Here is a 54433-nt window from a genome sequence, read left to right as displayed (position 1 = left end):
CCGATGAACAGCGTCCAGAACGTCATCTTGCCGAGCCGCTCGTCCAGCATCTTGCCGGTGAACTTCGGCCACCAGAAGTGGAATCCGGCGAACATTGCGAAGACCACGGTGCCGAAGACGACGTAGTGGAAGTGCGCGACCACGAAGTACGAGTCGGAGACGTGGAAGTCCAGCGGCGGTGAGGCCAGGATCACCCCGGTCAGACCACCGAAGAGGAAGGTGACCAGAAATCCGACGGACCAGAGCATCGGTGTCTCGAAGGACAACGAGCCCTTCCACATCGTTCCGATCCAGTTGAAGAACTTCACCCCGGTGGGCACCGCGATGAGGAACGTCATGAAGGAGAAGAACGGCAGCAACACGCCACCCGTGACATACATGTGGTGCGCCCACACCGTCGCGGACAGGCCGGCGATGGCGATCGTCGCACTGATCAGACCGACGTATCCGAAGATCGGCTTGCGGCTGAACACCGGAATGATCTCGGAGACAATGCCGAAGAACGGCAGAGCGATGATGTACACCTCTGGATGGCCGAAGAACCAGAAGAGGTGTTGCCAGAGCAGTGAGCCGCCGTTGGACGGGTCGAAAACGAGTGCGCCGAATTTCCGGTCCACCTCGAGTGCGAGCAGCGCGGCGGCCAGCACGGGAAAGGCGAGCAGGACCAGGACACCGGTCAGCAGGACGTTCCAGGTGAAGATCGGCATGCGGAACATCGTCATGCCGGGGGCGCGCATGCAGATGATCGTGGTGATGAAGTTGACCGAACCGAGGATGGTGCCGAAGCCCGAGAAGGCCAGACCCATGATCCACAAGTCGGCGCCCACACCCGGTGAGCGGACCGCGTCGTTCAGCGGGGAGTAGGCGAACCAGCCGAAGTCGGCCGCGCCCTGGGGGGTGAGGAAGCCGGATACGGCGATCAGCGAGCCGAAGAGGTACAGCCAGTACGCGAACATGTTCAGCCGTGGGAAGGCCACGTCGGGCGCGCCGATCTGCAGCGGCATGATCCAGTTGGCGAAGCCGGCGAACAGCGGCGTCGCGAACATCAGCAGCATGATCGTGCCGTGCATCGTGAACGCCTGGTTGAACTGCTCGTTCGAGATGATCTGGTCACCCGGACGGGCCAGCTCGGCGCGCATGACGAGCGCCAGGACGCCACCGACGATGAAGAAGGCGAACGAGGTGGTCAGGTACAGCGTGCCGATCGTCTTGTGGTCGGTGGTGGTCAGCCACCTGATGACGACGTTGCCCGGCTGCCGACGCCGTACAGGCAGTTCGTCCTGATAGGCGACATCGGCTTCCGCCGATACTGAGGGACCCCTCGTCGTCACTGCGGCACTCCTTCGGTCGACGGCCGATTGCGGACTCGGCGACCAGGATGGACTCCCCGCGTCGGTACCGCAGGTCATCTCCGTGCGCACTGCACCAGTGGCTGGCAAAGGACACTCCACTGGCCGATGGTTTCGGTACCGGTGTTGACGAGCGCGTGGCACCTTGAGGGCCGCGCTCCGCCTTCAGCCCGTCGCCCAGGCGCGCATCGCCTTTCGCGAGGGGAAATCGGCCACGTTCTTGTCCAGGGGGTCGTCGGTGTACTGATGGATACGCCAGTCCGCTTCGATCCGCGGTGCCGCCGCCTTGCCGTAGTCGGCGATCCAGAGTCCGTCACCGGCGTACGAACTCGTGTCGTGGTGGATCCAGAAGGATCGGTTGCAGTAGAGCAGTACCCGGTGGTGCGGCCTCAGCCTTTTCACCTCATGGATGAAGCGGTCCTTGTCCTCGCTGCTCGCGCGCGTCCCTTCGCCCGTCTGTTCCCAGTCGACGGCGAGGAGGTCTCCCTGCCGCTCCGGTGTCCTGTCGAGGAAGTACTCCGCCTGGCCCTTCGCGTGCCCCGGCCAGAGGAAGTGGTAGCAGCCGACCACGCATTCGGCGTCCCTGACTCGTTTGACCTGGTCCTTCAGTCTCGGATTGACGTAGGAGCGACCCTCTGTCGCCTTGACGAAGACGAAGTCCAGACCGTCCGTCCCGAAGTCCGTCTGATAGGCGCTGACATCGACGCCGTGCAGCACGGCCACCTCCATGTGGGGCATGTTGATTCCGTTCCTCTCCCATGCGTGCCCGCCTGGAGCTCTCCCATCCGCCGTCCGCGTGCTGAACCGATTCGGCATGCCCGGATCGGTCTCTGCGCCCCCTGCTCGGCCGCTCGAGCAGCCGGCTGCCGGACGGGTTGATGCACGGACCCGCCGGACAGGGCGGCTGTCCACGAACGGACCGCGAATGCGGCACCATCCGCGCCGGGCCGTACCGTCAAAAGGATCATGAATCGGGAGGTCGGGGTTGGCGCGGTGCAGAGACCGGGCGGCCTGGTGAGCGAGACTCACGAGCCGGTGCTGCCGCGCCGGGGTGATGATTCACCGATGTTGAACGTCACCGGCGCGGACGATGCCGCAAGCACGGCCCTCTTGCTGACCACGATGCACAGGCTGCACGCGCAGTTGAACGATTTCACCACTGGGCTCCACCTCGCCTACGACTTCGGGAACGAGTCCGGCCTGGTGCCTGGCATCGTGATCGAACAACACGCTGCGGGGCCTGAACTGCGGCTCCACCACACCTTCGGCTTCTTCGCGGAGGGCGATCCGGATGTCAGTGAGCTGCGGTTCTCGGCAGGCGTGACCATCACCTCGGGCGGGTGCACCGTTGAAGCGAGGGTGGAGGTGGACCTCGAACGACCCCTGGGAGAGTTCGGCGCCGATGTCCACACTCTTTATTTTGAGCGGATCGGCCAACTTTCCCTCACGAGGGCCCTGAGCAGTCTGGAGGAGCAGGTCACGACGCTCTGCACCATGCGCGATGTCCCGAAGCGTCTGGGTCTCGAGAGGTGCTGATCGGGGTGCGCTCTCGACGGCACCACAGGAGACGGGCAAGAGGATCAAGCCCGCTCGAGAGGTGCAGCGAGGACTGCTGCTTCGTTGCCGCGTGCTTCGTTGCCGCGTGCTTCGTTGCCGCGCCCGGACCGGTTGCGGGTTTGATCGACCCGCTCGGGGATGGTGTGGGCCATGCCGTGCGGCCCGGGCCCGGTGTGGATCCGATCGCACGGTTCACGGGTGACGTATCACCACGCCATGATCCTGTGAAGGCGCTGCGTCGCGGGACCGTACCCGGGGCGCCGAGGAAGGGCTTCACTCCCCCGTGTTCAGGTGCGGGGCAGCGGGTGCCTGCGGCACGAAAAGTGCGGCACATCTGCGGTCTCCGCGGGTCCGGTGTTCCGAACGCCGCGGCGTGTCCGCCACACTGTCCGACGAACCAGAACCGACGACCGTTCACACATGGCCCGTCCGGCTCGCACGAGTTGCCCCGGCCGGACGAGGACAAGGAGACCTGTCATGCCCCGCACCATGTCCGTATCGGACAGCATCCTGATCAGGGTGGCGCCGTCCACCGCGTACGCGGAGTTGAGCGACCCCACCGCGATGGGACGCTGGAGTCCGGAGAACCGGGGCGCGCGGATACTCGGGGAGCACCGGACGGCACATGTCGGCATGGTCTTCGAGGGGCGCAACAAGCGCGGTCCCTTCCGGTGGACGACCAGGTGCACGGTGACCGCGGCCGACCCTGGCATGCGGTTCGCCTTTCGTGTACACGCCATCGGGATGCGGCGTCCCCGGCTGCCGGGCTCCATCGCGCTGTGGGAGTACCGCTTCGAAGCGGTCGACGGCTTCACTCGCATCACTGAGACCTGGACAGACAACCGGCGGGCATGGCCGGACTTTCTCGCCAACGCCTTCGACCGGATCGCGACACGTGGGCACACCTTCGCGGAATTCCAGCGCGGGAACATCCGGACCACCTTGGAGCGCCTCAAAGCGGCATTGGAGCAGGACGGTTCGGAAGGGGTCGACCGTTTGGGGAACGAGCCGCGTCGGGGGTGACGCTGCGGGAAGCGGGCGTGCGTACAGCTCCCTCGATGTGTGTGGAGGCTTCCGGGACCGATCCGTGTCGTGGCCGCGGAGTCGTGGTCAACGCGTCCGCCTCGAACGCCGGATCGAACGGACGCGGGCGACCGACCCCGGTGTTCAGGCTCCGGCGGGCCTGGCCGCCGTCCAGTGCGCGGGCCGGGTCAGGGAATCCGGGAGTTTCGTGGCGGTGTTGCCCTTCGCCGCGTTCAGCTGCGCCTGGGTGAGGAAGAGAGCGCCCGTCAGGTCGGCGTCGGACAGGTCGGCGTCACGGAAGTCGGCGCCGATGAGCTCAGCCCGGCGCAGGTCGGCGCCGCGGAGGTCGGCAGCGATGAGGTAAGCACCCCGCAGTTCGGCTCCGCGCAGGTCGGCGCCGCGGAGTCCGGCCCCGATCAGGTCGGCGCCTCGTTGGCTCCGCTTCCTTCGCCGGGGGACGGTGGCGCGTTCGAGTTCGCCGGCGCGGAGCAGGAGGGCGGCCACCCTGTCGCGGTGTGCGGACACATCCAGTTCCGCGAGTTCACCGGCGGGCAGACCGGTGAGGCGTTCCGTGGTGCGGAGAGCGTCGCGGAGGTCGGGGTGGAGGGGCTCGGCCGCCGGCAGGGTGAGGGCCTCGGTCACGTACCAGAGCAGTTCGTGAAGCTGCCTCATCACGGGGAAGACCTGGAACATCTGCTGCGCGGTATCCGGGTCCGACCGCCAGTCCCGGCCTCCATAAGTGTCCTGGGAGACCTTCTGACCCGCGCCGAAGCAGTCGTACACGGTGCAGCCGGAGAAACCTTCGGGCCGCAGCCGGGTGTGAATGCCGCAGCGGAAGTCGTCCGCCAGATTGGGGCAGGGGGTCCCCGCGTCCTTGTTGATCGCGAAATCCGCCGACGCGGTCAGCGTCAGCGCGACGCAGCAGAGCCCGAAGCACTTCGCGCAGTCGGCGCGCAGGGCGTCCCCTTCCACGACGGGCGGAGCGGTCGGGTCGTCGCGGTGCACGTGCCTGAGTCCTCCGGTTTGCGGTGTCCGCCAAGCATACGCGTGCGCGAGGAGGCAGCCCGGGCTGTCAGTGGGCGGGTGCACACTGGGCGGCAGTGCGCGACACGGATGTGAGGGAGACAGGACATGAGTGCGCCGCAGGAGGGGGGCTTCGAGCCCGCGACCGGCGACGGGCCCGTGGCGGCCCCCGACGCGTCCGGCGACCGCGCCGGGGAGGTGCTCACCGCCTTCGCCGGGATGCTGCAGATCAGGCGGCTCACCCGCGCGGGGAGCGCGGACCCCGAGAGTGTGCCGGCTCCCTGGGAGCTGCACCGACCGCTACGGGCCGTGGCGTTGGCGCTGGAGGCCGCCCTGATACCTCCCTCGACGGTCGACGCGTCCGGGCAGCGCACCTCTACCGGTTACCGGGTGAGCGAAGGTGAGGCGCCGGGATCGGTACGGGTCGAGTGGGCAGGCCCGCGGGGCGGTGGAGCGGCCCACGACGAGGTGGAGGCGTTGGCCGGCTGTGCCGGGGTGTTGCAGCGGCTTGGCTGGACGGTGCTGTTGTACCGAGGGCCTCGCCGACGACGTTTCCTCGAGGTCGAACCGCGGAGCGCGCCTCGTTCCTGACCGTTCTGCCCAGCGACGGCACCCGCGTTGTCAGACCCTTGAGAGATGCTTGACGGTACGACACCTCTGACGGGGAGAGCTGAGATGCAGAAGGAAGAAATCGCCGCGGCCCAGGCGTACATCCGTTTACTCGCTGCCACGCGCGCCGCGCTCGCGGATCCTGCCGAAGCCCCTCTGTACATGCCGCTGCTCGCCTTCCCGATCGAGGAAGCCGACGAGGCGCTGCGGAGCGCGGGGCTCGCGGGGAACGAGGACAAGCTCTTCGCTCTCGTGAGGCAGCTTCAGCCGAGTCCCACGGGTTGAGGTCGCCTGTCCTCTCCGGCCATGTCGCCCCGTCCCCCGCATCGGGTCGGCCACGGCCAGGTGCTACGACGCGGAGGCGACCACAGCCGGCCGCCGGTCACTGACCGCTGTACAGGAGTGATCCGGGGGTGGTGAGCAGCTCTCCGGTCTCCAGCCAGGTCTTCAGGCCGGAGAGGATCATCGGCCATCCGCCGTACAACTCCTTGTTGGCACCCTCTCGGAGCCCGCCGTGGGTGATGGTCAGCCGACAGGAGTCGCCGATGGGCTCGATCTCCCAGGTGATGCGGGTCGCGCCCTCGTTCCTCACCTCGTCGCTCCAGAGCGCCACCATGCTCTGGACGAGCCTGCGCGGCGGTTCGACCTCCAGATTCCGCCCCTCCCCGAGCGGGCCCGGAGCGCCGGGAGCACCCATCTCGAAGCGTGAGCCCTGGGTCCAGTTCGAAGTGACGCGGGCGCCGAAGTTGTACTTGCTTCTGATATCGGGATCGGTGACCGCTTCCCAGAGACGCTCGGGAGTGGTGCGGATGTAGATCTCGAAGACCTTCTTCATGGGAATCTCCAGTCGGTTCTCGAGGTCGCTGAGCGCGGCCGCCAAGGGCTCGGCGTTCTTGCTCACCCACCGGTCTTGGACGAGCCTGATGGGCATCAGGTTGAGGAAGTGGGGATTTTCCCGCCCCCGTCCGTGGCGAGACGATCAGGCCCGCCGCCTCCGGCAGCTCGAGGTGCTTCGTCACCGCACAGCACGTGATGCCGGAACGGGCCTGCCACGCACTCAGTGTCTGCCTGTCGTCCGGGAACAGCTCGTCGAGTCGGCGCAGGTGCCCGGAAACCCCTTGCCGTCATGTGATGAATTGATTCAAATCGCTAAGAAACCTGACTGACTGCTTGACGAGCAGCAGTGCCCAAACCTAGCGTACGGTCGGATGAAACGATTCACATCCCCGATCCTGAGGGTCGCCGGATGACTCTGCTTACGAGGTGTTCATGTCTGATGTGTCGGCCGTCAAGGCAGCTCTGAAGTCTCAGGTCATCGAGACGCCCTCCTGGGGTTACGGGAATTCCGGGACCCGTTTCAAGGTCTTCGCACAGCCCGGCGTCCCGCGTGACCCGTTCGAGAAACTTGCGGACGCGGCGCAGGTGCATGCCCACACCGGGGTCGCCCCCAAGGTGTCGTTGCACATCCCCTGGGACAGGGTGGAGGATTACGCGGCGCTGACCCGGTACGCCGACGGGCTCGGGCTGCGGATCGGTGCGATCAACTCCAACGTCTTCCAGGACGACGACTTCAAGCTGGGCTCTGTCACCCACCCGGACCCGAAGGTCCGCCGCAAGGCCACCGATCATCTGCTCGAGTGTGTCGACATCATGGACGCCACCGGATCTCCGGATCTCAAGCTGTGGTTCTCGGACGGCACCAACTACCCTGGTCAGGACGACATCGCGGGCCGCCAGGACCGCTTGGCCGAGTCGCTCGCCGAGGTGTACGAGCGGCTCGGCGACGACCAGCGGATGCTGCTGGAGTACAAGCTCTTCGAGCCCGCGTTCTACACGACCGACGTCCCGGACTGGGGCACCTCGTACGCCCACTGCCTCAAGCTCGGTCCGAAGGCCCAGGTCGTCGTCGACACCGGCCATCACGCACCTGGCACCAATATCGAATTCATCGTGGCGTTCCTGCTGCGGGAGGGGAAACTCGGCGCCTTCGACTTCAACTCCCGTTTCTACGCCGACGACGACCTGATGGCAGGGGCCGCCGATCCCTTCCAGTTGTTCCGGATCATGCACGAGGTGGTCAAGAACGGCGGACTCGCGACCGGGACCAACGTCAATTTCATGCTGGACCAGTGCCACAACATCGAGGCCAAGATCCCGGCGGTCATCCGCTCGGTCACCAATGTCCAGGAGGCGACCGCGAAGGCACTGCTCATCGACGCCGAGGCGCTCGCCGAAGCACAGCGCTCGGGTGATGTCCTGGCGTCCAACGGAGTGCTGATGGACGCGTTCAACACGGACGTGCGGCCGCTGCTCGCCGAGGTCCGCGAGGAGCTCGGCCTGGCGCGCGACCCGTTCGCCGCCTACCTCGCCTCCGGCAACCAGGAACGCATCGCAGCCGACCGTGTCGGCGGCGAGCAGGCCGGCTGGGGCGCCTGAGCCCCACTCCCCCGGCCTCGTACGTCCAGCCGCACCTGCCCGTCACCTCTTCCTCGAAGGAACTCTCATGACGTCCGCGACGCACGCCGAAGTCGCCGCGCTCCTGGAGCGCGCCCACCGGACCGGCTCCGACCCCCGCAACACCAACTACGCCGGCGGCAACGCCTCGGCCAAGGCGATGGAGACCGACCCCGTCACCGGTGGCGAGACCGAACTGCTCTGGGTCAAGGGCTCGGGCGGCGACCTCGGCACGCTGACCGAGGCCGGTCTCGCCGTGCTGCGACTGGACCGGGTGCGAGCGCTCAAGGACGTGTACCCGGGGGTGGATCGTGAGGACGAGATGGTCCCCGCGTTCGACTACTGCCTGCACGGCAGGGGCGGTGCGGCCCCGTCGATCGACACCGCGATGCACGCGCTGGTCGAGGCCGCACACGTCGACCACCTGCACCCGGACTCCGGGATCGCGCTGGCGTGCGCGGCCGACGGCGAGAAGCTGACCGCCGAGTGCTTCGGTGACAAGGTCGCATGGGTGGACTGGCGCCGTCCCGGATTCCAGCTGGGGCTCGACATCGCGGCCGTCAAGGAGGCCAGTCCGCATGCGGTCGGTGTCATCCTGGGCGGTCACGGAATCACCGCCTGGGGCAGGACCTCCCAGGAGTGCGAACGCAATGCCCTCTGGATGATCCGTACCGCCGAGAAGTTCCTCGAGGACCACGGCCGGTCGGAGCCCTTCGGCGCTGTTCTCCCGGGCCGGGAGGCCTTGGAGGAGGGTGCGCGCAGGGAGCGGGCAGCCGCCCTCGCCCCGGTGATCCGCGGACTGGCGTCCACGGACCACCCCCAGGTGGGGCACTTCACCGACGCTGCGCCTGTGCTCGACTTCCTGTCGCGCGCCGAGCACCCCCGTCTCGCCGCGCTCGGCACCTCCTGCCCGGACCACTTCCTCCGCACGAAGGTCAGCCCGCTGGTCCTGGATCTTCCTGCCGATGCCCCGCTGGAGGAGGCGGTGAGCCGGCTCGCGGCACTTCACGCGGAGTACCGCGAGGCGTACCGCGCGTACTACGAGCGCCACGCCGCACCCGACTCACCGGCCATGCGGGGGGCCGACCCGGCGATCGTGCTGGTGCCCGGGGTCGGCATGTTCTCCTTCGGCAAGGACAAGCAGACCGCCCGGGTCGCCGGGGAGTTCTACCTCAACGCGGTCAACGTGATGCGGGGCGCCGAGGCCGTCTCCTCGTATGCGCCCATCGAGGAGTTGGAGAAGTTCCGCATCGAGTACTGGGAACTTGAGGAGGCCAAGCTCCGCCGGATGCCGAAGCCCAAGGCGCTGGCCACGCGGGTGGCGCTCGTCACCGGTGCGGGGTCCGGCATCGGCAAGGCCATCGCGCACCGGCTCGTCGCGGAGGGCGCCTGTGTCGTCGTGGCTGACCTGAATTCGGTGAACGCGGAGGCTGTCGCCGAGGAACTCGGCGGCCCGGACAAGGCCGTCGCCGTGACCGTGGATGTGACGTCCGAGGAGCGGATCATCGACGCCTTCGAGGCCGCCGCGCTCGCCTTCGGAGGCGTGGACCTGGTCGTGAACAACGCCGGGATCTCCATCTCCAAGCCGCTGCTGGAGACTTCGGCGCAGGACTGGGACCTCCAGCACGACATCATGGCGCGCGGTTCGTTCCTGGTCTCCCGGGAGGCGGCACGGATGATGCGGGCCCAGGGCCTGGGCGGCGACATCATCTACATCGCTTCCAAGAACGCGGTGTTCGCCGGCCCCGCCAACATCGCGTACTCGGCCACCAAGGCCGACCAAGCGCACCAGGTACGCCTGTTGGCCGCCGAGCTCGGCGAGGACGGAATCCGGGTCAACGGGGTCAACCCGGACGGGGTGGTGCGCGGTTCCGGGATCTTCGCGGCGGGCTGGGGGGCCCAGCGGGCGGCGACCTACGGCATCGAGGAGGAGAAGCTGGGCGAGTTCTACGCCCAGCGCACGATCCTCAAGCGCGAGGTGCTCCCCGAGCATGTCGCCAACGCCGTGTTCGCCCTGACCGGCGGGGACCTCACCCACACCACCGGCCTCCACATTCCCGTCGACGCCGGTGTGGCGGCGGCGTTCCTGCGCTGAGCACGTTTCACCCTGCCGCACCCCGGACGCTGTTACGCGAGCAGCCGGGGCGCGGCCCCGCCCGGATCGGATGAGATTCTCCATGTCTGCGACTTCACGACACGACCCGGTGTTCGCCGCGGTGGACCTGGGCGCCACAAGTGGCCGGGTGATCACCGGCAGGGTCGGCGCCGACGAGCTCGTGCTGACCGAGACGCACCGCTTCGCCAATACGCCGGTCCAGCTGCCCGACGGGCTCCACTGGGACGTACTCGCCCTGTACCAGGGCATGCTGGACGGGCTGCGCTCGGCGGCGGCCAACGGCCCCGTCGCCTCGGTGGGCATCGACACCTGGGCCGTCGACTACGGGCTCCTGGACTCCGACGGGTCGCTCCTCGGCCTCCCGTTCCACTACCGCGACGAGCGCAACGCCACCGCTGCCGAAGAGCTGCTCGCCTGTTGCGACGCACAGGAGCTGTACGGCGTCGGCGGACTGCAGCATCTGCCGTTCAACACGGTCTTCCAGCTGGCCGCCCACCGTTCCACCGCTCAGTGGCCGGCGGCCCGGACGCTGCTGCTGATGCCGGATCTCCTCGTGTACTGGCTGACGGGGTCGGTGGGCGCGGAAGTGACCAACGCCTCGACGACCGGCCTGCTCGACGCGCGTACGGGCTGCTGGTCCGATGCGCTGATGGAACGGCTCGGGCTGGAACGTTCCCTGTTCCCCGCCTTGCGTGAACCGGGCGTGCGAGCGGGCACGCTGCTTCCGCACGTGGCGGGGTTCACCGGGCTGCCGATGGACACGCGGGTGACGACCGTCGCTTCGCACGACACCGCGTCCGCGGTGGCCGCGGTCCCCGCCATCGGACCGGGGGTCGCGTACGTGTCGTGTGGAACGTGGTCCCTGGCCGGTCTCGAACTGGACGCGCCGGTGCTGTCCGAGGAGTCGAGGGCCGCGAACTTCACCAACGAACGCGGTGTGGACGGCACGGTGCGCTATCTCCGCAACATCATGGGGATGTGGCTGCTCGAGGAGTGCCGTCGTACGTGGGAGCGCGCGGGTACGTCGGCGGGCCTCGCGGATCTTCTCGCGGGCGCGGCGCGCGCCCGCCCGTTCGGCTGCGTGATCGACCCGGACGATCCGGTGTTCCTGGCGCCGGGAGACATGCCGTCCCGGATCGACGCCGCACTCATCCGGACGGGGCAGGCACCCCCGGACGGCCCTGGCGGATATGTCAGGTGTGTCCTGGAGAGCCTGGCGCTGGCACATCGCAGGACACTCCGGGAGGCCGCCGAGCTGGCGGGCCGGGAGCTGACACGGATCCACCTGGTCGGCGGCGGCTCGCGTAACGAGCTGTTGTGCCAGTGGACCGCCGACGCGACCGGCCTGCCGGTCACCGCGGGGCCCGCCGAGGCCACCGCGCTGGGGAACGTGCTGCTCCAGGCGCGGGCCCACGGGCTGGTGGGCGGGCTGGCGGACATGCGCGGGCTGGTGGCACGCACACAGGAACTGCGTCACTACACGCCGCGAGGTGATCCCGGGGCATGGGACCGGGCCGCCGACCGGCTGGCCGCAGGCGTATGAGCGACCCCGGCCCTGTCCCCGCCGGCCGGCGGACGGGACCGGGGAGCGTGCGGACGTGTGCGCACAGGGGTGGGTCAGTTCGGGGCCAGGCCCAGTTCCTGCTCACCGAGCGGCTCGAAGTGGCGTGCGACCTCGGCGGCGCCGACATCGGCCAGCTCGGCGGGACTCCACCGCGGAGAACGGTCCTTGTCGATGATGCGTGCGCGCACGCCCTCCAGCAGGTCGTGTCCTGTGAAGGCCCGGCAGGAGACACGGAACTCCTGGTCGAGGGCGGCTTCCAGACTGCCGAGCCCCTTGGCACGGCGTACAGCGGCCAGAGTGACCTTGAGTGCGGTGGGCGAGACGGCGAGAAGTGCGGCGGCGGTCTCCTTCGCGGCGGGCACTCCGCTGTCCGCCAGTCGGTCGATGATCTCCTCGACCGTGTCGGCGGCGTAGCAGTCGTCGATCCATGCGCGGCCGGCTGCGAGCTCTCCTTCAGGGGCCGCCGTCGCGTGGTGGGCCACGGTGTCCGCCACATCGGTGGGTGTAGCACTCCTGGCCAGGGCGGTGGTGAGGTCGGCCAGGTGGTGGGACGGGATGAAGTGGTCTGCCAGCCCGCACAGAATGGCGTCGGCCGCGTCCACGGGCCTGCCGGTGAGTGCGAGGTGGGTGCCGAGCTCTCCGGGTGCGGCGGCCAGCAGGTAGGTGCCCCCTACGTCGGGCACGAAGCCGATTCCGGTCTCGGGCATCGCGACGCGCGAACGCTCGGTGACGATGCGGACGTCGCCGTGCGCCGAGACGCCCACGCCGCCGCCCATCACGATGCCGTCCATGAGCGCCACGTACGGTTTCGGGAACCTGGCGATCCGGGCGTTGAGGCGGTACTCGTCACGCCAGAAGTCCACGGAGGCGCTGCGGCCCGCCCGGGCGTCCTCGTAGATCGACCGGATGTCGCCGCCCGCGCAGAGGCCGCGTCCGCCGGCTCCGCCGATCACGACCGCCGTGACCGCGTCGTCGTCGGCGGCCTGGGTGAGCGCTTCATCGATGCCGCGCACCATGGAGTGAGTGAGCGCGTTCAGGGCCCTGGGGCGGTTGAGGATGATGTGCAGGATGTGACCCTCGGTGTGCAGCAGGACGGGCTCGTCATCGTTCATGTGTGCGCTCCGGTCAGCCGTGGACGATCTCCGGGTGCCATTCTGCGACGGCCGTCGGCGGGCGCCGGCGCCGGGGCGCCCTGATATCGCTGTGGCACTCCCGCTTCGCGGCCTCGACAATTGGTACCTACGGGCCGCGACGTCCAGCAGCCCCGCCGGACGACCTCCGGAGCATGCATGACCGACTCTTCACGGCGAGCAGACGACGAGGCATCGTCGCGGCTCCGGATCGACCGGCGGGCCGCCGGCGAGACCGGGGTCGCGGAGCGCCTCGCGCTGAACCGTACCGGCAGCTTCGAATGGGATCTGGATGCCCGGACCCTGGCCATCGACGAAGCCGGGCTGACGGTCTTCGGCATGGACGCGGCGACCTTCGATGCGTCGCCGTCAGCCGTGGCGGACCGGCTGGACTCGGCGGACCGGGCGCGTCTGGAGACCACGATCGACGAGGCGGTCTCCGGCGGCAGCAACTCCTACAGCGTCCACTTCCAGATGCCGCTGGAGGACGGGACCAGCCAGTGGACCCATATCCAGGCGCGCATCATGCGGTCCGAGGACGGCCGGGCACACCGAGTCATCGGTCTCGTGCGGGATGCGACAGCCGAGGTCACCCATTCGGCCTTCGTTCTCGATCTGGAAAAGCGGCGCCGCCGCCAGACGAGCATCGTCGAGCGCACCACCGCCGCGATGTCACGCGCGGTGACCGTGGACGACGTCACCGCCGCGCTCACCGGCCCGGGTGGCCTGGTCGGGATCGGGGCGGACGGACTGGCGCTCGGGCTCGTCGAGAACTCGGCACTGAGGATCATCGCCCTGAGCGGTGACTCGGTGGAGGTTCTGGAGGGCCTGGGCTCCGGGCAGCTGGACGCGACGTTTCCCCTCGGGGACACGATCCTCAGCGGGCGCCCCCGGTTCATCACCTCTCTCGCCTCGCTGCTCCGGCGCTATCCGGTACTCGAACCCCATATCGGCGAGCTGAACTTCCGCGCTGTCGCCTATCTTCCGCTGATAGCACAGGCCCGCTCCCTGGGCGGACTCGCGCTCTTCTACCGGGAACGCACCGTGTTCAGCGCGGACGAGAGGATCCTGTGTCTGGGTCTGGCCGCCATCGTGGCCCAGTCGCTGCAGCGGGCGATCCTCTTCGACGAGGAACGCGAATTCGCCACAGGGCTGCAGTCGGCCATGCTTCCGCGGCGGATCCAGGAGATCGACGGCGGCGAGATCGCGGTCCGTTACCACGCGGCGTGGAGCGGACGCGAGGTCGGCGGCGACTGGTACGACGTGATCACCCTTCCCAAGGGCCGGATCGGCGTCGCGGTGGGCGATGTACAGGGGCACGACACACACGCCGCGGCGATCATGGGCCAGCTGCGGATCGCGCTGCGGGCGTACGCCGCCGAGGGGCACCCCCCGGCGACCGTACTGGCGCGGGCCTCCCGCTTCCTTGCCGAGCTGGACACCGATCGCTTCGCGACGGCGACGTACGCGCAGGTGGACCTCGCCACGGGGGCGGTGCGGGTGGCCCGCGCCGGACACTTCGGCCCGCTGATCAGGCACACCGACGGGCGGGTCGGCGTGCCTCAGGTGCGCGGAGGTCTGCCGCTGGGAATCTCCACGGACTTCCGTGACGAGGAGTATCCGGAGACCCGCCTCGACCTGGTGCCCGGGGAGACACTCGTCCTGTACACCGACGGGCTGGTTGAGGAACCGGGTGCCGATGTCGACACAGGGGTCGCGGCACTGATCCACGAGGTGAGTGACGGGCCCGACGGCGCGGAGGCGCTGGCCGACCACCTGTCCGACCGGCTGTGGGAGCGGTGGGGTTCGGGCGACGACGTGGCCTTGCTGGTCCTTCGGCGCAGCCCGGACCTCGGTTCGCCGAAGGCTCCCCGGCTGCATCAGTACATCCATCAGGCGGATCCGCAAGGGCTCTCGGACGCGCGGTCGATCGTGCGCCAGGCGCTGAACGAGTGGGGTCTCGCCGCCCTGGCCGACGATGCGGAGCTGGTGACCGGGGAGCTGTTGGTCAATGTGCTGCTGCACACGGAGGGCGGGGCGGTGCTGACACTGGAGGTGCTGCCGGAGCCGGTTCGGCACATCAGGCTGTCGGTCCAGGACCGATCAAGTGTCTGGCCGCGGCGCCGCGCGCCGGGCGAGACGTCGACCTCGGGGCGCGGTCTGCTGCTTCTCGACGCGGTCGCCGAACGGTGGGGCGTCGAGCCCCGGGGAGAAGGCAAGGCCGTCTGGTGCGAGATCGGCCCAGTTTCCTGATTCTGCGGCGTACGGCACGGGGGCGTACCGCAACGGAGTTGATGCGGTACGCCCCCGGCCGGCCCCCGGCGTTTCACCACCGGCGGGCCGTTTCTTCCCGGTCGTCAGTGCTGCGCGGTGCGGCGCTTACGGACGGACCACAGGATGCCGCCACCGGCGAGCAGAACCGCGAGAGCGGCTCCGCCGATGATCGGCGTGGCGGAGGAGGAACCGGTCTCCGCCAGGTCCGGCGCGCTGCTGCTCGGCTCCGCCGGAGCAGGCGCGGTCTCCGTGGCGGTCTCGCTCGGTGTCGCACTCGGCTCGGGGGTCTCCGAGGCGGGCGGCTCCGTGCTCGGGGTCTCCGAAGGAGTCTCCTCGGTCGGGGTGGGCGACGGAGAGTCGTCCTCGCACACCTCGGCGGTCTTCTCCTCCTGGAAGGAGTAGCGCTCGTCGTCCCCGGCCTTGACGACGAGGCGGACGGTCAGCTCCTTGTCGTGCTTCGGGAGCTGAATCGGGGTCTCCGTGCGGAACTCCCGGCCGAACTGGGTCTTGGCAAGCAGGTCCTCGCCGCCCACGACGGAGACGGTCACCTCATTGGTGGCCCGGTCCGAGTAGGCCTTCAGGTTGAGCGTGACTTCGGAGCAGGTCACGGCCCAGTTGGGGGTGTGAGCTGCGGCCGGACCTGCGGAGATGACCCCGCCTGCCAGGCCGACAATCGCGGCAGCCGCGAATGCTCCCGCGCCACGCCACGATCTCCTGGGTATGGTCATGAATTCTTCCTTCATACGAGTACACCGCTGGGATGGCGGTGGGGCGCACAGTACTGCCCCCCATCCCAGGGGGCACAACCGCCCCATGCCTCAGCGATACGTCAACCATGCACACAACGCCGCCACTTGTGACATCACGGACACGTCAGGATGGCCGGAAGCCACTGTGCTCACGGACACTCCGCTCCACGTGTGAGGGCGTTTCAGAGCGGCTTGTGCATGATGTGCAGCCCCACATAGCCCTGTTCGGGATGGTTGAACCCCTCGGGCAGGGTGCCGATGATCTCGAAGCCGAGGGAGCGGTACAGTCGCACGGCGTTGGTATTCGTCTCCACCACGGCGTTGAACTGCATCGCCCTGTATCCCGCCGTACGCGCCCAGTCCACGGTGTATTCGCACAGGGCCCTGCCCACACCCCGGCCGGATCGTTCCGGGTCGACCATGTAACTGGCGCTGGCGATGTGCGAGCCGTTGCCCATGTGATTCCTGTTCATCTTGGCGGTGCCGAGGACGGTCCCGGCGTCGTCCACCGCGACAACCGTGCGGTCAGGCCCCGGAAGGATCCACCAGCCCCGGGCAAGGTCCTCGCCGAGGTCGGTCGGATAAGTGAAGGTCTCGCCCGCAGCGACAATGGCGTGGAAGAACGGCCAGATCGCGGGCCAGTCCTCGTCGGTGGCTTCTCTGATCAACATGGGGCCACAATGCTCACACGAGCGGCGTCATGCAATCGCTTTAGTGGGCCCTGCTCCCTGGCCTTCGCAGGCCGATCCGATCGAGCAGCCCCCGCCCGGGAGTGGGCCTCCTGCCTGAGCGGCGGCCGACCCGGCCGCCTTGCCAGGAGACAGCGCCGGGTCCGCCCGGAACCGGTCCGTCCGGCATCGACCGGTCCGACGCGCCCCGGTCCGGGCCCGGTCGATCCGGTGTCGGCCGGAACGCCGAGGGGACGTATCCAGGGCGCGGAGCGGCTCGGATCGCCCGCGCCCGGTCGATCTCCAGCGTCAAGTTCACCCGGCGCCAGAGGATTTCGTCCGGATCGTCCGCCAGTATCAGCCTCGCCATCGCCTCCCTGCCGGATGCGGACCCCGGTCGTCCCAGCGCGGACTCCGGCCGCACCCGTGCGAGGTAAGCGCGCTCATAGGGATCCTCCACGACCTCTCCCAGCTGGACCGGGTCCAGGGCGGATGCCTGCAGGGCCGCGCGCACCCACGGGTCCTCCGCACGGCTCAGAAGCCTGTCGATCCTGCGTGAACGCCAGTTGCGGGCACGCCAGTCGGTGCCGGCCTCCAGCATGGTCCGCATCCCCACCGGGCTCCTGCCCGCGATCAGATCGGGTTCCTTCGACGCGAAGGTGAGGAGCTCGTCCACCAGATAGAGCCAGACCACCGCGCGGTAACGATTCAGGTGGAATGCGACGGGCGAGACGCAGCCGACACGGGCAAGTCCGGTGAAACGCACGGGGCTGACTCCGAGCAGCGTGGCCCCCTCCGCGGTCCCCGCCGTACGCACCCGGTCCTTCAGCGATTCCGGGAACCCCGGCAGAGCGCGCAGCCGGTCGATCTCCCGCTGCCGGAATCGTGGCCTCGACATGCCCGGCGCCTGGAGTGCACCGATCAGCCCCAGGTGGACGGCGAGGTCGAACTCTCCCCGCCTCAAGGACAACTCCTGGGCCGCGCGGGCGGCAAAGACGCACACAGGCGTGTTCGTCTCGGCTGTGCGCGGGCGGGCGGCTTCCCCAACGGTCATGATGTTCCTCCCCCATGAGTTCGCATACTCTCTGTGATCACAGTAGCCGGGGGAGCAACGCCTGGCCGAGCCTGTGGATAACTCCGGGTGCTGACGGGAGCCGCAGGTCAAAGGCGACAGGAGCCTGAGGGTGGTCCGGGTCAGAGACGGTCCATGCTCTCGGCGCCCTGCCGGGCCGTCACACCGAGGTGCTCACCTACCCGGTTGACCAACAGAGTCATCTCGTAGGCGACCTGGCCGGCATCGGCCTCGGCGGCAGTCAGCACGCAGAGGCAACTGCCGTCCCCCGCCGCCGTCACGAAGAGCAGGGCCTCGTCGAACTCCACCATGGTCTGGCGTGCTCTTCCCGCCCTGAAGTGGCGGCCCGACCCGCGGGCCAGGCTCTGCAGCCCCGACGAGACCGCTGCCAGGTGCTCGGCGTCCTCCCGGGCCAGACTTGTGCTCGCTCCGGTCACCAGCCCGTCGTTCGACAGCACCAGCGCGTGCTGGATGTACTCCACCCGCCTGGTGAGATCATCGAGAAGCCAGTCAAGTCCCCGGTCCAGCGCCATGTGCTCGTCCTCCCCGTTCATCCGTTCCACGCCTTTCGCGCAAGCCTTGCGTACGGCTCCTCTGCGGGCAAGCGCCTGCCCACTCCGGGGGCGTTGCTTCCCGCCACGGTCCGCCCGCCGCCGAGGACGGGTGTCCGAAGCACTTGCGAGACCGGATCACTATCCCCACCGCGCTGGATCCGCCCGGCCACCAACGGGACCTCGTCCCACCCAGGCGGCGCTCGAACGTGTGCACCGCTTCGCACCGTTTCCCTCAGGTGCGGACCAAGCGATCATGTCCGTATGGCCGATGACCACACACGCGTACAGAACTTCTTCTCCGTGCGAGCCGAGCAATGGGACAGGCGATTCCCCGATGACGGCCCCGCCTACACCGCCGCGGCCGGAGAGCTGGGTCTGCGTCCCGGCGGCACCGTGCTCGACGCGGGCTGCGGTACGGGTCGGGCCCTGCCTGCCCTGCGTACGGCCGTCGGACCCGCGGGCACGGTGATCGGCGCCGACCTGACGCCCGCGATGCTCGACGCGGCACGGCAAGCGGGAAGAGCGGCGAGCGGTGCTCTGCTGCTGGCGGATGTCGCACGGCTTCCGCTGCGCGACGGAACCCTCGACGCCGTCTTCGCCGCCGGTCTGATCTCACACCTGGCGCACCCGCGGCACGGGCTCTCGGAGCTGGCGCGGGTGGTGCGTCCGGGCGGTCGGCTCGCGCTGTTCCACCCCATCGGGCGTGCCGCTCTGGCAGCGCGGCACGCCAGGCCCCTCTCGGAAGACGACCTCAGGGCCGAGCCCCGTCTCACGTCCGTGCTGGCAGACGCGGGCTGGCGCCTGGACACCTACACCGACGAGGACAGCCGCTTCCTGGCGCTGGCCGTACGGACCGGCTGACTGCCCTTCCGCAGGCCGTCCCCCTTCGAACCGGACGAGCCGCCGCGGCCCCGGAGGATCGTCTCCGGTTCACTCGGACGGTGCGTCCGGTGCCCGTTTGTGCGGTACGGGGCAACCACGCACGCCCGGTGTGGGGAAGGTGCCGAGCCTGGACACCGCATAGCCGTCCGGATAGCCCTTGATCTCGGGGTTCTGGCGGGCGTAGTGGGGTGCGGTGCGTGGCGGCAGGAGGCGGACGGCGCGAGCCCTCAGGCGCAGGGCGCCACGGGTCAGCCCCCGGGCGATGGGCCCGGGGCGCTCGTACCGGAACGTCCGCAACAGCGAGTCGTCGAGCAGCGCCAGGCCGGCCCTGCGCACCACGGGCGCGAGTGGACGCGGGTACCACGTGCCCATCAGGGCGAGGGTGGCGTCGGATACCCGGCGCGCGCCCTCGTCCCAGCCGAAGTGCTCGGCCTCGTAGGAGTCCAGCGCGCGCTCGAAGTCCTCGTACGACTGCGGGATGTCCTGGATGCCCATGCGGCCGCCGAGTGTGCGGTAGTACGCGGCGAAGGCGCGCAGTTCGTGAGCGGACAGCTTGCGCCAGCCGTACGTGTCGAGCCAGCGCTTGGGGGAGACGACGAACGTGCAGAGCACATAGCGCATGTCGTCGTTGCTGATGTCGTAACTTCGGTGCATCCGGTTGATCCGCCGGACGGCCGTACGGCCCGCCTCACTGTCGAAACCGTGCTCGACGACGGTGTCGAGCAGAAGCACGGTGTCGTCGTACCTCTTCTGCGGACGCCCCGTCAGTTCCGCGGTCTCCGCCAGCAGCCGGCCGATGCTGGGCACTGCGTAGGTGCGGTACAGGGCGAGTTCGAGAGCACGGGTGATGTCCCAGGGGAATTCGTAGGAGACGGTGAGCCGGTAGATCTCCAGGAAGTCCCGCTCCGGGTCCAGCCGCTGGATCTCCTTCAGGCGCGCGTAGCGCTTCACCATGCTGTCCCCCTCGTCGGCCGGAGTCACAACCCTACGGGGGCCTGGCGGGCCGGCACCACGGCACGAAGGGTGCCGGCCCGCCGCTGCGTCCTGCGGGCTCGTGGCCGTCATCGCTTGTCAGGGCCTCGACGACAGGGTTACCGAGTAGTTAAGGTGCGCCGACGGACCAACGCGATCAGGGATGAGGGTGGGTGCTGTGGCTGGGACGGACGACAGGGTCGCCGACGACGACGCGCTGTTTGTGCTGACCGCGGTGCTGCTGACCCCCGCGCAGTTCCCCAGCGTGCTCGGCGACGACTACGTGGCTGCGTGCGCCACACTGGAGCTCGAGCCGTACGCCGAGGGGTACGGTCTCGTGCTCGGCCAGGACAGCGGCGGTGCGCGCTGGACGGTGGTCGTCGAGGACGTATCGCTGGTGGCGGTGGCCATCGCTTCGTGGGACTGCGGGATGGAGTACGACCTCTCCCCCGACGACCGCTCGGTGGTCTGCGCGCTCCCGGGATGGCCGCTCGCCCTGTCGGTCGCCGCCCCCGGCGTCCCCGAGCCGCACGATCCGTCGCCGACCCCGGACGGTCCGGCTCCGCTGACGCCGCCGGACACCGAGGTCTGGGGGCCTCCGCAACGACGCCTCGGCGCGGACGAGATCGCTCTGCAGTGGGCGGCGTGGCGCGAACAGGTCGACGACGAGACCGCGTTCGGGAGCTCCGCGGAACCCACGGGGGACGGGGAGGTCCCGGCCGACGGACCTCTGGCCGGCGAGGCTCGGGCAGGGGGCGGCGGGAGTCGGGCGGAAGCCGGTGGACCAGGGCAGCATGCCGGCGTACGCAAGGCTCTCGAAGCGGCCCGGGCGTATGTCGGCTCCCCGCCCCCGCCCGGCCGGATCCGCTCGGCGTTCGCCCCGGACGGGGCCCGTACCCTTCGGGCCGACGGCCCCGGCTGGTCACTGGTGGCCAGGACCGATGACATCGCGTTCATCCTGCTGGACGAGGAGCCCGGCGAGATCATGCCGGTCGGCCGCGGCCCCGAACTGCCCGGGCTGCTGAAGTCGCTCGATGGACTTGCCGTCCGGCCGGCCTGATCTCATACCGTACGCGCGGGCCGCCGGGACCTGCCAGGGACGGCTCGTGCGTACTACACGCGCTTGAGCGGACGGTGCGGTTCGGCCGGCAGTTGGACCTCGACCGCGTCACCCGGGCGCACGATCCCGCCCGTCGTGACGACGCCCATGACGCCGGCCTTCCGGACGACGGTGCCGTCGTCCGCACGGCCGACGACCTGCCGGAGCAGCCCCTCCTGGAAGTTGTCGATCTGCAGGCACGGGTTACGCAGACCGGTCACCTCGACGACCGCCTCGTTGCCGAGCCGGAGCAGGGTCCCCACCGGGAGCGCGAGGAGATCGATCCCGCTGGTGGTGACGTTCTCCCCGAGATCGCCCGGACCCACCTCGAACTCCGCGTCCCTGAGCTCGGCGAAGAGCTCCTGGTGCATCAGGTGGACCTGACGCAGATTGGGCTGCGTCGGGTCCTGGGCAACCCGGGAGCGGTGCTTGACGGTGCTGCCGGCGTGCACGTCGCCCTCCACACCGAGTCCGGCCAGGAGGGTGATGCTCTCCCTGGCCGGCTTGGTGAAGGAGTACACGTCGTTGCTGCTCACCGCCGTGACTGTGGCGTTCAGCGCCCTATCTCCTTGCGACTGATCCTGCGGAGCCTGCGCCTCTGTGACGGGTCGAGCATCAGGTACCCCAGCGTGGGGACGCCGATGAGGACCAGCAGCGACCACCAGAATCCGATGAACGGAATCAGGACGACTGCCGCGACGACTCCTCCGATGGCGATCTTTGCACCGTTGGACATGATCCATGCCTCCTCCGCGGCCGGAGCCGCTCCTGGTTGGAGAACGCCTGTGCGCCCCTGACAGTTCCACCGGCGGGAGACCGGCCCGGCGCTTTCTACCGGAGGGGCTCGCCGACCTCGTGCATGTGCCGCAGCGCCTGCCGGTAGGACTCGACGATGCCGGTCTCCGCGTACGGCATCCCGATCGACGCGCAGTGCGCCTTCACGAGAGGCTGTGCCAGCCTCAGGTGGGGACGGGGCATGCTCGGGAAGAGGTGGTGCTCTATCTGGTAGTTGAGGCCGCCGAGGAACCAGTCGGTGAGGACGGCGCCACGCACGTTGCGCGAGGTGAGAACCTGGCGCTGCAGATGCCCCCAGCGGTCGCCGTCGGGGTCGGGCATCTCCATGCCCTTGTGGTTCGGGGCGAAGGCCATGCCCAGGTGGAGGCCGAACAGCGCGTGGTGCACCAGGGCGAAGACGACGGCCTTGGCCGGGGACATGACGGTGAGGAGCAGCGCGGCGTACAGCGCGAGATGACCGGTCAGCAGGAGGGCGGACAGTACGCGCTCACGGACGGGCTGCCGCCGCAGGAACTGGAAGCCGTAGATCTTGAGGGCGATGCCTTCGAGGAGCAGCATCGGGAAGAAGAGCCGTGCCTGGTTACGGGTGAGCCAGCGGGCGAATCCCTCGCGCTGAGCGGCCTGCTTCTGGGTCCACACCAGGGCTCCGACACCGACGTCGGGGTCCTTGTCTATGTGGTTCGGGTTGGCGTGATGGCGCACGTGTTTGTCGTTCCACCAGGCCTCGTTCATACCGAGGAGGAGATTGGCGTGCACGAGGCCGACGATCCGGCCCGCCTTGCGGTCGCCGGTTATCTGGGCGTGGCCCGCGTCATGGCCGAAGAAGGCCGTGCGGGTCCACAGGATGGCCAGCGGGAGGGCGAGGAACACGTTCCACCAGGTGTCGCCGAGGAGGACCATGCCGGTGATCACAGCTCCGAGAGCGACCAGGTTGGCGGCCATCCCCGTCGCGTACCAGCCGGTGCGCCGCTCCAGGAGCCCCTGCCCCCTGACTGCCTTGAGGAGCGGTGCGAAGTCACTGCCGGGGGCCTGGGGGCTCTCCGGACTCTCCGATCCGTCGCGGGTGTGCTGCGCAACGGTGGCTGCTGCCGCTTGGGGCATGACGTCTCCGGTTTCTGGGCATCTGCGCTGACCTCGTCAAACGTACGGAGGGCGGGCCTGCGGCAACCATGGCGCCATCACCCCGGCCGTGCGGGGGGAATCCCCCGTGTCCGGCGGTGGTGCGGGCCGCACCCCAAGCTTCAGAAGGCAGAAATGAGTGAAGTGGATCACAGGGCATTTCTCCCGGGACGGGCCGTGGGTGGAGTACCCTCGGCGACCCCGGGCTCACTAGTCAAATTTGAGGAATCTGACATCGCTGTGCACAGGCTCCCTGCGGCAACACTCAACGAGTTCTCTGAACTGTCCCGCTGCTCCGCAGTCTTCCTCCCCGCGGATCCGGCCCGTACCGGCCTGATCGCGTTCTGGAATGCGGACGGTAGCACCCCTCCTGGTGATCCAGGGAGTCCGGCGGAGCTGACGGTCTTGGGCGGCGACGTCCGCCCGTACGTGGTCCCGGCGATTCTGTTGCCCGTGCGGGACGCACTGCCGGTACTCACACGGGCGCGGAAGGGCGCCCATGCCTCCCCGTCCTCGGCCTTCTGGGGCGCGGCCGGAGTGCTGGCGCTCCAACTCGTGGCCCGCGGACTGCTGCTGCCCGGGCTGAGTCCAACGGAACACGATGCGTGGCGTGCCGGCCCGCTGACCGCGGACGATCTCGAACGGATCCGGGTACTGGCGGCTTCCATGCCGCCCGACGCCCACGCGGTGCCGCTCGACGCGACGGCCGCTCCCGTACTGCTCGCAGAGCCGGAGTCGTTGCTGCGGTCGTTCATCGACGCGGTGGTGGACACGATCCCGCGGACGCCGGCGGCCGAATTCGTGGCGGGCTCACCGGCGTTCGCAGCCCGGACCGCGGAGCATCTGCCCGGGCTCGGTCCGTGGGCGGCCGATGTGGCGGCGGGCCATGACGCCGGCGTGCGGCTCTCGCTGCGGATCGAGGTCTCGGGGCTCGCCGACACCGCGCACGCGGAGGGTGCCGGGGACGACGCGGGCGGCACGCCCTCGTTCCGCGCGGTCCTTCAGATCCACAGCGTCCAGGACCCCGCCCAGGTCGCCGACGCGGCGGATGTGTGGGCCGACCGCTCCTCCGCAGCGTCGCTCTTCGGTCCGCGCGCCCGGATGGACGCTCTGCTCGCCCTGCGACGCGCCGCCCGCGCCTGGCCTCCGCTGGCACCCCTTCTGTCGGCCGCTGTCCCGGACGCCGTCGAGCCTGCTGACGAGGAGATCGCGGAGCTGCTGGGCCCGGCCTCCCGAGACCTCGCCGCGACAGGTGTCCAGGTGCACTGGCCCAAGGAGCTGGCGAGGAAGCTCACCGCGCGAGCGGTGATCGGCCCGCCCGAGGACAGGGGGACCGCCGCACGCTCCGAATCGGACACGCCGTCCTTCATGTCGGCCGACGCACTGCTCGCGTTCGACTGGCGGTTCGCGCTGGGCGACACGAACCTGAGCAGGGCGGAGCTCGACCGCCTGGCCGAGGCGCGCAGACCGCTGGTCAGACTGCGTGACCAGTGGGTTCTCCTCGACCCGGAGGACGCCCGGCGCGCCCGGGAGACCCGGGACCGCACAGTGACCCCCATCGACGCGCTGGGGGCCGTTCTGACCGGAACCACCGACGTCGACGGCCACCGGGTGGAGGTGGCCGCGACGGGCTGGCTCGAGCAGCTGCGCGAGAGGATCGCCGACCCTGAGACAGGCGACCGCCGGACGGTCGGACAGCCGGAGGCGCTCGACGCGAGCCTGCGCGACTACCAGCTGCGCGGCATGAACTGGCTTCACACCATGACCTCGCTGGGCCTCGGCTGCTGCCTCGCCGACGACATGGGACTCGGCAAGACGATCACGCTGATCGCGCTCCACCTGCACCGGCAGGGCGTCGCGTCGGCTGCGGGCCCCACGCTCGTGGTGTGCCCCACCTCCCTCATGGGCAACTGGCAGCGGGAGATCGAGAAGTTCGCCCCCGGCACTCCCGTACGCCGCTTCCACGGCGGGTCACGCTCTCTGGAGGGCCTGGCGGACGGCGAGTTCGTCCTGACCACCTACGGCACGATGCGTCTCGACGCGGCGCGGCTGGCCGAGGGCTCCTGGGGCATGGTCGTCGCCGACGAGGCGCAGCACGTCAAGAATCCGCACTCGGCGACCGCGAAGCAGCTGCGCACCATCGGCGGGCGGGGCCGCATCGCCCTCACCGGAACCCCGGTGGAGAACAACCTCTCCGAACTGTGGGCGATCCTCGACTGGACGACCCCCGGACTGCTCGGGCGGCTCGGCGCGTTCCGTAGCCGCTACGCGAGCGCGGTGGAGGGCGGCGACGACCCGGCCGCGGCCGAGCGGCTCGCCTCCCTGGTACGTCCGTTCCTGCTGCGTCGCCGCAAGTCCGACCCCGGCATCGCGCCCGAGCTGCCCCCGAAGACGGAGACGGACCGCGCCGTGTCACTCACCGCGGAGCAGACCGGTCTGTACGAGGCGGTGGTACGCGAGACGCTGGACGCGATCGCCGGTGCGGACGGTTTCGCACGGCGCGGACTGGTCATGAAACTGCTGACGGCCCTCAAGCAGATCTGCAACCACCCGGCGCAGTACCTCAAGGAGGAACGGCCGCGGATCGTGGACCGCTCGGGGAAGGTGGAGCTGTTGGACGAGCTGCTCGACACCATCCTCGCCGAGGATGCGAGCGTGCTGGTGTTCACCCAGTACGTGCAGATGGCGCGGCTGCTGGAGCAGCATCTGGCGGCACGCGGGATCCGCACCCAGTTCCTGCACGGCGGTACCCCGGTCGCAGTGCGGGAGACGATGGTGAATCGCTTCCAGGCGGGCGAGGCACCGGTGTTCCTGCTGTCGCTGAAGGCCGCGGGGACGGGGCTCAACCTCACCCGGGCAGGTCATGTCGTGCACTTCGACCGCTGGTGGAATCCGGCCGTGGAGGCGCAGGCCACCGACCGTGCGTACCGGATCGGACAGACCCAGCCGGTGCAGGTGCACCGGCTGATCGCCGAGGGCACCGTCGAGGACAGGATCGCAGCCATGCTGGCCCGGAAGCAGGGCCTCGCGGACGCGGTGCTCGGCAGCGGTGAGGCCGCGCTGACGGAACTGAGCGATGCGGAACTGGCCGAGCTGGTCGAACTGCGGGGGAGCGCACGATGAACGGGAGCTACGAGCCGGAGCGTACGTTTGCCGCGCTGCCGCCCGCACAGGGCCGTGGCTTCGCGTCGTCCTGGTGGGGGCGGGCGTGGCTGAAGGCGTTGGAGGACACGGCGCTCGACGGTCAGCAGCTGAAAGCGGGACGGAGGCTGGCCCGCGAGGGCAGGGTCGGCGCGGTGTCCGTCCGGCCGGGCCGGCTGACCGCGGTCGTGCGGGACCGCGATTCGACGGATTACCGCAGTGACGTACTGCTCCAGGAGCTGAGCGAGGAGGACTGGGGCCGCTTCCTGGACATGGCGTCCGAGCGCTCCGGGCACATCGCCGCCCTCCTCGACCGTGAGATGCCGACGCACCTGGTGGAGGACGCGGCCGCTGCGGGCCTCGACCTGCTGCCGGGCATCGGCGACCTGGAGCCGGAGTGCAGCTGCGAGGCCTGGGACCACTGTCCGCATTCGGGTGCCCTGTGCTACCAGGTGGCCCGGCTGCTCGACCAGGATCCGTTCGTGCTGCTGCTGTTGCGGGGCCGCGACGAGCGTCGGCTGCTCGACGAGTTGCAGGAGCGAAGCGCCGCTCGTGCCGTCCGTGGGCCGGACGGCGACGCGTCCGCGGAGGGTCCGGCCGACGAGGCGGCGGCTCGGGGCGTGCGGGCCGACGAGGCGTACGCGGCGCGCGGCATTCTGCCCGCGCTGCCCCCTCCCCCGCCCCTGCCCGCGGAGCCGGGCATGTCGCCCTCGCTGGACACGGAGACGGCCCCGGGCGCGGGCATCGACCCCTCGGCCCTGGAGTTCCTGGCGGCGGACAGCGCCGTACGGGCGTTCACGATGCTGGCGGAGGCACTCACCCCGGGTCACGAACAGCAGCCTCCGGCGCCCGCCCTGACACCGCGGCAGGACGCCGTGCGGCTGGCTGCCGAAGGCCGGCCGGGCCCCCGCCTCGCTGCGCGTCTGGGCACGGCCGCCGGCCGCGGCCCGAGCGGGCTCGACACCGCCGTGCGGGCGTGGCGGTTCGGCGGGCCGGCCGCGCTGGCCGTGTGTGAGGAGGAGTGGCTGCCCGGCCCGGAGGACCTCGCCCGTGCCCGGGCACAGATCGCCGGGGCATGGGAGGAGGGCGAAGCTCCGCACTTCCGTGCCGCCGAAAACCGCTGGACCGTGGTCGGTTCGGGTGCACAGCTGAGGTACGGGCGCGAGGGGCGATGGTGGCCGTACGTCAAGGAGCGGGGCCGGTGGGTGCCGGCCGGGCCGGCGGAGGACGATCCGGCGTCCGCCCTGGCCGGTGTGCTGTCCGGTTCCTGACGGGCAGGCACTCGGCACTCCTGACTCGGTTCGCACGGAACCGTACGGTGGGGCGGCGCGTGTTGTGCCCTAGACGGACACCCCCACCCCCAGGAGTGCTGATGCAGCGCAGACGGATTCTTCAGGGCGCCGCGGTCACCGCAGCCGCGGCGCTACTCCCGGCTTCCGTCCGGGCCGTGGCCGCCCCCACGGCGGTCACGGACTACCCGGGGGCACAGTGGTCCCCGGCATCGACGTCCAACTACACCGTTTCGAGCCGCCCTTCGGCGTATCCGGTCAACCGCGTCATCATCCATGTCGCCCAGCAGACGTTCACCGAGACGATCGGCATCTTCCAGAATCCGGCCAAACAGGTCTCCGCCCACTACGTGGTGCGCTCGGGCGACGGCTTCGTGGCCCAGTGCGTGCGGGAGCGGGACATCGCCTGGCACGCGGGGAACTGGGACTACAACACCGGCAGCATCGGGATCGAGCACGAGGGGTGGGTCGATCAGCCCTCGTACTTCACGCACGCGATGTACGAACAATCGGCGAGGCTCACGGCGGACATCTGCGACCGCTACGGTCTGACCAAGGACCGTGCGCACATCATCGGCCACCACGAGGTGCCGGGCAGCGACCACACCGACCCCGGGGTCAATTGGGACTGGGTGCGCTACATCCGTCTCGTCAACCTGGTCTGAGCCCCTGCGGCAGACGCTGAGGCGAAGAGGCCGGCATGCCCGGGACCGGCGAACGGCCCGCGCTCATCCAGGTGGAGGGGCGCCTTCCCCTTCACCTCGTTCGCGAGTCGGAACTCCGCCGTCCCGGCCATCGGCGCGGCCCCCGTCCGGTGCTCCCCCGGCCGCCTCGGGGGCATCCACTCCCCCGGCATCCGGTGGCCCCACGGCCCCTCCGCCCCGCAGTCGGTCCAGGTCGGAGGACCGGACCTGGATGACCAGCAGTGCGATCAGCGCGGCCACGACGGAGAAGACGGCGGCGGCGACGAACGCGCTCGAGACACCCGAGGCCAGTACCTGGTCGCCCCACGGCGGGGGAAGTTCCCCTGTCCTGCGGAACTCCAACTGCTGAGCCGGGGTCGCCTCGGCGAGGAAGCGGGGTATCTGATCCGTCGCCTCGTTGCGACTCGCCGTACCGAACACGGTCACCAGGATGGACAGGCCCAGCGAACCACCTACCTGCTGGGTGGCGTTGAGGACCCCGGACGCGGCTCCCGCCTCTCTGGGCACGACACCTGAGACCGCCATCAGTGTCAGGGACACGAATTGCATGCCCATGCCGAAACCGAAGACGAGAATGGGGCCGAGGATACTGCCCAGGTACGTGCTGTCGACATCGGTCATCGTGAGCCAGCCGAGTCCCACCGCCGCCAGGATCGCGCCCGCCACCATGAAGGGCTTGGGACCCCATCTGGGCAGCAACTGCGAGGCGAGACCCGCACTGATCGCGATGATCACGCTGACCGGCAGGAAGGCGAGCCCGGCGCGCAACGGGCTGAAGTCGAGGATGTTCTGCACGAAGAGGGTGAGGAAGAAGAACATGCCGAACATCGCCGCGGCCAGACTCAGCATCATCCCGTAGGCGCCGGCGCGGTTGCGGTCACCGAACATGTGCAGGGGGGTGATGGGCTGCCTCGACCGACGCTCGACGGCCAGGAAGACCAGGAGGAAGACCACTGCGCCCACGAAGGCCCCGATGGTCAGGGTGTCCGTCCAGCCGTCCTCGGAAGCCCTGATGAAACCGTAGACGAGCAGCACCATGCCGAGCGTAGAGGTGAGCGCCCCGAGAAGGTCGAAGTGGCCGGGGTGGCGTTCGGACTCTTTGATGTACCGCGGCGTCGCGAGGGCGATCAGCAGGCCGATCGGCACGTTGACGAAGAGGACCCAACGCCAGTCGAGCCACTCCACCAGCAAGCCGCCGGCGAGCAGGCCGATCGCGCTTCCGCCGGCGGACACGGCGGCGAACACACCGAACGCCCGGTTCCGCTCGGGTCCTTCGCGGAAGGTCGTGGTGATGAGGGAGAGTGCCGTCGGTGAGGCGATCGCACCGCCCACGCCCTGGAGCGCCCGTGCGGCGAGCAGTTGCCAGGACTCCTGCGAGAGGCCGCCCAGCAGCGAGGCCAGCACGAAGAGCAGCACCCCGAAGACGAAGACCCTGCGGCGCCCGAGGATGTCCCCCAGCCGGCCTCCGAGCAGGAGCAGCCCGCCGAAGGTCAGGGTGTAGGCGTTGATGACCCACGACAGGTTCTCGGTCGAGAAGCCGAGCGAGGTCTGAATGTGCGGCAGGGCGATGTTCACGATGGTGATGTCGAGAACCACCATCAACTGACACGAGGCGATGATGAACAGCGCTATTCCCTTGCCGTGGCCCCGCTCCGGGGCTTCGGCAAGGGGCGCGGACTTCCCTCGGGATCCGGTCATAGCTGTGTGTGCCGTACGTCTTCAGCGAACGAAACGTTCACTCATCGACGTTAGGACGGACCGGACAGGGCCGCCAATCGATCACACGGCACGGGCGCGGACCGCGTCCGGGACAGGCCCTCCGCGGGACTGCCGGGAACTACCAGTAGTGACGGCGGCCTCCGACCGCGTGGCCCACTGCCCCGAGGAGCCACAGGGCGAGCCCGATCACGAGCAGGATGATCCCGATGGTCCACAGGACCCCCAGGCCCGTCACCAGGCCGAGGATGAGAAGGATGGCTCCGATGATGATCATGGCTGCCTCCGATCGCAGCACCCCTCCTCGAAGAGGAGGGATATAAGTGAGGATATGCCCTGATCGGCAGCCATGCCCAGAACCCCACCGATCCGCTGCCGTCAAGGTCCGTCGTACGTCAATCCCGGGGCAGCAGAGTCCCCAGCGGGCCGAGATCGAGGTTGAGGTCCTCAGGACGCACCCCGTGCTGCTCACAGAGCTCAGCCATCCGCTGGTCGAGCAGCATCAGCGTGGTCCCGATCTCGTCCACCTGGCCGTCGGTGAGGTCCCCCTGATCGATACGGCGGATGGCCTGGCGTTCCATGAGCTGCCGCAGGAGTTCCACCACGGTCAGCACGAGCGCCACGAGGTCCCGCCCCAGCTGGTCGGAGTCGACATCGAGTCGCGAGGCCGTCACAGGGGGCCTCCGTCCGCCCAGGGGGCCGGGACACGTTCGTTGACGGAGGAGAGCAGGGCGTGGAGTGACAGCCGCACGAGCGGGACGTCCGCGATCGCGATCACGAGGTCGCCGCTGATCACCACGCCGGTCGCCAGCACCCGGTCCAGCAGGTCGACCAGCGGCACGCCGATGGGGCCGCTCAGAGGCTCGGGGTTGTCCCAGGGGACCACTTCGCGTTGCACGCCTACACCTCGCCGACGAACGAGTACGGCACCCACGGCCCGGAAAGTTCGATCCGGGCACCGGTCTCGTCCCGCAGTGTCCGGCTGAGCGCGTCGAGTTCCGCTGTGCGGTGCTCCGCCACCAGGTAGGTGGCGTTGAGCACCTGCACGCGGCTCTGCCCTGCCGGCTCGGGTGAGTGCAGCCGCAGCCTGCGCCCCGAGGCGGCGAGGTTCTGGAACGCGGAGTCCACGGCTTCGGCGACCCTCAGGGCGTCTTCGTGCCGCCGCTCACGCCGCGCCTGCACTCCTCGCTTGCGCTCCAGATAGGCGAGGCCGGCTCCGGGAGCCGGGCGTGAGCGTGCGGCCGGCGTCTCCGCACGGGAAGGAACGGGGTTCGGGTCCGGCACCGGCGACTCGGTCGCGTAGACCTTCACACCCCACTCGCGGTGGCCCGCGGTGCGCTCCAGAGCAGCACGGAATCGCTCGGTCTCGCCGAGAAGTGCCTGCCGGGCCCGCTCGTCGTCGTGGTAGAGGGTGGCCAGGGGGAGGGGAACGGTGGGACACGAAACGGCGACCGCGGACACCACGTCGTGATGCGCGCGTGCGCAGCGTTCGAGCTCGTCCCGGTCGGACATCCGGGCCTGCCACGCCTCGTCGGTGAATTCGGACGCTCGGACGGTCTGGACGATCGCGGTCAGCCCACCGAACCGCAGCGGACGCGGAGGTGTGCCCACCGCGACACCCGGAAGGCGGAGCAAGGCCGCCGGATCGGGCGCGTCACACACCGCGAATACGTACAGGGCGCTCTCGTCCGCCGCCTGTTCGGCTCCCCGCTCCGTCATGTGGCTCGATTCTCCTCGCTCATCGGTCGTTCGACGTCTCATCGGTCGTTCGACTCTCGTCGGTCTTGGACTCGAGCGCTTCCAGGCGCTCGCGCAGTTCGCGGTTCTCGTCAAGGAGTGAGTCGCGCGCGGCCCGCGAGCTCAGTGCCGGATCGGTCTCCCACCAGTCGATTCCGGCCTTCTTCGCGGTATCCACGGATGCGACGAACAGGCGGAGCCGGATGGTCAGAAGTTCGATGTCGAGCAGGTCGATCTTGATGTCACCCGCGATGACGATGCCCTTGTCGAGGACACGTTCAAGGATGTCGGCGAGGTTGGAGTTCGGCGGCCCCGGAATGGGGTACGCCTGCTGCTCGAGTTCGAGTTCGGTCACCGTGACGCCTTCCGCCGAGGCCTCCGGCGCGCAGGAGCTTCCTCTTCCTCCTCGGGCTCCTCCTCCTCGTCATCGCCCTCTTCCTCGTCCTCTTCCTCGTCCTCTTCCTCGTCCTCGCCGTCCTCCTCTTCCGGTTCCTCTTCGTCCTCGTCGTACTCCTCGTCGTCCTCGTACTCCTCGCCCTCGCCCTCGTCCTCCGGCTCCTCGTCATCCTCGTACTCGGAGTCTTCGGGCTCCTCGCCCTCGGCTTCCTCCTTCTCCATGGCCTCTTCGTGAGACACGACGACTTCACCGTCGCGGATCTCACCGCGCCAACTCTCGGGCTCCTCGTCGGTGAGCGTGACGTACTTCTGGAAGAGTTTGAAGTCGAGTCGCATGCGGCGGCCCTGCACCCGCCACAGATTTCCCGTCTTCTCGAAGAATCCAGACGGGTAGTACTCCACCACCAGGACGATCCGGGTGAGGCTCGGCGCCAGTTCGTGGAAGCTGACACAGCCACGAGTGGACCCCTTGGCCCCCTCGGAGGTCCACACGATGCGGTCGTCCGGCACCTGCTCCTGGACGGTCGCTTTGAAGCTGCGGGAGGAGGGGCCGATCTTGACCTTCCAGTCGCTCGACATCTCCTCGTCCATCGAGACGCTCTGCACGCCCTTCGTGAAGCTGCTGAACTGGTCGTACTGCGTCCAGAAGTCGTAAGCGGTACGGAGGGGCACGCCTACGTCGAGCACTTCGATGATGTTCATGGACTTGCCTCCGCCGGGCTTGCTCTTGCCCTTTCCACCTCCGAACGCTTCCTTGGCCTTGTCCACGACCTTGTCCTTCGCACTCCCGGCCTTCTCCGAGACGAAGGCCTTCACCGGTGATTCGCCCTGCATGACGCGAGACGCGATCGATGGCAGCGCACCGCCGTTGTCGGCGATGTCGGTGAGCTGCCCTGTGAGCCCGGTCAGCTTGTCCCCGGCCTTCTGGGCGAGCTTCTCGGTCTGTGCCCCGACAAAGCCCGAGAGCTCCTCGCGAAGGCGGTCCATGCCCGAGCTCTCCGCGTCGGGTTCGTCCTTGTCCGTCCTGGCCATGACTGCCTACCTCCGCCGTCCGCCGCGCTGAGACGCGGCTCGCTTCGATGACGTCGTCTTCTTGGCTGAAGCGCTCTTCTTGGCCGTCGACTTCTTCGCCGGAGCCGACTTCTTGGCAGGCGCCTTCCGGGCTGCGGACTTCTTGGCCGGTGCGGACTTCTTGGCTGCTGCCTTTTTGGCCGGTGCCGCCTTCTTGGCCGGTGCCGCCTTCTTGGCCGGCGCTGCCTTCTTGGCAGCGGTCTTCTTCGCCGCGGGCTTCCTGGACGCGGCCTTCTCCGGGGTTTTCTTGGGGGCAGCCTTCTTCGCGGCGGGCTGCTTCTTCGCCGCTGCCTTCTTGCCTGCCCTGCCCCCGGGTGCCTCTCCGGAGGACTCGCCCCGGCGAGCGCTCGGCCGCGGCTCCTCGGGCTCTTCTTCCTCTTCCTGCTCCTCTTCCTCGTCTTCTGGCTCTTCCTCGTCTTCCGGCTCTTCCTCCTCTTCCGGCTCTTCCTCCTCTTCCGGCTCCTCCTCCTCGTACTCCTCCTCGTCCTCGAATTGCTCTTCCTCGTCCTCGGGCTCTTCCTCGTCGTACTCGCCCTCGTACTCCTCGTCCTCTTCTTCCTCGTCCCGTCGGCCGGACTCCCCCAGCCGCGCGGTCCGGTCGCTGATGACATCCGCGAGCGAGTTCATGCCCCGGTCCGCCGCAGCCGTCAGAGCCTTCCTGCCGGAATCGAGGACCTCACCCCTCAACTGGTCCTGCAATTCCGCGAACTGCGGCATCTCACCCAGCCTGCGCATGCCTTCGGCGGCGAGCTGGCGCGGTTCCAGGCCGAAGCGCCTGCCCGCGAGATAGGTCGCGACGGAGAGCGCCAGACGGCCCTTCTTCGTCCTTCCGAGTACGTATCCGCCCACCACAGCTGCTGCGAGCGTCACCTTCGTCTGATCTTCCATGGGTTGAGTCACCTTCGATGGTTCGGCGCGGGGCGGACTCGTCCGGCATGGAGCCGGTCGAGCAGCTCCTCCTCTTCACGTTCGAACTCCTCCAGGCTGACGTTGCCGTCCTCGAGCTCCTGGTTCAGTGCGGCGAGCTGAGACCGGATCACGCCGGGGTCGTGGAGCTCGCGGTCAGCGACATCGTTGACCTTCTCCGCGACCCAGGCGACGCCGCGGACCGGTGCGAGGGGCAGCAGGAGAAGGCCGGTGAACAGTCCCATCTCAACTCCCTGCGACCGATGGCCGGAGGTTGCGGGATGAGACGAAGCTGTAGCAGGGCAGCGGCCCCGCGACGCGGAGTTCGACGTGTGCGCGATGCGCGTCGGCGAACCGCTGTGCCGTAGCCCGGAAGGCGTCGCTCTCGCTACGGTCGACGAGGAACGACACGTTGAGTGCGCAGCCGTGGACCTCCGGCCCGGTGGCCACCGCACGGGCCATGGGCGTGAGCCTGTGCAGGACCTTCTTCCCCGCATCGGCTGCCCGGCGTGACAGAGCGGTGGCAACGGCCTCGCCGAGCCTGACGTTCGCCTCGTAGTCGGGGCGTCTGCGGACCGCCTCGCGCAACCGTCGTACGTTCTTCTCCTCCGCGACGACGGCCGCGAGCGCGTTCTGGGCGGGGAGTGCCTTGAGGTTGATCTCGACGCCTCCCTCCAGATGGCTCAGCGTGGCGAGGTGCTCCGCCTGCGATCCGGTCAGCTGGGCACGCACGGACTCCTCGTCCGGTGCGATCGCGCCGAACCGCATGGGCAGCACGGGACCTCTGTCCGAGAGACGGAGGAGCACTTCCTGGTGAGCCATCAGGTCCCTGCGTCTGGCGCGCAGTTGCGGTGGGGCGTTGCTCACGACCGCGGTGACACGTCCCTCACCCACCAGCCGCAGGGGGGCCGGAGGGCTGCCCACTCCGACCATGTCGGCCGGCAGCGCCCCGGCTTCCGGGACGAACGCGTAGACGTACACGCCGTTCTCGGTCACGGCTCAGGCCTCCGCACGTCGGCGTCGGCTCGACCCGTCGCGTGCGGGTGCCCGGCGCTTCCTCGGCCGTTCCTCCTGGCCGTCGTCCTCGTCGTCGTCGCCGCCCCCCACCGCCTTGCGCATGGTGTCACCGACGGACTCGGCCGCCTTGCGCACCTTGCGCTTGCCGACCGACTTGGCGACTCCTCCGCCGAGCAGTTCGGGGATGGTGGTGCTGCCCGAGTCGCGCTCCAGGTCGAGCCGGTTGCACGCCTCGGCGAACCGCAGGTAGGTGTCCACACTCGCGACGACGATGCGCGCGTCTATCTTGAGGATCTCGATGCCGACCAGCGACACCCGGATGAACACGTCGATGACCATGCCCCGGTCGAGGATGAGTTCCAGAACGTCGTAGAGCGTGCCGGCCCTCGGCGGGCACGGGGCGACTTCGTCGGCGTACATGGTCGTGGTCATGGGGCGTCCTTCCGGGTGAGGGGCGAAACGGGTCATTCGTCGGCGGAGCCACGCCGGTAGCGGCGGACTCTGCTGTACTCCATGAGTTCGCCCCGCTCGTCGATCTGCACCTCGTAGGAGGCCAGCAGGCTCGTGGTGTCCGGGATGCGGGGGACTTCGAGTACGTCGACGACGACGCACCATCCGTCGTCCTTCCGCCGTACGGACGACACTCCCTCCGCGGCGTGGCAGATCAGTCTTTCCAAGCTCTCGCAGGCAGCGCGGGCAGCGTGCTCGGGGCCGCGTCGGGACGAGGAGCGGGGGGCTGCGGTTTTCGCTGTCTGCCCGGAACGGGCGCGACGATTCTCTGCCATGGAACCCAGTCTCATCAGGATCGGTCACGGCGCATCTCGACGTCTGGCGGAACGCCGGCGGGCCACTCACCCTTTCGGCGTTCCGGCGGGACTCCTCGCACGGGACGCGTCAGAGTCGTAGCCATGAACGAGCGCCCTGGCCCCAGTGGGCCCGATGAAGAGCACGTACGGCCGTCCGGGACCGGTGACACGACCGTCGAGGCGCTCGGGGCGCTGACGGAGGCGCTGGAGAAGGTGGAGCGCGCCCGGGGGCAGCTCTACGGTTTCCATCAGCTCACGGGCGGTGCGGACCTGACGCTCGACCGGGCGGTCGAGCTGCTCCGAATGGGTGGGCACGCGGAGCAGGCGGACCTGGTGGAGCGGGAGATCCTGGGCCGCAACGTCGTCCCCGGCCGCTGGACCTTCCAACTGGTCGAGGCATACGACGACACGTACTACCGGCCGTTCGTCGCGGTCGAGAAGCAGGTGCGTCAGGAGCTCGTCGGAGGGCGGCGCCATGTGTACGAGGCGGAGATGAAGGAAGCCCGCCGCACGCACGGGCACCCCGACCACACCCAGAGGCCCTGAGGATGGATGCGGTAGACGCCCTGCGGCGCATCGCGTTCCTCCTGGAGCGGTCCCAGGCAGCCACGTACCGGGTCAAGGCCTTCCGCACGGCTGCGGACTCGGTCGGTGCCATGGACGCGTCGGAGGTCGCCGAGCGGGTTGCGCACGGTTCGCTGGAGAGGGTGCGCGGAATCGGCCCCAAGACCGCCAAGGTGATCTGTGAGGCGGCCGAGGGGGCGACGCCCGCCTATCTCGAAGCGCTGGAGGTGGAGGCGTCGGCACCGTTGGCCCGGGGTGGTGAGGCGCTGCTCGCGGCCCTCCGTGGTGACTGCCACATGCACTCCGACTGGTCCGACGGAGGGAGCCCGATCGAGGAGATGGGCCGGACTGCGATCGAGCTGGGCCACGAGTGGGCGGTGCTCACGGACCACTCCCCCAGGCTGACCGTGGCCAACGGTCTGTCGACCGAGCGCCTCCTCGACCAGTTGTCCGTCGTGGCGGAGCTGAACGAGCGGTGGGCGCCCTTCCGGCTGCTCACCGGGATCGAGTGCGACATTCTCGAGGACGGATCGCTCGACCAGGACCCTGGGGTACTGGAGCGACTCGACGTCGTGGTCGTCTCGGTCCACTCGAAACTGCGCATGGACGCGGCGGCGATGACCCGGCGGATGGTCGCCGCCGTACGCAATCCGCACGCGGACGTTCTGGGGCACTGCACAGGGCGGCTCCTGGGCGGGAAGAAGCGGCCGCAGTCGGAGTTCGACGCCGGCCGGGTGTTCGCGGCGTGTGCCGAGGCCGGGACCGCGGTGGAGATCAACTGCCGCCCGGAGCGGCTCGATCCGCCGCGCGATCTGCTCCGGCAAGCTGTCGCGTCGGGTGCTCTGCTCTCGATCGACACCGACGCGCATGCGCCGGGACAGTTGGACTGGCAGCTGTACGGGTGCGCGCGGGCGGAGGAGTGCGGGGTGCCCGTGGAGCGGGTCATCACCTCCTGGCCCGTGGAGCGGCTCCTGCACTGGACGAGGGAGAAGAGCCGCGGGTGGCGCGGGTGAGGACAGGCCGGTCGCGGCTGTCCGGCGTACAGTCGATCACGGTTGCCCGTGTGAATCCGGGGCATGTCGGGGCAGGAGGAAACCCATGTCACGTCACCGCACAGGCCCTTTCCTGCCGCGACCGCGCGGAGCGCTCTCCGCGGGGGTGATCACCTATCTGCGGGGCGACGGTGCCCTGCCCGATCCAGGTGCCGCCGGGAGTGCCGAGCCGTATGGCGACGATCTCCAGCTCGCCCTGTACGTGTGCTACGAGCTGCACTATCGCGGGTTCGCCGGTGTGAGCTCCGAATTGGAGTGGGACCCGCCTCTGCTCGCGGTACGCGCCGCAATGGAGAAACGTTTCCTCACGGCGCTGCGACACGATGCCACGGTGACTGCGAGCCTGGACGACATCCTGGACGGCCTGCTCCTGGAACCGGTCCGCGGATCCGGCGTCTCCTGGTTCCTCGAGGACCGGGGCGAACTGCGCCACCTGCGCGACTACGCCGTGCAGCGCTCGCTCTACCACCTCAAGGAGGCGGACCCGCACGCCTGGGTGCTGCCCCGGCTCGGTGGACGGGCCAAGGCGGGCATGGCGGCGATCGAGTACGACGAGTTCGGCGCCGGGCGCGCGGACCGCGTCCATGCTCAGCTGTTCGCCGGCCTCATGGCCGATCTGGGCCTCGACACCGCCTACGGGCGGTATCTGGACGAGGGCTCCGCGCCCATGCTGGCCCTCGTCAACCAGATGTCGCTGTTCGGCCTGCACCGCAGGCTGCGCGGAGCACTGGTGGGCCACTTCGCCGCCGTCGAGATCACTTCCTCCCCCGCTTCGCGTCGTCTCGCCCACGCCATGAAGCGCACCGGTGCGGGCCCCGCAGCGGAGTTCTTCTACACGGAGCACGTCGAGGCGGACGCGGTGCACGAGCAGGTGGTGCGCCGGGACGTGATCGGCGGACTCCTCGACGACGAGCCCGAACTGGCGGCCGACATCGCTTTCGGCATCGTCGCCACCTCGTACCTCGAGGAGCGGCTCGGAGAACGGCTGCTGGCGGCTTGGCAAACCTGAGCCCCGTACTGATCCGCAGAGCCCGCCCGGCAACGAATGGAGTGGCAGATGTCCGCAGACACGGCTGAAGACACCCGTAACACCCGGCTGATGACCCTCCCCGGTGTGTACGCGCCCCAGCACGACACCCGCCTGCTGATGGCCGCGCTGGACAAGGAGGCCATCGCCCCCGGCACCGAGGTGCTCGACGTCGGAACGGGCAGCGGCGCGCTCGCTCTGCGCGCCGCCCAGCTGGGTGCGCGGGTGACGGCCGTGGACATCGCACGGCGGGCCGTGATGACTGCGAGGCTCAACGCGCTGCTGCACCGCCGGCGGATCACCGTGCAGCGCAGTGATCTCCTCGCGTCTCTGCCAGGCCGGTCCTACGACCTGGTGATCTGCAACCCGCCCTACGTGCCGTCGCCCGTGGGCCGGCTGCCCGGGCACGGCGCCGCGCGGGCCTGGGAGGCCGGGTGCGACGGCCGCGCCATCCTCGACCGGGTCTGTGCGACTGCCCCGGCCGCGCTGCGCCCCGGGGGCCGGCTCCTCCTGGTGCACTCGGGGCTGTGCGACAGCGACGTGACCCTGCGGCACCTCTCGGACGCCGGACTGCGGGCCCAGGTCAGTGTCCGCGCGCTCGTGCCGCTCGGACCCGTGCTGCGTTCCAGACTGCGCTGGCTCCGGGACACGGGGCTGGTGGACGAAGGAGAGACAGCGGAGGAACTGGTGGTCATCCGTGCCGAACAAGCCTGAACGCCCTTGCCGGATCACCCTCGGCGACGAGGGGCCCCTGCTGGTCGAGGGGCCCGTAGAGATCACCTGCCCGGACGGCAGTGTGGCCGTCTCCGACCGGTTCGCCGTCGCCGTCTGCATGTGCCGACGCAGCCGGATGTACCCCTGGTGCGACACCAGCCACCGACGCCGTACGCGGCCGGGCGAGCACAACGGTGCGGCGGACTGACGCCCCGGCGGGCCGACGTGCTCATCCGCCGGCCCGCACCCGGATCTGCGTCGCCCCGCGCAGTCGACGGGACACCTCCCTCAGCCGGGGCCGGCGTTCGTGGGCCTCGGCCGAACGGCGGTCCAGCTCTTCGGCCAGGCGCTCCGTACGCTTGTCGATGTCGAGTTCGTCGAGGATGCGGTCGATCTCCGCGAGCAGGGCACCGTGCAGCTGCCACTGCCGCGGGTGTTCCTGGACGTCCTCCAGCAGCAGATCGGCCACGCGGTCGCGCGTCACGCGACTGCGGGCGAGCGAGTCGGCCAGGCGCTCCTCGGCCTCTTCGCCGCTCTCCGCCATCGGGGTGGTGATCATCGTCGCGAACCCTTCGACGGCGTCGGACATGTGCACGAACAGTTCCCCGAGATCCGTGGCCACGTCCGCGGGGAACAGCGTCTCCTCGGTACGCGCCTTGGCGAGGTCGGTCAGCGTCCGGGTCAGGACGCGCAGCACCACGGCACAGATCTCCAGGGTGTCGAGTCCGGTCCGCAGGACCACGCGGTGCAGGAGCCCCTGCCTGACGCGGGGGTTGAGCATCAGGCTCTCCTCGGCCCGGCGCAGTGACGCGTCGACCTCCACGATGTCGTGGTCCAGGCGGCGCGCTTCGTGGAGGCGCGCGGCGGCCTCCCGCACCGGATGGTTGCCGCCGATCTCCTCGCCCAGGGCCCGCAGCATTCTTCCCATCCGCTTCCCCAGGCCGCCGATGGAGGCGCCCGCCGATTCGACCCAGACGGGCGGTGCCAGCAGGAGGTTGAACAGCAGGCCGACGCCGGCGCCGATGAGCGTCTCCAGCACGCGTCCCCACGCGGTGGCGGCGACCTGCGAGACGCCGAGGACCAGCATCGCGCTGATGGCCACCTCGGGCACGAACTCGTTGACCCGTACCAGTCGTCCGATCAGCAGTGAGGTGAAGATGGTCAGCCCGAGGCTCCACCAGCTCAGGCCCACCAGCGAGCTGAAACCGCTGGCGATCAGAACCCCGACGACCACGGCGTTCACGCGCCTGATCCCCGTCGTGAGCGTCGCGTAGAGCGTCACCTGGACCACGAGGAGGGCGGTGAGTGGCGCGGTGAGAGGGGCGGGATGCGGGGCGGGCAGAACCGTCTGGGCCACCGCGAAGGCGATGACCGCGGCAGCCGTCGACCGCAGTGTCTGGGCCGCGGCGGGCTCGGTGGTGCGCTGGACGAGTTTGACGACGGGCTCGGGCGCGGAGACTGCAGGCATTCCTTGACGGTGCCCCGTTAGGGAGTCCCGCAGCGCTTCGGTGACCGGTCCGACTCCGTACGGACGTACGCCGCACCGCCATCGGTACCGGCCTCGCGGTCCCGGCCGCTCGGGAGGAAGGTGGATACATGGCTATCTCACTCACGCCCCCGGGGGAAACGCCTCCTGCCGAGGGCTGCATAAGCGAAGCACACGTCGAGCGCGCCGACGGAGGGATCTGGGAGCACCCAGTCGTCTGGGCCAGCGTGGTGATGCTGGGCTCGGTCGTCGTCGCCGGGTACTTCATCGCCCGCATCTTCGGATTCACGTGACGGCGAGCGGGACTCTGGACGCGCTGCTCGAGCGACACGGCACCACGTTTGCCGCGGAGGCGGGTATCCGGCTGCGGGACACCCCTCAGCCCTTGTACCAGCTGCTGGTCCTGAGCCATCTGCTGAGCGCGCGGATCCGTGCGCAGATCGCGGTGGGCGCGGCGCGGGCGTTGTTCGCCCACCGGTTGCGCACGCCGCGCCGCATGGCCGACGCAAGCTGGCAGGAGCGGGTCGACGCGCTGGGCGACGGAGGTTACCGCCGGTACGACGAACGGACGGCCACCCAGCTGGGGGACGGTGCCCTGCTTCTCCTCGACGCGTACGGCGGAGACCTCCGGCGGCTGCGCGAGGAGGCGGACGGGAAGACGGACGCGCTGCGCTCGGGGCTCCGGCGCTTTCCGGGCATCGGGCCTGCGGGCGCCGACATCTTCCTGCGCGAGGTGCAGACGGTGTGGCCCGGTATCGCGCCCTACCTCGACGCGAAAGCCCTGCAGGGCGCGGAGCGGCTCGGCCTTCCCACCACGCCCGAGCGGCTCGTGCTGCTGGCGGAGGGCCGGGATCCCGCCGTGGTCGCCGCGGCACTGGTGCGGGGCGCGCTCGGCAAGGACTGAGCCGCTCAGTTCGTCGGCCGCCGCTTGCCCGGCTTCCTGGATCGGTTCTCCACGAGAGCGCGCCGGATCTGCGCGGCGGCCGCGCGAGCGTGGTCCGAGGTCGCCGTCCGGTCGGCCACCGACGTGACGAAACGGTGGGTGGGGCGCAGGCACTGACCGCACGGCGTGTCGGTGGCGAGCAGGTAGCCGTCCTCGCACTGGGGGTTCGCACAGTGGCCGGGGCTGACCAGCGCCTCGGCGATCTCCTGCGGTGCCCAGCGGCGCCGTCCGTCCTCGTCCTTCTCGTGGAGGGCGTGGGACCAGCGGACGTTCCACCGGCGTTCGAGCCGTTCCAGGAGCTGGTCCGGGGTGCGCCGGGCGAGCTCCCGGTGGATCAGGTCGTGCACGGTACGGGGGTGCCGGTGACCGAGCGCCTGGACCAGCGGTTGCGGGAGTGCCTGAAGGATGTAGTTGACCGGGTCGCCCCCCGCGCGCTCGCGCCACTTACGGCAGCCGCAGGGTCCCTCGGCCGGCAAAGCCCGCTGACATCGGCCGCACTGCCCCCGGCATTCCGCGCAGAGCCCGTCGTCGAGCCCGTCCACGTGGGGCGCGGGTGCCCTGCCGCAGTCGCGGCAGCAGGCTGCGCACGGACCGCAGAGGCGCTCGTCGCCGAGCTTCGTCGTCCACTGCCGCTGCTGGCAGCGGCAGCACAGGGCGTTGTTGCAGTACTCGTGGTGGGCTGCGCCCGAGTGCCGTCCGGGGGGCGGGAAGGACATTGGTGCGTTCTCCAGGTGCGTGGCCAGGGGCTGTCGGGCCCCGAGCCATGTCACGAGGCACGCGCGGGGGCCTGGGACGACGGTATCGCCCCGGTCGGCCCCGCGCGGCGCTGTGCGACGATCGGACCTGCATTGTCCCGCACCCGGACGGTGCGTGCGGAATCAGGGCCTCAGGCCGCTGACCACGTTCGCCGTGGCGGTGATCCCCTCGTGGATGGTGGGAGCCATGCTCGTACCCGCGAGAAAGAAGCCCAGCAGGGCGCAGACGATCGCGTGCGAGATCTTGAGCCCGCCGTTGCGCAGGAAGATCACTGCGAGGATCAGCAGAAGCAGCACCACTGAGATCGAAATGGCCATGGCCAACCTCCTCCGCCGCGCCGGAATTGCGGCATTCGGCCGCCAGTGTGGCGCAGCGGAGGGACCGTTCGGCGCACTGGCGTGTCCGCCGAACGGGTGTTGACCGACGGTGACCGGACGCAGCGACCGGCGCGCCGGTCAGCCGCTTCCGCGGTTGCCGGGCTCGCGTCGCCGCAGGAAGGTCTCGAGTCCTGCCAGATCGTCGGTGTTGAGGTGGTCGACGTCAGCGGCGACGAGTTCGGTCCACAGCGCGTCACGTTCCGGGCCGGCGGTGTCGGGGGTCCCCCAGAAGCGGACCCGTTGTCCACGGGCGTGGGCGGCGGAGACGAGCGTGCGCAGCCTGTCCCGTTCGGCGCCGGGGAAGGGGCCGGCACCCCGCCAGCTGAAGCTCGTGGACCAGTTGCCGCTGATGAGCGGGATGAAGGAGGCCGGTGCCGGGGTGCCGAGGTCTTCCGGCCGCCCGTCGTAGAAGGCGTACCGGGTGGTCTGCGCCTCCATCGGGGCGCGGGCGGCGCGGTCTCCCGAGATGACGGGGGTGACCGCGCCGGTACGGACCCGTCCGTGGACGGAGCGGGTCAGCATCGGGCGGTAGCGACGGAGCACCCGGTCGAGAGCGAGGTAGGCGGCGCCGTCCGTCTTGATGTCGATCAGCAGTTGCAGCGGGCCGTGGTGTCCGGCGTGGACGGAGCCGTGGTGGGAGCGGACCCGGTCCAGCAGGGGGTCCAGGTAGAGCGAGACGAGGGTGCGTGTGGGGTCGAGGCTCTCGGGCTCATGGGCGACGAGCAGTTCACCGTCGACGAGGAAGACGTCCGCCTCGACGCTGGTGAATCCGTGCGCGAGCGCGTCGTGCAGAGGGCGCGGGTGCAGGTAGTCGTTGTGCGCGTGTGCCCTGGCCAACGGGCGGGGACCGCGGGGGCGGGCGGGCGCGGCTTCGGCTTCCTGCGCGGGAATGAGCGCGCCCGCGGCGGCGGTGGTGAGGACTCTGCGACGGGTCAGGTGTGCCATGGGGTCTCCCTGAGGCGGTCGTAGGGGTGGAGCGGGCGGGGGAACGCGACGAGTATGGAGGCACCGGCCGCCAAAAAGTCAGGTACCTGCCAAAAGTTGGAACGGCCGTCGTCCCCGCGCCGACCACGCTGCGCCTGCTGTTTCCCTCTGCTGCGCTCCGGCCACCCGCCGAGCACGGCTGGGCGGGGGCACGTCAGTACGCGTGCCCCCGCCCACTGCCCGGCTCAGGGAGCTGGAAGCTCCACCAGCCCGGCCACGGACTCGCGGTGCCGTCCCGCGGTGCCGTACGCGATCGAGTCGGCCTTGGCCCGCTTCAGATAGAGGTGTGCGGGGTGTTCCCAGGTCATGCCGATGCCGCCGTGCAACTGGACGCACTCCTCCGCCGCGTGCACGGCGACCCCGGAGCAGTAGGCCTGCGCCACGGCCACCGCGAGCGGGGCGTCCGGGCTTCCGGCCGCGAGCGCGTCCGCGGCGTTGCGGGCGGCGGCTCGCGCGGAGACGACCTCCAGCCAGAGCTGGGCCATGCGGTGCTTGAGCGACTGGAACGAGCCGACGGGCCTGTTGAACTGGTGGCGTTCGCGGGTGTGCCGGACCGTCTCGGTCAGGCACCACTCGGCCAGTCCGAGCTGCTCGGACGCGAGCAGACCGGCACCGGCGAGAAGCCCGGCACCCACGGCCGCGGCCGAGGGCCCCGCCTCCGCGAGCAGGGTGCCGGAGGCCCCGTCCAGGGTGACGGTGGCGAGCGGGCGGGTCAGATCGAGCGGGACGTGGGGCTGGACGGTGACACCGTCCCCGCGGGCCTCCACCGCGTACAGCCCTTGCGCTGTGGGCACCAGCAGCACGTCGGCCGCCGCCGCCTCCGCGACACCGGTCACGGTCCGCCCCAGGGTCCCGGTCATCGCCGTGGTTCCGTCGGCGGGGGCTGTGGCGAAGGGCAGGACGAGTACGGCCACCTTGCGCCCCGCCGCCAGTTCGCCGAGGAGTTCGACGGTCGGCCCGTCGTCGGCTCCCAGCGCGAGGAGCATCTCGGTCGCGACGACGGCACTGGTCAGGTAGGGCGCCGGGGCGACGCTGCGCCCCAACTCCTCCAGGACCACGGCGGCTTCCCGGTGAGTGGCGCCCTGACCGCCGAACTTCTCGGGGACCAGCAGCCCGGCAGCTCCGATCCCCGAGGCGAGGGATTCCCACAGCCGCAGGTCGTACGGCGTGTCGGACTCGATCCCGGCGATCACCGTCGGCGCGTCGGCCCGGTCGGCGAGCAGGGAGCGCACGGCGGACCGCAGGTCCTCCTCGGCTTCCGAGTAGAGCAGGTCGGGTGCCTGGGCGGGTTCGGTCAGTGCGGTCATCGGGCGAGGTCCTTCCAGGCGACGTCCTTGTCGTTGCGCGGCTCCACGGGCAGACCGAGGACGCGCTCGGCGACGATGTTGAGCAGGATCTCGCTCGTACCGCCCTCGATGGAATTGCCCTTGGACCGCAGATACCGGTAGCCGGCGTCGCGTCCCGTGAAGTCGACCAGTTCCGGGCGGCACATGGTCCAGTCGCCGTACAACAGCCCCTCGTCACCGAGGAGTTCCACCTCGAGACCGCTGATCTCCTGGTTGAGGCGGGCGAACGCGAGCTTCATGCCGGAACCCTCGGGGCCCGGTTGTCCGGCGACGAGTTGCTGACGCAGCCGCTCACCCGTGAGCCGGGCGACCTCGGCCTCGACCCACAGCGTGAGGAGCCGCTGGTGAAGGTCGTGAGTGCGCAGGCCGGGCCTTTCGCGCCAGGTCTTCGCGACGGTTCCGATCATCCCGCCCTCACGCGGGATGCGGGCCCCTCCGATGGAGACGCGCTCGTTCATCAGGGTGGTCTGGGCGACCTTCCAGCCGTCGCCCACCGGACCGAGGCGCCTGCTGTCCGGGATGCGTACGCCGGTGAGGAAGACCTCGTTGAACTCGGCCTCGCCGGTGATCTGGCGCAGCGGCCGCACCTCGACGCCGGGGTCGGTCATGTCGCAGATGAAGTAGCTGATCCCCCGGTGCTTGGGGACGTCGGGGTCGGTGCGGGCGATCAGGATGGCCCAGCGCGCCACGTGGGCGCTGGACGTCCAGACCTTCTGTCCGTCGACCACCCAGTCGCCCCCGTCGTCCCTGACCGCGCGCGTACCGAGCGCGGCGAGGTCGGATCCGGCTCCGGGCTCGCTGAAGAGCTGGCACCACACCTCCTCCCCCACCCACAGCGGGCGCAGGAAGCGCTGCTTCTGCTCGTCGGTCCCGAATCCGAGGATGGTCGGCGCGGCCATGCCCAGACCGATGCCGATGCGGCGCGGATCGTTGTCGGGAGCTCCGGCGGCGGCCAGTTCGGCGTCGACCACCGGCTGGAGCGAGCGAGGAGCGTCGAGTCCACCGAGCCCGACGGGGTAGTGCACCCACGCGAGCCCGGCGTCGAAGCGCGCCTCGAGGAAGTCGGTGCGGCCGGTGGTGGCCGGGGGGTGGGCGGCCAGCAGTTCCTGAGTGAGACCGCGGATCTGCGCCGCGTCGAGGGATGCACTCATCGGGCGTCTCCTGACGGCAGGACGACGATGCGTCCGGTGCTGGTGCCGTCAGCGACCCGCTGCACGGCTCGTGCCGCTTCCGCCATGGGGACTCGTTCGCTGATCAGCGGGTTGACGACGCCCTGCGCCGCGAGCTTGGTGAGCTCGTCGTGACAGGCGCGGACGGCTGCGGGGTCCTTGGAGTTGTACAGGCCCCAGTGGAGTCCGACGATCGAGTAGTTCTTCACCAGGGCGTGGTTCAGGCCGGGCGTGGGGATGGCGCCGCTCGCGAAGCCGACGACGACGACACGTCCCTCGAAGGCGATGCACTTGACGGACTTGGCATAGGCGTCGCCGCCGACCGGGTCGTAGACGACGTCCGCGCCGCGTCCGGCCGTGGCCTCCTTGACCGCCGCGACGATGTCCTCGCTCCGGCGGTCGATGACGAGGTCGCAGCCCAGTTCGCGGGCGACGGCGGCCTTCTCGGGTCCGCCGACGACCCCGATGACGGTGGCGCCGGCGGCTTTGCCCAGCTGGACGGCGGCACTGCCGACGCCGCCCGCCGCCGCGTGCACCAGCAGCGTCTCACCGGCCTGCAGGTGTGCCCGCCGGTGCAGACCGAACCAGCCGGTCTGGTAGCCGATGTGCAGTGCGGCCGCCTCGGCGTCGTCGAGGGCGTCGGGGGCCGGCAGCAGGGCCGCCTCGTCCGCGACGACGTACTCGGCGAAGCCGCCCTCCGGGAGGGCGGGGGTGGCAAGCACCCGGCGCCCGTCCTCCGTCTCGCCGCAGATCTCCACACCGGGGGTGAAAGGCAGCGGGGGCCTCACCTGGTACTGGCCGCGGCAGAGCAGCGCATCGGGAAAGTTGATGTTCGCCGCGCGCACCTTGAGCAGTACCTGCCCGTCCCCGGGGGTCGGGCGGTCCGTCTCCTCGAGCTCCATCACCTCGCTCGGCTCGCCGTTCCGGTGCACTCGCCATGCCTGCATGAGGGGCCTCCACAACACTGTCGGCATTACCACTGCTCCGGGGCATACTAAGCGGTCGCTTGCCCCTGTGGGAACACCTGGCACGCGTCGGCCCGGGCCCGTTCATGACCGCTTCGGCTTGGCCCTGACGTGCATGCGTTCCCCCTGCGGCCCGAACAGGCTGAGGAATTCGACCGGCTCGTCGCCGACGGGGCCGAACCAGTGCGGGAGCCTGGTGTCGAATTCGGCGGCCTCCCCGGGGGCCAGGACCATGTCGTGCTCGGCGAGCTTGAGCCGCAGCCGGCCGTTGAGCACGTACAGCCACTCGTATCCCTCATGGGTGCGCTGCTCGGGGGCCTCGGGGCAGGCCGCCTCCTGCACGACCTTGTACGCCTGGAGACCTCCAGGCCGGGCGGTCAGCGGCAGGAAGGTCTTCCCGCCGTGCACGATCGGCTTCGCCTTGACCCTCGGATCGCCGACCGGAGGGGCCCCGACCAGATCGTCGAGCGGCACCTCATGGGCCCGGGCGATGGGGAGCAGCAGTTCCAGGCTGGGGCGACGCCCACCGGACTCGAGGCGTGACAGGGTGGAGACGGAGATTCCGGTGGCCTCGGACAGCCCCGCGAGCGTCACACCCCGGTCCTTGCGCAGCCGCCGGAGCCGCGGACCGACCCCGGTGAGCACGGCGTCGAGTTCGGGGTCGTCCTGATTCTGTTCCTTCATGGCATCCATTGCAGAATCAGCAATCCCGTTTGTCAATCAGGTGCCCGCGCCCCGAGGCGGCAGGCCGACCGGCGGCCTCGGTGACGGGGGACGGCCCCGGCCCGGGCGCGAAGCAGGCAGGCCCGAGCCGGCCGGCGGTTCAACGGGCGAAGACCTCGAAGGTGACGGCCGGACGGCCGCCGAAGCGTTCGGCGGCCGCTCCGGCGGCGCCGGTGAGGAACGCACGGCAGTACGCCTCCGGGTCCTCCTCCGTCAGCACCTCGATGTAGGTGCGATGGGCCAGCAGCGACTGGACGGAACGCTCGAACCCGGAAGTCGCGTCGACCGCATGGGTGGGACGGTCGGTACCCGCTACGGCGATCCAGCGCACCCCGTCCCACGGTTCCAGGCCCTGCTCGCGCAGCTCGGGGAAGATCCAGCGGTTTCCCGCGTCGCCCGCGGCGTCCAGGGTGGCGCGGCCGACCGCTCGGTGGTCCGGGGTGTTCCAGGCGACGCCGCCCCAGGTGTCGCGGTGGTTGAGGGTGATGAGCAGTTCGGGCCGGTGGCGGCGGACCGCGGCGGCGATGTCGCGGCGCAGCGCGGTGCCGTACTCGATGACGCCGTCAGGGTGGTCGAGGAACTCCACGGAGGCGACGCCGACGGCCGCGGCGCCGGCCCGCTGCTCACGCTCCCGCAGCGGAGCGCAGACATCGGGGGCGATCGTGTCGATCCCCGCCTCACCGCGGCTGGCGAGGAGGTAGGTGACCTCGCGACCCTCGTCGGTCCATCCGGCCACGGCTGCGGCGCAGCCGTATTCCAGGTCGTCGGGGTGGGCGACCACCGCCAGCGCACGGCGCCAGTCCGCGGGCATGGGTTCCAGCTGCTGTGTCATGTCGGGCAGGTTATTCGGCGAACGCAGGCGGATGCGTGCATTCCGGAAGCGGCTCGGGGCAGGGGCAGGGAGTTGCTCCGGTCGGACGTGCCGTACGACCGGCCGCTCCACCAGATATACCCCTACGGGTATTATCGGGGTACCGAGGTGAGCATCACCGCGGACCGACCCCGCTCCGGCGACCGAAAGGATTCCCGCCCGTGATCAGCCCCGCATCCCTCTCCCCCTCCGAGGCCGCAGCCAGGCTGGAGGACTTCACCGTCATCGACGTCCGGGCTCCCGGCGAGTACGCCTCCGGACACGTGCCCGGCGCCCTGAACGTTCCGCTCGACCGGCTCCCCGAGGCGGTGCCCGCCCTGAAGTCGGCCTCCGCACGCGGCTCCCTGCTGGTGGTGTGCGCATCCGGCGTGCGGTCCACCAGGGCGTGCGAGATCCTCGCCGACGCCGACATCCAGGCCGCGACCCTGTCCGGCGGGACCTCCGCCTGGGAGGGCGACGGCCATGGACTGGACCGTCCGGTGGGCGCCCGGGCGACCTGGCCGATGGAACGCCAGGTGCGCCTCGCCGCCGGGTCCCTCGTGGTGGCCGGCCTGGTGGCCGGCCGACGCCTCCCGGCGGCGCGGTGGCTGTCGGCCGGCATCGGCGCCGGTCTCGTCTACTCCGCGGTGAGCAACACGTGCGGTATGGCCGCCGCCCTCGCGAGGCTTCCGTACAACCGCGCCCCGCAGTCGGCGGCCGGCCTCGACGCCACGCTGGACGCCCTCCAGGGCTGACGGGTCCGGCGCGGCGGAGGCTAGCGGTCGCTCTCGCCCCTCACGAGGGCGAGCAGCCGGTCCAGGACGTGGGTGCCGCCCGCGCGCAGGCCGTCGTGCTCGTACTCACTGGTGACCCATGTACGCAGACCTCGGATCGAGGATGCGGTACGCAGCGCGTGGCCGGTGTCCACGTACATGTCGTCGTGGTAGACGGCGGCGGCCACCGGAACCTCGTTGGCCGCCAGCCGCTCGGCGTCGTACAGGGGCGGCCAGTCCGTCCGGGCGGCGAGCAGCTCCGCCGTCTCGCGCAGGGGGCGCAGCGCGGGGTCGACGTCGAAGTGCCAGGGGTGGATGCTCTCCCCGGTGAAGAACACGGGGCCGTCGCCCGCCAGTGCGGCGGTGGCGTCGAACTGCGGGAACTCGGCGCGGACGCGTTCGGCCGCCCAGTCCGTGGGCCGCGCGCCCTGGCCGTAGATCGCCTCGTGCATGAGGGCGTACAGCGGGTGGCCCGCGAACGAGGTGGCCGTCCGCACGGCCTCCTGGAAGGCGTCGGACAGCTCGGCCCCGTGCGGGCCCTCGACGAAGGCGTTCTCCAGCAGGTAGTGCAGCTGGTGACTGCCGCCGCCGGAGCCCAGCATGATGCCGAGGGACTGGAACGCCTCGGGTGTCAGCGTGTACCCGGCGCCGTCCGGGCGGTGCTCGGCGAGGTAGGCAGCAATAGCGCGGGCACGCGCGACGTCCTGCGGGTAACGCCCGTAGTGCGCGGCCACCTTCCGCTCGATGCGGGGGTATCCGGCCCGGTAGACGTCGTCGGCATGCGCGTCCAGGGAGGGCAGACCGCCGGTGATCAGGACGGCGGCCAGCCCCTCCGGGGAGGCCGACAGATAGCGGACGGCACAGAAGCCGCCGAAGGACTGCCCCAGGACGGTCCAGGGTGCGCCACCGGTGAGCCGGGGGCGGATCAGTTCGCAGTCGCGGACGATGCTGTCGGAACGGAAGTGGGCGAGGTAGTCGGCCTGTGCGTGCGGGCCGCCGCGCATCGGCAGGGTCTGCCGGTTGGCTGGGGTGGACAGGCCGGTGCCGCGCTGGTCCAGGAGCAGCACACGGAACTCACGCACCGCCCGGCCCAGCCATGCCTCCGCACCGACGAAGCGGCGCGCGCCGAAACCGGGGCCGCCTTCCAGGTAGACCAACCAGGGCAGGTGTTCCGCGCCCCTGTCGCCGGCCACCGCTTCACGGCCGAAGATCTCGATCTTCTCGCCGTCCGGGTCGTCATGGTCGAGCGGGACCGTGAACCATCGGTCGGTGAAGACGACGCCGGGCTGGCGATAGCTGCTCAAAGAAACTCCCCTGTGTCCGCTGTTTCCCGGACAGTTCAGCACATCATCGAATTGCGACCGGCCGCACCCCTGACGCATACCGCCCCGGGGGCCGCGCGGAGCCACTGGCCGCCGCGCACCCGGCACCACCGACGTGGTGGCACGCGCGCTGTATGCAGCTCGCAGTGAGTGACAACAGCACCGGAGGCGCATTTACCGGCGTTTGCAACTAACCCGCGTACGCAATTATTGTGGTCGCCAGTAACCATCGTGCGCGGATCGACCGGGTCCGACACCAGTGAGAGGCGCAGCCATGTCCACGGTCCCCACCGTCACGCTCAACAACGGCGTCACGATTCCGCAGCTCGGGTTCGGTGTCTTCCAGGTCCCCGACGACGAGACCACCGCCGCGGTCACCGGCGCACTGGAGGCGGGATACCGCTCCATCGACACCGCAGCCGTCTACGGCAACGAGGCGGGCGTGGGCCGCGCGCTGGCCGAGTCGGGGATTCCCCGCGAGGAGCTGTTCGTCACGACGAAGCTCTGGAACGCGGATCAGGGGCACGAGGCCACACTCGCGGCTTTCGACTCGAGCCTGAACCTGCTCGGCCTCGACCATGTGGACCTCTACCTCATCCACTGGCCCGCTCCGGCCCGTGACCTGTACGCCGACACCTGGCGAGCCCTGGAGAAGCTGCTGGCCGACGGCCGGATCCGCGCCGCCGGCGTTTCGAACTTCCAGCCCGCGCACCTGCGCCGGCTGCGGGAGGAGAGCCCCCTCGTCCCCGCCGTCAACCAGATCGAACTGCACCCCGGGCTCCAGCAGAGCGAGCTGCGCGCGATGCACGCCGAGCACGGCATCGTGACCGAGGCCTGGAGCCCGCTGGCCCAGGGCGCCCTGCTGGACGACGGGACGATCCTCTCCGTCGCCGGGCGCCACGGGAAGACGCCGGCCCAGGTGGTTCTGCGCTGGCACCTCCAGATCGGCAGCGTCGTGATCCCGAAGTCGGTCACCCCCGCACGGATCCGGCAGAACATCGACGTCTTCGACTTCGAGCTCTCCGCCGCCGACATGGACGCGATCGCGGGCCTGGACCGCGGCATGCGCACCGGCCCCGACCCCGACACCCTCAACTGACAGGCCGTGACGTCCCGTTCGCGCGCCGGAGGCCGGGCATCGAGCCGGACAGGCGCCTCACTCCTGCCCGGCCGCGTCCCACGAACACGGCCGGGACGACCAGCAGGTCACCGGCCACGCCGGTAGCTGCTGCCGTCCCTGGGCCGCTCCAGCAGCCCGGCGACCACGAGGTACCTGCGCAGGGCGGAGCAGTCCTCATGCACCGTGAGCAGAGCGTCGTTGACCTCGCGCTCCGTGTAGACGCGGTCCCGTTCGAAGAGCGTGTGCGCGAGGTGCTCCAGCAGCTGCTCACGGCGGGCGGGTTTCCGGGGGATCGCCGTCAGGCGCCCACCCGAGAAGAGGGCGGCAACCTGACGTGAACCGTGGGCTCGGGTCTCGGACATGCCGGAAGACTCGCAGCAGCCGGTCGGACCGGCAAGGCGTTTTCCCGCGATGCGGGAGCCGGTTGACGTTCGGGCAGACCGCCGTACGGTGTGACCATTCATTCACCTGACGACCCAAGGCGGTTCCACATGGCCCTCTTCGACCTGCCTCTCGACGAACTGCACACCTACCGCAGCCGGTCGGTGGAGCCAGAGGACTTCGACACGTTCTGGTCGGACACGCTCGACGAGGCGAGAACCCACGATCTGGATGCCCGCTTCGAGCTGCGCGCAGGCACGGGCCTCGTCACGGTCGACGTGTACGACGTGACGTTCGCCGGCTTCGGCGGTCACCCCGTCAAGGGCTGGTTCGTACTTCCCGCGGGGACCACCGAACCCCTCCCGGTGGTCGTGGAGTACATCGGCTACGGCGGAGGGCGGAGCCTGCCTCACGCGCACCTGCTCTGGGCCTCCGCCGGAATGGCCCACTTCGTGATGGACACCCGCGGCCAGGGCAGCGGCTGGGCCCCGGGCGACACCGCCGACCCCGTCGGCTCAGGCCCCTCCCTGCCGGGATTCATGACCCAGGGCATCGAGGACCCGGCCACGTACTACTACCGCAGGGTGATCACGGATGCTGTGCGCGCGGTGGAGGCGGCACGCTCGCACCCGCTGGCCGACGCGTCGCGGACCGCCGCGATCGGCGCGAGCCAGGGCGGCGGCCTCGCCCTCGCGGCCGGAGGGCTGGTGCCCGACCTGGCGGCCGTCGCGCCGGACGTGCCGTTCCTCTGCGACTTCCCCCGGGCGACCCGGATGACCGACCGCAAGCCGTACCGCGAGATCGGCGACTACCTCAAGACGCACCGGGGCCGGGCCGAGCGGACGGCGAGGACCCTCGCCTACTTCGACGGGGTGCACTTCGCCGCACGGGGGCGGGCACCCGCGCTGTTCTCCGTGGCCATGGAGGACCTGACCTGCCCGCCGTCCACCGTGTTCGCCGCGTACAACGCGTACGCACACGCGGACAAGGAGATCGAGGTGTACGACTTCAACGACCATGAGGGCGGAGGCCCGTTCCAGCATGCCGTGCAGCTCAGGCGACTGCCGCGGCTGCTGAAGGCCTGACGCACGCACGCCGCCGGGACCCTTGACCCGCCTCACGCGCGGAGCCTAGGTTTCCCGGGAGAAAGCGCTTGCTGTCCGGCGGGCGCCTCTTTCTTCAGCCGAAGGGGTGTTTGTCACGGCCAGCAATACTTCGCACCGGGAGCCGGTGCGGGTCGCGATCGTCGGCACGGGTGCGATCGCGCGTGGCAGTCATCTGCCCGCGCTGACCGCCCTCGCCGCCGGGCAGCCGTTGGAGATCGTCGCCGCGGTCGACGTGGACGCGGCGGCGGTGACGGCGTTCTGCACCGACGCGGGGATCGCGCACCCGTACACCGACCTCGGCCTGATGCTCACCGAGCAGCGCCCGGACCTGGTCACTCTCGCCACCCCGCCCCGCTTCCACCGCGACCAGACCGTGGCCGCACTGCGCGCCGGGGCCTGGGTGTGGTGCGAGAAGCCGCCCTGCCCGTCGCTGGAGGACTTCGACGCGATCGAGGCGGCAGAGGGCCCCGACGGCGCCGGTCCGCACGCGGCGATCGTGTTCCAGCACCGCTTCGGCTCGGGATCACGCCACGTGAGGGACCTGCTCGCCGGACAGGCCATGGGCCGGCCGCTGGTGGCCCACTGCCAGACGACCTGGTTCAGGGACGAGGCGTACTACTCCGTTCCCTGGCGCGGCACATGGAGCAGCGAGGGCGGCGGCCCGTCGATGGGGCACGGCATCCACCAGATGGATCTGCTGCTCGATCTGCTGGGCCCGTGGGCGGAGATCCGCGCGATGGCGGGGCGGCTGGTCCACGACGTCGAGACGGAGGACGTCTCCACCGCGCTGATCCGTTTCGGGAACGGCGCGTTGGCCACGGTGGTCAACAGCGTGCTCAGCCCGGACGAGGTCAGCCGGATCCGGATCGACTGCGAACGGGCGACGGTCGAGCTCGTTCATCTGTACGAGCATCGCAACGCGGACTGGCGGATCACACCGGCCCCCGGAGTCACGTCCGAAGAGGCGGACGTCTGGCGGGACT

Annotated in this window: 60 protein-coding genes (1 of these 60 only partly in view); 24 read left to right on the top strand and 36 right to left on the bottom strand. The window is 69.9% G+C overall.

Going from position 1 to position 54433, the window contains the following annotated elements; translation table 11 throughout:
* On the bottom strand, positions 1-1331 hold a 1331-nt coding region (locus tag ABZ441_RS23155; protein WP_358977355.1), incomplete at its 3' end, for a cbb3-type cytochrome c oxidase subunit I.
* Between the two features lie 183 nt (positions 1332-1514).
* Positions 1515-2066, bottom strand: coding sequence for a GH25 family lysozyme (locus ABZ441_RS23150; protein WP_358977365.1), 552 nt, complete (start codon positions 2064-2066; stop codon positions 1515-1517).
* Between the two features lie 249 nt (positions 2067-2315).
* On the opposite strand from ABZ441_RS23150, the gene ABZ441_RS23145 reads away from it, so the two are divergent.
* Both ABZ441_RS23145 and ABZ441_RS23140 read left to right on the top strand, forming a co-directional pair.
* On the top strand, positions 2316-2885 hold the full coding sequence (locus ABZ441_RS23145) for a hypothetical protein (protein ID WP_358977353.1): 570 nt from the start codon (positions 2316-2318) through the stop codon (positions 2883-2885).
* Positions 2886-3383: 498 nt separating this feature from the next.
* Positions 3384-3929 carry an SRPBCC family protein gene (locus tag ABZ441_RS23140; RefSeq protein WP_358977351.1) on the top strand — a complete coding sequence of 182 codons (546 nt, stop codon included), beginning with the start codon at positions 3384-3386 and terminating at the stop codon, positions 3927-3929.
* 144 nt (positions 3930-4073) lie between these two features.
* Here the strand turns inward: ABZ441_RS23140 and ABZ441_RS23135 are convergent, their stop codons facing one another.
* Complete coding sequence (locus ABZ441_RS23135) at positions 4074-4934, bottom strand: pentapeptide repeat-containing protein (protein WP_358977349.1); 861 nt, start codon at positions 4932-4934, stop codon at positions 4074-4076.
* Between the two features lie 126 nt (positions 4935-5060).
* On the opposite strand from ABZ441_RS23135, the gene ABZ441_RS23130 reads away from it, so the two are divergent.
* Together ABZ441_RS23130 and ABZ441_RS23125 are read left to right on the top strand one after the other, a co-directional pair.
* Entirely contained in the window at positions 5061-5543 is a 483-nt protein-coding gene (locus ABZ441_RS23130; RefSeq protein ID WP_358977348.1) for a hypothetical protein, read from the top strand.
* Between the two features lie 84 nt (positions 5544-5627).
* Positions 5628-5846 (top strand): hypothetical protein, encoded by a 219-nt coding sequence (locus tag ABZ441_RS23125; protein ID WP_358977346.1) that lies wholly within the window; start codon positions 5628-5630, stop codon positions 5844-5846.
* 97 nt (positions 5847-5943) lie between these two features.
* Here the strand turns inward: ABZ441_RS23125 and ABZ441_RS23120 are convergent, their stop codons facing one another.
* Positions 5944-6492: an SRPBCC family protein gene (locus ABZ441_RS23120; RefSeq protein WP_358977344.1), complete on the bottom strand. Its 549-nt coding sequence runs from the start codon at positions 6490-6492 to the stop codon at positions 5944-5946.
* Between the two features lie 338 nt (positions 6493-6830).
* On the opposite strand from ABZ441_RS23120, the gene rhaI reads away from it, so the two are divergent.
* From rhaI to ABZ441_RS23105, 3 genes are all read left to right on the top strand, one after another.
* Positions 6831-7997, top strand: coding sequence for an L-rhamnose isomerase (gene rhaI, locus ABZ441_RS23115; RefSeq protein ID WP_358977342.1), 1167 nt, complete (start codon positions 6831-6833; stop codon positions 7995-7997).
* A 67-nt stretch (positions 7998-8064) separates the two neighbouring features.
* Positions 8065-10110 (top strand): bifunctional aldolase/short-chain dehydrogenase, encoded by a 2046-nt coding sequence (locus ABZ441_RS23110; RefSeq protein WP_358977340.1) that lies wholly within the window; start codon positions 8065-8067, stop codon positions 10108-10110.
* Positions 10111-10192: 82 nt separating this feature from the next.
* Positions 10193-11674 (top strand): rhamnulokinase family protein, encoded by a 1482-nt coding sequence (locus ABZ441_RS23105; protein ID WP_358977338.1) that lies wholly within the window; start codon positions 10193-10195, stop codon positions 11672-11674.
* 74 nt (positions 11675-11748) lie between these two features.
* On the opposite strand, the gene ABZ441_RS23100 is transcribed toward ABZ441_RS23105, so the two are convergent.
* The gene (locus tag ABZ441_RS23100; protein WP_358977336.1) at positions 11749-12807 is read right to left on the bottom strand and encodes an enoyl-CoA hydratase/isomerase family protein; all 1059 of its coding nucleotides are present in this window, start codon (positions 12805-12807) and stop codon (positions 11749-11751) included.
* 177 nt (positions 12808-12984) lie between these two features.
* On the opposite strand from ABZ441_RS23100, the gene ABZ441_RS23095 reads away from it, so the two are divergent.
* Complete coding sequence (locus ABZ441_RS23095) at positions 12985-15078, top strand: SpoIIE family protein phosphatase (RefSeq protein ID WP_358977334.1); 2094 nt, start codon at positions 12985-12987, stop codon at positions 15076-15078.
* Positions 15079-15182: 104 nt separating this feature from the next.
* Here the strand turns inward: ABZ441_RS23095 and ABZ441_RS23090 are convergent, their stop codons facing one another.
* The 4 genes from ABZ441_RS23090 to ABZ441_RS23075 all read right to left on the bottom strand — a co-directional run bounded on the left by ABZ441_RS23090 (position 15183) and on the right by ABZ441_RS23075 (position 18121).
* Positions 15183-15827 carry an LAETG motif-containing sortase-dependent surface protein gene (locus tag ABZ441_RS23090; RefSeq protein WP_358977332.1) on the bottom strand — a complete coding sequence of 215 codons (645 nt, stop codon included), beginning with the start codon at positions 15825-15827 and terminating at the stop codon, positions 15183-15185.
* Between the two features lie 203 nt (positions 15828-16030).
* On the bottom strand, positions 16031-16519 hold the full coding sequence (locus ABZ441_RS23085; RefSeq protein ID WP_358977330.1) for a GNAT family N-acetyltransferase: 489 nt from the start codon (positions 16517-16519) through the stop codon (positions 16031-16033).
* Positions 16520-16559: 40 nt separating this feature from the next.
* Positions 16560-17570, bottom strand: coding sequence for a DUF6397 family protein (locus tag ABZ441_RS23080; RefSeq protein ID WP_358977328.1), 1011 nt, complete (start codon positions 17568-17570; stop codon positions 16560-16562).
* A gap of 140 nt (positions 17571-17710) precedes the next feature.
* Positions 17711-18121, bottom strand: a complete 411-nt coding sequence (locus ABZ441_RS23075; protein ID WP_358977363.1) for a roadblock/LC7 domain-containing protein — start codon at positions 18119-18121, stop codon at positions 17711-17713.
* A 282-nt stretch (positions 18122-18403) separates the two neighbouring features.
* Between ABZ441_RS23075 and ABZ441_RS23070 the strand changes: the two genes are divergently transcribed.
* Positions 18404-19003 carry a methyltransferase domain-containing protein gene (locus ABZ441_RS23070; RefSeq protein ID WP_358977326.1) on the top strand — a complete coding sequence of 200 codons (600 nt, stop codon included), beginning with the start codon at positions 18404-18406 and terminating at the stop codon, positions 19001-19003.
* A 69-nt stretch (positions 19004-19072) separates the two neighbouring features.
* Here ABZ441_RS23070 and ABZ441_RS23065 read toward each other — a convergent pair whose 3' ends face one another.
* Positions 19073-19978: an oxygenase MpaB family protein gene (locus ABZ441_RS23065; RefSeq protein WP_358977324.1), complete on the bottom strand. Its 906-nt coding sequence runs from the start codon at positions 19976-19978 to the stop codon at positions 19073-19075.
* Between the two features lie 196 nt (positions 19979-20174).
* On the opposite strand from ABZ441_RS23065, the gene ABZ441_RS23060 reads away from it, so the two are divergent.
* Positions 20175-21056 (top strand): hypothetical protein, encoded by an 882-nt coding sequence (locus ABZ441_RS23060; protein WP_358977322.1) that lies wholly within the window; start codon positions 20175-20177, stop codon positions 21054-21056.
* A 53-nt stretch (positions 21057-21109) separates the two neighbouring features.
* Here ABZ441_RS23060 and ABZ441_RS23055 read toward each other — a convergent pair whose 3' ends face one another.
* The 3 genes from ABZ441_RS23055 to ABZ441_RS23045 form a co-directional block, all read right to left on the bottom strand.
* Positions 21110-21652: an MOSC domain-containing protein gene (locus ABZ441_RS23055; RefSeq protein ID WP_358977361.1), complete on the bottom strand. Its 543-nt coding sequence runs from the start codon at positions 21650-21652 to the stop codon at positions 21110-21112.
* Complete coding sequence (locus ABZ441_RS23050) at positions 21649-21831, bottom strand: hypothetical protein (protein WP_145804952.1); 183 nt, start codon at positions 21829-21831, stop codon at positions 21649-21651. Before ABZ441_RS23050 ends, ABZ441_RS23055 begins: the two co-directional genes overlap by 4 nt.
* Before the next feature lie 95 nt (positions 21832-21926).
* On the bottom strand, positions 21927-22991 hold the full coding sequence (locus ABZ441_RS23045; RefSeq protein WP_358977319.1) for an acyl-CoA desaturase: 1065 nt from the start codon (positions 22989-22991) through the stop codon (positions 21927-21929).
* Positions 22992-23249: 258 nt separating this feature from the next.
* On the opposite strand from ABZ441_RS23045, the gene ABZ441_RS23040 reads away from it, so the two are divergent.
* From ABZ441_RS23040 to ABZ441_RS23030, 3 genes are all read left to right on the top strand, one after another.
* Complete coding sequence (locus tag ABZ441_RS23040; RefSeq protein WP_358977316.1) at positions 23250-26132, top strand: DEAD/DEAH box helicase; 2883 nt, start codon at positions 23250-23252, stop codon at positions 26130-26132.
* Complete coding sequence (locus ABZ441_RS23035) at positions 26129-27421, top strand: SWF or SNF family helicase (protein ID WP_358977314.1); 1293 nt, start codon at positions 26129-26131, stop codon at positions 27419-27421. Before ABZ441_RS23040 ends, ABZ441_RS23035 begins: the two co-directional genes overlap by 4 nt.
* Before the next feature lie 101 nt (positions 27422-27522).
* On the top strand, positions 27523-28104 hold the full coding sequence (locus tag ABZ441_RS23030) for an N-acetylmuramoyl-L-alanine amidase (protein WP_358977312.1): 582 nt from the start codon (positions 27523-27525) through the stop codon (positions 28102-28104).
* A gap of 63 nt (positions 28105-28167) precedes the next feature.
* Here ABZ441_RS23030 and ABZ441_RS23025 read toward each other — a convergent pair whose 3' ends face one another.
* The 12 genes from ABZ441_RS23025 to ABZ441_RS22970 all read right to left on the bottom strand — a co-directional run bounded on the left by ABZ441_RS23025 (position 28168) and on the right by ABZ441_RS22970 (position 35771).
* Positions 28168-29841 (bottom strand): MFS transporter, encoded by a 1674-nt coding sequence (locus ABZ441_RS23025; RefSeq protein WP_358977310.1) that lies wholly within the window; start codon positions 29839-29841, stop codon positions 28168-28170.
* A 139-nt stretch (positions 29842-29980) separates the two neighbouring features.
* Positions 29981-30136, bottom strand: a complete 156-nt coding sequence (locus tag ABZ441_RS23020; protein ID WP_167359481.1) for a DUF6131 family protein — start codon at positions 30134-30136, stop codon at positions 29981-29983.
* Between the two features lie 118 nt (positions 30137-30254).
* Positions 30255-30533: a gas vesicle protein K gene (locus tag ABZ441_RS23015; protein WP_358977308.1), complete on the bottom strand. Its 279-nt coding sequence runs from the start codon at positions 30531-30533 to the stop codon at positions 30255-30257.
* Positions 30530-30757 carry a gas vesicle protein gene (locus tag ABZ441_RS23010; protein ID WP_073752302.1) on the bottom strand — a complete coding sequence of 76 codons (228 nt, stop codon included), beginning with the start codon at positions 30755-30757 and terminating at the stop codon, positions 30530-30532. The genes ABZ441_RS23015 and ABZ441_RS23010 overlap by 4 nt, the downstream gene beginning before the upstream one ends.
* A 2-nt stretch (positions 30758-30759) precedes the next feature.
* Entirely contained in the window at positions 30760-31578 is an 819-nt protein-coding gene (locus ABZ441_RS23005; RefSeq protein WP_358977305.1) for a GvpL/GvpF family gas vesicle protein, read from the bottom strand.
* 19 nt (positions 31579-31597) lie between these two features.
* Positions 31598-31951, bottom strand: coding sequence for a gas vesicle protein (locus ABZ441_RS23000; RefSeq protein WP_358977303.1), 354 nt, complete (start codon positions 31949-31951; stop codon positions 31598-31600).
* The gene (locus ABZ441_RS22995) at positions 31948-33024 is read right to left on the bottom strand and encodes an SRPBCC family protein (RefSeq protein WP_358977301.1); all 1077 of its coding nucleotides are present in this window, start codon (positions 33022-33024) and stop codon (positions 31948-31950) included. Before ABZ441_RS22995 ends, ABZ441_RS23000 begins: the two co-directional genes overlap by 4 nt.
* A 6-nt stretch (positions 33025-33030) precedes the next feature.
* Complete coding sequence (locus ABZ441_RS22990; protein ID WP_358977299.1) at positions 33031-33951, bottom strand: histone protein; 921 nt, start codon at positions 33949-33951, stop codon at positions 33031-33033.
* An 8-nt stretch (positions 33952-33959) separates the two neighbouring features.
* Positions 33960-34214, bottom strand: a complete 255-nt coding sequence (locus ABZ441_RS22985; RefSeq protein ID WP_358977297.1) for a gas vesicle protein GvpG — start codon at positions 34212-34214, stop codon at positions 33960-33962.
* 1 nt (position 34215) lies between these two features.
* Positions 34216-34965, bottom strand: coding sequence for a GvpL/GvpF family gas vesicle protein (locus tag ABZ441_RS22980; protein WP_358977295.1), 750 nt, complete (start codon positions 34963-34965; stop codon positions 34216-34218).
* Positions 34966-34968: 3 nt separating this feature from the next.
* A complete protein-coding gene (gene gvpJ, locus ABZ441_RS22975) occupies positions 34969-35418 on the bottom strand; it encodes a gas vesicle protein GvpJ (protein ID WP_358977293.1) in 450 nt (149 codons plus the stop codon).
* Positions 35419-35450: 32 nt separating this feature from the next.
* Positions 35451-35771, bottom strand: coding sequence for a gas vesicle protein (locus ABZ441_RS22970; protein ID WP_358977291.1), 321 nt, complete (start codon positions 35769-35771; stop codon positions 35451-35453).
* A 123-nt stretch (positions 35772-35894) separates the two neighbouring features.
* Here ABZ441_RS22970 and ABZ441_RS22965 point away from each other — a divergent pair, with 123 nt between their 5' ends.
* The 5 genes from ABZ441_RS22965 (at position 35895) to ABZ441_RS22945 (ending at position 39357) form a co-directional block, all read left to right on the top strand.
* Positions 35895-36338, top strand: coding sequence for a hypothetical protein (locus ABZ441_RS22965; protein WP_358977289.1), 444 nt, complete (start codon positions 35895-35897; stop codon positions 36336-36338).
* 2 nt (positions 36339-36340) lie between these two features.
* Positions 36341-37369, top strand: coding sequence for a PHP domain-containing protein (locus ABZ441_RS22960; protein WP_358977286.1), 1029 nt, complete (start codon positions 36341-36343; stop codon positions 37367-37369).
* Between the two features lie 85 nt (positions 37370-37454).
* A complete protein-coding gene (locus ABZ441_RS22955) occupies positions 37455-38417 on the top strand; it encodes an iron-containing redox enzyme family protein (protein WP_358977284.1) in 963 nt (320 codons plus the stop codon).
* Between the two features lie 48 nt (positions 38418-38465).
* Positions 38466-39149 (top strand): HemK2/MTQ2 family protein methyltransferase, encoded by a 684-nt coding sequence (locus tag ABZ441_RS22950; RefSeq protein ID WP_358977282.1) that lies wholly within the window; start codon positions 38466-38468, stop codon positions 39147-39149.
* A complete protein-coding gene (locus ABZ441_RS22945; protein WP_358977280.1) occupies positions 39133-39357 on the top strand; it encodes a CDGSH iron-sulfur domain-containing protein in 225 nt (74 codons plus the stop codon). The genes ABZ441_RS22950 and ABZ441_RS22945 overlap by 17 nt, the downstream gene beginning before the upstream one ends.
* A gap of 21 nt (positions 39358-39378) precedes the next feature.
* Here ABZ441_RS22945 and ABZ441_RS22940 read toward each other — a convergent pair whose 3' ends face one another.
* Positions 39379-40617, bottom strand: coding sequence for an aromatic acid exporter family protein (locus ABZ441_RS22940; protein ID WP_358977278.1), 1239 nt, complete (start codon positions 40615-40617; stop codon positions 39379-39381).
* 128 nt (positions 40618-40745) lie between these two features.
* Here ABZ441_RS22940 and ABZ441_RS22935 point away from each other — a divergent pair, with 128 nt between their 5' ends.
* Together ABZ441_RS22935 and ABZ441_RS22930 are read left to right on the top strand one after the other, a co-directional pair.
* The gene (locus tag ABZ441_RS22935; RefSeq protein WP_358977276.1) at positions 40746-40928 is read left to right on the top strand and encodes a DUF6480 family protein; all 183 of its coding nucleotides are present in this window, start codon (positions 40746-40748) and stop codon (positions 40926-40928) included.
* Positions 40925-41539, top strand: coding sequence for an endonuclease (locus tag ABZ441_RS22930; RefSeq protein WP_358977274.1), 615 nt, complete (start codon positions 40925-40927; stop codon positions 41537-41539). Before ABZ441_RS22935 ends, ABZ441_RS22930 begins: the two co-directional genes overlap by 4 nt.
* A 5-nt stretch (positions 41540-41544) precedes the next feature.
* Here ABZ441_RS22930 and ABZ441_RS22925 read toward each other — a convergent pair whose 3' ends face one another.
* From ABZ441_RS22925 to ABZ441_RS22890, 8 genes are all read right to left on the bottom strand, one after another.
* Positions 41545-42294, bottom strand: a complete 750-nt coding sequence (locus ABZ441_RS22925) for a hypothetical protein (protein ID WP_358977272.1) — start codon at positions 42292-42294, stop codon at positions 41545-41547.
* A gap of 162 nt (positions 42295-42456) precedes the next feature.
* Positions 42457-42651, bottom strand: coding sequence for a hypothetical protein (locus ABZ441_RS22920; protein WP_099177066.1), 195 nt, complete (start codon positions 42649-42651; stop codon positions 42457-42459).
* A 138-nt stretch (positions 42652-42789) separates the two neighbouring features.
* Positions 42790-43656, bottom strand: coding sequence for a phosphatidylinositol-specific phospholipase C/glycerophosphodiester phosphodiesterase family protein (locus tag ABZ441_RS22915; protein WP_358977269.1), 867 nt, complete (start codon positions 43654-43656; stop codon positions 42790-42792).
* A 224-nt stretch (positions 43657-43880) separates the two neighbouring features.
* Positions 43881-45002, bottom strand: coding sequence for an acyl-CoA dehydrogenase family protein (locus tag ABZ441_RS22910; RefSeq protein ID WP_358977267.1), 1122 nt, complete (start codon positions 45000-45002; stop codon positions 43881-43883).
* Positions 44999-46192, bottom strand: a complete 1194-nt coding sequence (locus ABZ441_RS22905; protein WP_358977265.1) for an acyl-CoA dehydrogenase family protein — start codon at positions 46190-46192, stop codon at positions 44999-45001. Before ABZ441_RS22905 ends, ABZ441_RS22910 begins: the two co-directional genes overlap by 4 nt.
* The gene (locus ABZ441_RS22900; protein WP_358977263.1) at positions 46189-47157 is read right to left on the bottom strand and encodes an NADPH:quinone oxidoreductase family protein; all 969 of its coding nucleotides are present in this window, start codon (positions 47155-47157) and stop codon (positions 46189-46191) included. Before ABZ441_RS22900 ends, ABZ441_RS22905 begins: the two co-directional genes overlap by 4 nt.
* A gap of 102 nt (positions 47158-47259) precedes the next feature.
* A complete protein-coding gene (locus ABZ441_RS22895; protein WP_358977261.1) occupies positions 47260-47859 on the bottom strand; it encodes an XRE family transcriptional regulator in 600 nt (199 codons plus the stop codon).
* A 139-nt stretch (positions 47860-47998) separates the two neighbouring features.
* A complete protein-coding gene (locus tag ABZ441_RS22890; RefSeq protein ID WP_358977259.1) occupies positions 47999-48730 on the bottom strand; it encodes a PIG-L deacetylase family protein in 732 nt (243 codons plus the stop codon).
* 200 nt (positions 48731-48930) lie between these two features.
* On the opposite strand from ABZ441_RS22890, the gene ABZ441_RS22885 reads away from it, so the two are divergent.
* Positions 48931-49503 carry a rhodanese-like domain-containing protein gene (locus tag ABZ441_RS22885; protein ID WP_358977257.1) on the top strand — a complete coding sequence of 191 codons (573 nt, stop codon included), beginning with the start codon at positions 48931-48933 and terminating at the stop codon, positions 49501-49503.
* A 20-nt stretch (positions 49504-49523) separates the two neighbouring features.
* On the opposite strand, the gene ABZ441_RS22880 is transcribed toward ABZ441_RS22885, so the two are convergent.
* On the bottom strand, positions 49524-50825 hold the full coding sequence (locus tag ABZ441_RS22880; protein WP_358977255.1) for an alpha/beta fold hydrolase: 1302 nt from the start codon (positions 50823-50825) through the stop codon (positions 49524-49526).
* Between the two features lie 292 nt (positions 50826-51117).
* Here ABZ441_RS22880 and ABZ441_RS22875 point away from each other — a divergent pair, with 292 nt between their 5' ends.
* The gene (locus tag ABZ441_RS22875; RefSeq protein ID WP_358977252.1) at positions 51118-51942 is read left to right on the top strand and encodes an aldo/keto reductase; all 825 of its coding nucleotides are present in this window, start codon (positions 51118-51120) and stop codon (positions 51940-51942) included.
* Positions 51943-52049: 107 nt separating this feature from the next.
* On the opposite strand, the gene ABZ441_RS22870 is transcribed toward ABZ441_RS22875, so the two are convergent.
* On the bottom strand, positions 52050-52325 hold the full coding sequence (locus ABZ441_RS22870; RefSeq protein ID WP_358977249.1) for a DUF2087 domain-containing protein: 276 nt from the start codon (positions 52323-52325) through the stop codon (positions 52050-52052).
* A gap of 129 nt (positions 52326-52454) precedes the next feature.
* Between ABZ441_RS22870 and ABZ441_RS22865 the strand changes: the two genes are divergently transcribed.
* Both ABZ441_RS22865 and ABZ441_RS22860 read left to right on the top strand, forming a co-directional pair.
* On the top strand, positions 52455-53429 hold the full coding sequence (locus ABZ441_RS22865) for an acetylxylan esterase (RefSeq protein WP_358977246.1): 975 nt from the start codon (positions 52455-52457) through the stop codon (positions 53427-53429).
* A 106-nt stretch (positions 53430-53535) separates the two neighbouring features.
* Positions 53536-54433, top strand: the 5' portion of a protein-coding gene (locus tag ABZ441_RS22860; RefSeq protein ID WP_358977243.1) for a Gfo/Idh/MocA family oxidoreductase. It continues 266 nt past the right edge of the window; only the first 898 of its 1164 coding nucleotides appear in the window; the start codon lies at positions 53536-53538; its stop codon lies off the right edge, out of view.

The organism is Streptomyces sp. NPDC005752, assembly GCF_040630715.1.
In the GTDB taxonomy this organism is placed as follows: domain Bacteria; phylum Actinomycetota; class Actinomycetes; order Streptomycetales; family Streptomycetaceae; genus Streptomyces.
The sequence above is the reverse complement of the archived record's forward strand: the minus strand, read 5'-3'. Positions and strand labels throughout refer to the sequence as shown.

Excerpts from the sequence above, each read along its gene's own strand:
- ABZ441_RS22935 (WP_358977276.1), top strand. The coding sequence starts at position 40,746 with ATGGCTATCTCACTCACGCCCCCGGGGGAAACGCCTCCTGCCGAGGGC.
- ABZ441_RS23050 (WP_145804952.1), bottom strand. The coding sequence starts at position 21,831 with ATGTCCAACGGTGCAAAGATCGCCATCGGAGGAGTCGTCGCGGCAGTC.
- ABZ441_RS23100 (WP_358977336.1), bottom strand. The coding sequence starts at position 12,807 with ATGAACGATGACGAGCCCGTCCTGCTGCACACCGAGGGTCACATCCTG.
- ABZ441_RS22905 (WP_358977265.1), bottom strand. The coding sequence starts at position 46,192 with ATGAGTGCATCCCTCGACGCGGCGCAGATCCGCGGTCTCACTCAGGAA.
- ABZ441_RS22900 (WP_358977263.1), bottom strand. The coding sequence starts at position 47,157 with ATGCAGGCATGGCGAGTGCACCGGAACGGCGAGCCGAGCGAGGTGATG.
- ABZ441_RS22995 (WP_358977301.1), bottom strand. The coding sequence starts at position 33,024 with ATGGCCAGGACGGACAAGGACGAACCCGACGCGGAGAGCTCGGGCATG.
- ABZ441_RS22875 (WP_358977252.1), top strand. The coding sequence starts at position 51,118 with ATGTCCACGGTCCCCACCGTCACGCTCAACAACGGCGTCACGATTCCG.
- ABZ441_RS23045 (WP_358977319.1), bottom strand. The coding sequence starts at position 22,991 with ATGCCCCAAGCGGCAGCAGCCACCGTTGCGCAGCACACCCGCGACGGA.
- ABZ441_RS23005 (WP_358977305.1), bottom strand. The coding sequence starts at position 31,578 with ATGACGGAGCGGGGAGCCGAACAGGCGGCGGACGAGAGCGCCCTGTAC.
- ABZ441_RS22990 (WP_358977299.1), bottom strand. The coding sequence starts at position 33,951 with ATGGAAGATCAGACGAAGGTGACGCTCGCAGCAGCTGTGGTGGGCGGA.
- ABZ441_RS23070 (WP_358977326.1), top strand. The coding sequence starts at position 18,404 with ATGGCCGATGACCACACACGCGTACAGAACTTCTTCTCCGTGCGAGCC.
- ABZ441_RS22940 (WP_358977278.1), bottom strand. The coding sequence starts at position 40,617 with ATGCCTGCAGTCTCCGCGCCCGAGCCCGTCGTCAAACTCGTCCAGCGC.
- ABZ441_RS23125 (WP_358977346.1), top strand. The coding sequence starts at position 5,628 with ATGCAGAAGGAAGAAATCGCCGCGGCCCAGGCGTACATCCGTTTACTC.
- ABZ441_RS22910 (WP_358977267.1), bottom strand. The coding sequence starts at position 45,002 with ATGACCGCACTGACCGAACCCGCCCAGGCACCCGACCTGCTCTACTCG.
- ABZ441_RS23035 (WP_358977314.1), top strand. The coding sequence starts at position 26,129 with ATGAACGGGAGCTACGAGCCGGAGCGTACGTTTGCCGCGCTGCCGCCC.
- ABZ441_RS22970 (WP_358977291.1), bottom strand. The coding sequence starts at position 35,771 with ATGGCAGAGAATCGTCGCGCCCGTTCCGGGCAGACAGCGAAAACCGCA.
- ABZ441_RS22915 (WP_358977269.1), bottom strand. The coding sequence starts at position 43,656 with ATGGCACACCTGACCCGTCGCAGAGTCCTCACCACCGCCGCCGCGGGC.
- ABZ441_RS23085 (WP_358977330.1), bottom strand. The coding sequence starts at position 16,519 with ATGTTGATCAGAGAAGCCACCGACGAGGACTGGCCCGCGATCTGGCCG.
- ABZ441_RS23090 (WP_358977332.1), bottom strand. The coding sequence starts at position 15,827 with ATGACCATACCCAGGAGATCGTGGCGTGGCGCGGGAGCATTCGCGGCT.
- ABZ441_RS22920 (WP_099177066.1), bottom strand. The coding sequence starts at position 42,651 with ATGGCCATTTCGATCTCAGTGGTGCTGCTTCTGCTGATCCTCGCAGTG.
- ABZ441_RS22955 (WP_358977284.1), top strand. The coding sequence starts at position 37,455 with ATGTCACGTCACCGCACAGGCCCTTTCCTGCCGCGACCGCGCGGAGCG.
- ABZ441_RS23095 (WP_358977334.1), top strand. The coding sequence starts at position 12,985 with ATGACCGACTCTTCACGGCGAGCAGACGACGAGGCATCGTCGCGGCTC.
- ABZ441_RS22965 (WP_358977289.1), top strand. The coding sequence starts at position 35,895 with ATGAACGAGCGCCCTGGCCCCAGTGGGCCCGATGAAGAGCACGTACGG.
- ABZ441_RS23130 (WP_358977348.1), top strand. The coding sequence starts at position 5,061 with ATGAGTGCGCCGCAGGAGGGGGGCTTCGAGCCCGCGACCGGCGACGGG.
- ABZ441_RS22950 (WP_358977282.1), top strand. The coding sequence starts at position 38,466 with ATGTCCGCAGACACGGCTGAAGACACCCGTAACACCCGGCTGATGACC.
- ABZ441_RS23120 (WP_358977344.1), bottom strand. The coding sequence starts at position 6,492 with ATGCCCATCAGGCTCGTCCAAGACCGGTGGGTGAGCAAGAACGCCGAG.
- rhaI (WP_358977342.1), top strand. The coding sequence starts at position 6,831 with ATGTCTGATGTGTCGGCCGTCAAGGCAGCTCTGAAGTCTCAGGTCATC.
- gvpJ (WP_358977293.1), bottom strand. The coding sequence starts at position 35,418 with ATGACCACGACCATGTACGCCGACGAAGTCGCCCCGTGCCCGCCGAGG.
- ABZ441_RS22865 (WP_358977246.1), top strand. The coding sequence starts at position 52,455 with ATGGCCCTCTTCGACCTGCCTCTCGACGAACTGCACACCTACCGCAGC.
- ABZ441_RS22925 (WP_358977272.1), bottom strand. The coding sequence starts at position 42,294 with ATGTCCTTCCCGCCCCCCGGACGGCACTCGGGCGCAGCCCACCACGAG.
- ABZ441_RS23105 (WP_358977338.1), top strand. The coding sequence starts at position 10,193 with ATGTCTGCGACTTCACGACACGACCCGGTGTTCGCCGCGGTGGACCTG.
- ABZ441_RS22895 (WP_358977261.1), bottom strand. The coding sequence starts at position 47,859 with ATGAAGGAACAGAATCAGGACGACCCCGAACTCGACGCCGTGCTCACC.
- ABZ441_RS23020 (WP_167359481.1), bottom strand. The coding sequence starts at position 30,136 with ATGATCATCATCGGAGCCATCCTTCTCATCCTCGGCCTGGTGACGGGC.
- ABZ441_RS23025 (WP_358977310.1), bottom strand. The coding sequence starts at position 29,841 with ATGACCGGATCCCGAGGGAAGTCCGCGCCCCTTGCCGAAGCCCCGGAG.
- ABZ441_RS23145 (WP_358977353.1), top strand. The coding sequence starts at position 2,316 with ATGAATCGGGAGGTCGGGGTTGGCGCGGTGCAGAGACCGGGCGGCCTG.
- ABZ441_RS23140 (WP_358977351.1), top strand. The coding sequence starts at position 3,384 with ATGCCCCGCACCATGTCCGTATCGGACAGCATCCTGATCAGGGTGGCG.
- ABZ441_RS22890 (WP_358977259.1), bottom strand. The coding sequence starts at position 48,730 with ATGACACAGCAGCTGGAACCCATGCCCGCGGACTGGCGCCGTGCGCTG.
- ABZ441_RS23075 (WP_358977363.1), bottom strand. The coding sequence starts at position 18,121 with ATGGCGCTGGACCGGGGACTTGACTGGCTTCTCGATGATCTCACCAGG.
- ABZ441_RS23110 (WP_358977340.1), top strand. The coding sequence starts at position 8,065 with ATGACGTCCGCGACGCACGCCGAAGTCGCCGCGCTCCTGGAGCGCGCC.
- ABZ441_RS22870 (WP_358977249.1), bottom strand. The coding sequence starts at position 52,325 with ATGTCCGAGACCCGAGCCCACGGTTCACGTCAGGTTGCCGCCCTCTTC.
- ABZ441_RS23080 (WP_358977328.1), bottom strand. The coding sequence starts at position 17,570 with ATGACCGTTGGGGAAGCCGCCCGCCCGCGCACAGCCGAGACGAACACG.
- ABZ441_RS23065 (WP_358977324.1), bottom strand. The coding sequence starts at position 19,978 with ATGGTGAAGCGCTACGCGCGCCTGAAGGAGATCCAGCGGCTGGACCCG.
- ABZ441_RS22960 (WP_358977286.1), top strand. The coding sequence starts at position 36,341 with ATGGATGCGGTAGACGCCCTGCGGCGCATCGCGTTCCTCCTGGAGCGG.
- ABZ441_RS22985 (WP_358977297.1), bottom strand. The coding sequence starts at position 34,214 with ATGGGACTGTTCACCGGCCTTCTCCTGCTGCCCCTCGCACCGGTCCGC.
- ABZ441_RS23030 (WP_358977312.1), top strand. The coding sequence starts at position 27,523 with ATGCAGCGCAGACGGATTCTTCAGGGCGCCGCGGTCACCGCAGCCGCG.